Consider the following 55,335-nt stretch of genomic DNA (forward strand, 5'->3'; position numbering starts at 1 on the left):
AAGTGGAGCTACAAGGCTAAAACCCCCAACCGCAGTGCCCGAGGTAGACCCTGAGGTAGCTAAAATTCAAGAGACCTATCGTATTAATCGTGGCCAGGCCCAAGAAATCGTAAAACGTTTACGAAACATCAATGCCTCGGAATTAAGCCATCAAGAAAAGTTACAACGTGTCATTGTGTTACTCAAACAGAGCAATATTTCGCATTTGAAGGTGCTGGCAAGGGGCCTTGAACTATGGATGGAAAGGCCGCAGCCAAGTGTTTTTGAAGATATCTTTGGAGGGGATTTACTTTTTGATTCATTTGTTAAGGATATAGCCTTCACTTATGCAAGGGAAGGTTTATTGGCAAGTGGGTCTTCAGATCCTGCTGAAATAGAGGGCGCCCTTGCCTTAGCCAAGGATTTTACTTCAAGGCGGCGTTCGTCGATAAGTGAACCTCCGACCACTCGCGAGGCTGATATGATGACCAAGGCAGCCACTCAAATTGCAGGCCGTCCTGCCACTCGATTTGTTGAAGCCCTTATGATTTTGCGAGATGAACTAGCGAAGCGGCCTGTTGTTGTTTCTTCACCTTCGGTGGAGCCTCCTAGGCCAGCGCCGACACCAAAAGAACCCAATACGTTGCCGCCGGTGGCATCTTCACCTGAACCTGTTCGCCCAGTAGTCGATAAGACAACTTTTCCTACTCAACCACGACCAACTGCAGTTCCACCGCCGCCTGTTCCACGGCCTATTGCTCCCATTGCTCCAGCCAGGGTAGAAGCGCCTTCACCCATTCGTGCACCTGAACCCATTCGCCGTGCAAAGCCTCCTTTGGAAACAACTCCTCACCAGAATGGAAACTATGGCATTTATCATTATCCTGAAAGAGTCGAAGTTGCCGATAGCCATGTAGCGAAATGGGTTGAAATGTTAAAAAGATCACCCAAGCTACAAGAGGCTATGAAACGAAATGGGATTAAGAGCGAAGCAGAGTTGCAAGATGCGGTTAGGGCCATGCTTCTTCAAACGGCGCAGGCTCAACGTTTAGTAAACCAAACCGGCAATTTAAGTTTTCGTTTACCCATCGATCCTGGGCATACTGCGTTAACCCCAACTTCCCGTGAGCCTGTAACCCAATTGCTAAGTTATATTTTAAAAGTAGAAAACATAGGGGTTTACACCACCAATCGTGGTGAACGAGAAGTGAGTCAAAAGCAGCTTGATAAAATGATGGCTGTCTTTGAAGCTGGGGTTAATCTGAATGCAGCCCTTCGCGACCCCCACATGACTCCAGTGGGTCTTGAGCGAAGTATTCACCTATTTTGGGGAGCTGTATCCGCAGCACAAAGCAATGGTGCTGGTACCTACAACCCAGAAAATCCCGATCCATTTTCCAGCCGCACCGTTACTATTTTCGCTCATGTTTATCTCGATAAACCCATCCCTGAGCGACTTGCCACCGATCCTCTGACCAAAAACATCCGAGATGTTAGCGCAAATTACGACCAAGCCTATCGCGGCGCGCAGTAGCTTTTCCTCTATTTTCCATTTTCTCATGCTATTTTCTAAATTTTTCGCACTTGAAAATGGCATTAGAAAATAGAGGAAAAATTTTTTGCGAAAAATTTTTGTGGGCCCAGGAGGGGTCGAACCCTGATCTTGAGGCAAACACCAGCCAGTGGCTGGTGGCAAACTCAAGTCAGTATAAGGGAAATTATCCGAGCTTGCTGTAGGATCGTAGAAGCAAAAACGTATGTGGGCCCAGGAGGGGTCGAACCTCCGACTGCCCGGTTATGAGCCGGGAGCTCTACCAACTGAGCTATAGGCCCTAGATGAAACTTCCTAAAAAAATCTACTGCTGCGTTGTCGGAGCCTGTCCTGAGGGAACCGAAGGATCCCACTCCCTGCGGCGTACAACTAGCTTTGATCAAGAGCTTATACGCTTCATAGTTTGCCTTCAGCCACCGGCTGAAGTTTACCTACTACGCGAGTACGCCTCGGTCGGCCTCCTCAGCCTGCCTTGCATTAGAATTTTTTATGAAGTTTCATGCATATCATTCTAATCATTGCCTTGCATCTGGAGCTTTTTATGAGTTCCTATCAAAAGATCTTCCATTTTACTACGAAGCCAAAATAGCGTCGTCAATGGAAAATTGTATCATTTTCAAAACCACTCTTGATTTATGCTTAGCGGTAAGCAATAATATGACATAATGAATATACGTCAAATCGCAAAAGTATTAGGGCGTCGTGGTGGGCTGGCACGTGCCAAGAGGCTTTCCGCAACAGAGAGAAAAAGCATTGCCTCACGAGGTGGTCAAATTAAATCCCTGTCTCACCATGCGGCTCAGCGCATTGAAGACAATCTTGCTTACCTTGAAACTTTAATAGCACTCAAGAAACCCCCTCGCGTACATCCCGTTTCGCGGGTTACGTATCCACTACCTGGTATTTATGCAAAGTGATCATCTTGAGAAAATCTGCATTCTTATTGAGGATCTTGAATTAAAAGGCTTTAGCCCTATTTTGGTAGGCGGGATGGCCCTGGTGATTCTTGGGTCACAGCGCGTGACGAAAGATTTTGATTTTTTAATTTCTCTTCAAGAATCTACCATCAAAACGGTTGTAGAGGTTTTTTATAAAAATGGCTTTGAATTAATTTCAAAGCTTAACGAAAATGGAGAAGTTTTAAGAACCATCGACCATGAAAAGGTTGCTGCTATCCGTTTAAAACTCGATTCTCCTTCGAGTGCTTATTTTTTTAATCCCCAAACACGTCTTAAAGTCGATTTGCTCTTTGATTTCCCTTTTTCAGCTAAAGAAGTTGCAGCCCGTGCTATGCCGATCAAAATCAAATCGCATGTTATTCAGGTTGCTTGTCGTGAAGATCTCATTCGTCTCAAAGAGATCGCCTATGCAGATCGTAAAAGCGTTTTAGATGCTCAAGATTTAGAGTTTTTACGTCGGTCTACCAATCAACGAAAGATTTGAGCTTCTTAGCGCGCGAAGGATGGCGCAGTTTGCGTAGGGCCTTGGCTTCGATTTGGCGGATGCGTTCGCGAGTAACTGAAAAATCTTTTCCCACTTCTTCGAGGGTGTGGTCAGAACGTTCGCCAATCCCAAATCGCATGCGCAATACTTTTTCTTCACGAGGCGTTAAAGTAGAAAGCACTCGTTTGGTTTGATCAGACAAATCAATATTTACTGCTGCATCCGAGGGGATCATAATGCTTTTATCTTCGATAAAATCTCCTAAGTGGCTGTCTTCTTCTTCACCGATAGGAGTTTCTAAAGAGATGGGTTCTTTGGCGATCTTTAAAACCTTACGCACTTTTTCTAATGGCATTTCCATTTTTTCAGCGATCTCTTCGGGCGTGGGTTCTCGCCCCAATTCTTGCACCAAATAACGTGAGGTGCGTACCAACTTGTTGATGGTTTCAATCATGTGCACCGGGATACGAATGGTGCGAGCCTGATCAGCAATGGCGCGGGTGATCGCCTGGCGAATCCACCACGTTGCATAGGTAGAAAATTTGTAACCACGCCGATATTCAAACTTATCGACGGCTTTCATAAGGCCAATGTTGCCTTCTTGAATAAGGTCAAGAAATTGCAAACCACGGTTGGTATATTTTTTAGCAATCGAAACGACCAAACGCAAATTGGCTTCTACCAATTCGGCCTTGGCTTTATCGGCAAAATATTGGCTGCGCTTAATCTCATTATAAATATTTTTTAATTCTTCGGTTGAATAGCCAAATTCTTTTTCTAAATCTCGAATGGTTCGTTCAGCATTAAGCACGGCCTTGTTGATAGAATTAACTTCTTCTTTGTCTAAATTGTTGGCCCGGCAAATTTTGCTGAGCATATAAGGGCTGCGGCGCGAGCGCCGTAGTTGAATTCGCCCCTGTTCGGCATCAACATGCACCTTGGTGCATAAATTAAGAATCGTGCGATGTTGAATATCGATTTGATCGATCATATCCCTAATTTTGTTGATGATATTATTGGTGAGTTTGCGGCTAAACTTGATTTTTTTGGCTAAATCCAAAAGCTTAATCTTGGATTCTTCCATTTTTTCTCTGGCACGTTCGCGGCCCTTTTTGGAAAGGCTGGCTTGATTGGCCTTTTTTTGCAACCCACAGAAATCTTTGGTGGCCTTACGTAAGTTTTGAAAATTTTCTAAAACATTTTTGCGTAATTCTTCTTCATTAAATTCTTCTTCGTTCGACAAATCATCATAATCGCGAATAACATCAGAAAGCCGGATCTTAATTTTTTTAATAAGGTTGGGTAATTCTTCTAAGTAATTAATCCCAATAGGGTTGGTAATGAGTGTGGTTAAAACCCCATCTTCGAAAGTCTCAATTCTTTTGGCAATTTCAATTTCGCCTTCTCGGCTTAACAAAGAAACCGATCCCATTTTGCGTAAATACAGGCGCACCGGGTCGGCCGATTTGGTGTAGGCATCTTGGTTAGAGGTGTCTTCGGTAAACAGGGCCCCGGGGCTGGCTTCTTCTTCGCCTTGATAAAAGGGCGAAGCTGCATCGGTGGTTTCAGGAGATTCTTTCTTTTGATCTTTAGTTTTTAGGTAGTCTTCTTCATTGTCAACGATGTCGATCTTGCGCTTTTCAAACTTCGCTAAAACTTCATCGATCTTGTCAGGTGAAGTAACGTTTTCTGGCAAGGCTTCGTTGATTTGCTCGTAAGTTAGATAACCCTGCTTTTCTGCTGCTTTAAGTAAAGTATCAATACGCTGAATTAAATCAGGAGACGAAGCTTCTGGTTTTTCTAGCTTTTTCCTACCCATACTTTGCTTTTTGTTTCCTTTTGTAGCGATGACAGCTCCTTAATTTTTGTTTGAAGTAATACCAATTCTTCTTGAGCTTGATGATTTTGGCTCAAGTGTTTAAAGTTTTTAAGTTCCCGTTGTAAGGATTTTAATTTTAATTTTTGTAGTGCCTCTTTAAAATATTCTTTTGCGGTTTCGTGATCGAGAGAATCATCGGCTAACATCAAACTTGAGATTTTGGTTACCAGTTCAGGTGAAAGACGATTTCCTTCTGTATTTAACAAACTTTGATAAATCTCTAACGCTTCAACAGTTATAAAATCTCCACTCGAGATTTTTTCCATCATTTCTTGGTGAAGTTCAGGAAAGCCGAGCCATAACTTTAAAATGGCTCTTTCCTCAACTGAAAAATTCATAAGCGGATGATTTTTTTGAGGCATTTTTACTTCTTGCCAAGGTGTCGATTTTTGATTTTGCAATAACCAGCCTTGCGGCACCTCAAGTGCCTCGGCAATTTTTCTTAAGTAAAGATTTTTTACAAAAGGGTCAGCAATCGATCGCACCAACGATTGTAAAAATTGCGCTGCCTTTCCCTTTTTTTGAAAATCTTCACCGCACTGAGCAGCGTTTCTATCGATTAGGTCATCCAAAAGGTTGCGCCTTTCCTCTAACTTTTTTTCCAAAGCTATTTTGCCAAATCGCTTGAGAAAAGAATCAGGGTCTTCCCCAGGCGGGAATTCAATAAAAGCTGGGTAAATTCCAACACTTAACAATATAGGCAAAGCCTTTAGCCTGGCCTGGGTTCCGGCATTGTCCCCATCAAAGGCTAGCACCACGTCGGAGCATTGTTTTTTAAGCAACCCCGCATGGTTTTTGGTAAAGGCCGTACCCAAAGGTGCCATAGCATTTTTGAACCCGGCTTGGTGCAAACTGATCACATCAAAATAACCTTCCACCATCATAGCAACGCCGCGGATTTTGATTTCGGGTTTAGCTAAATCTAGTCCGTAAAAGAGGCTGCCTTTATGAAAAATGTCCGATTCTGGGCTATTGAGATATTTAGGCCCCGAGTCTTTGGCACCCAGTAAACGGCCACCTAAGCCCACCACTTTGTGATCCCAACGAAAAATGGGGAAGATTAAACGCCCGCGAAAAAATTCAACGTAACTACCACTTCTTTCTAAAAACAAAGATCCCAAGTGGATTTGTTCTTGAGAAAAGCCTTTGGTTTGTAAGTAATGAAATAAGCCCGATTGAGTGGGTGGGGCATAACCTAAGGCAAATTCTTTGATCGTAACAGGTGAAATTTTACGCTCTTGCAAGTAAACCTTGGCTGGATTCTGTTCGTCGGCCTTCATTAGCAAACAATGGTAATACCAAGCTGCGTATTTAAAGAGTTTCAAGAGCAGGTCTTTTTGCTCTTTTTGTTTGGGGTCGGTTTTGAGATCTTGGTGATTAAATGGTAACCCCGCACGTTCAGCCAGGTGGGCCACGGCTTCGGGGAACGACAAATTTTCTAGTTTCATTAGAAAATTAAATAGATCGCCGCCGGCATGACAACCAAAACAATGAAAAATGCCTTTGTCGGGGCTTACGGTAAACGAAGGGGTTTTTTCGGGGTGAAAAGGGCAGAGGCCTTTTAAATATTTGCCGGCTTTTTTTAAAGCGACCGTTTCACCCACAAATTCTTCGATGGGGATCTGATTTTGAATTTGAGTTAAAAGTTGGTCGTTAAACATAATTTATAGTATGGATTCCGGCTCGAGGGCCGGAATGACGGTGGTCCGTCATCCCGGGCTTGACCCGGGATCCAGAAAAGATAGGTTAAATTGAAATGGATTGTCAATAAGCCTTAACTTACGAGCCAAGAATCTTCTTCACTAAATCACTCACCAGCTTACCTTCAGCACGGCCGGCAATCTTACCCATAGCGGTTTTGATGGCTTTGCCCATGTCACTTAAACTTTTGGCTTGAACTTCTGCAATGGCCTGGCGAACCAGGTTTTCTACTTCGGTAGGGTCTAAAGCTTTGGGGAGGAACTGACTAATAATTTTAATTTCGGCACCTTCTTTATCGGCTAATTCTTTTCGCCCCCCTTGTATAAATTGCTCAATAGATTCTTTGCGTTGTTTAATGAGGGTATTTAAGATCTTAAAACCTTCATCGTCGTTTAACTCGCGCATAAGTTCGATTTGTTTATTTTTGAGGGCCGACTTCATCATGCGAAAGGTTTGAAGCGATAAAGCATCTTTTGCCTTCATGGCGTTCTTCAGGGCTTCTTCTACACGGGTGAGTAGAGACATGGTTTTTTACCAATAAGTTTTACGGGGGAAATTCTTTTTTAAGGCGCGTTTACGGGCAGCCAGCGACTTTTTCTTTTTGGCTACACTGGGTTTTTCATAATGCTCTCGTTTGCGCAATTCAGAAAGAATCCCAGCTTTTTCACATTGCTTTTTAAATTTGCGGACGGCGATCTCGAAAGAATCACCTTCTCTAATTCTAATACCAGGCAAAACAAAACCTCCTTATTATAAAGGCGAAGGTTGACCTATTCCTTTCCCTAGGCACAAGTCAACCGAAAATTGCCAAGTTAGCAATCTTACTTTGGTTTATAGACAGATTCTACTAAGGCAAGATGCATTCTCCCGCCTTGAAAAAAGGCCTTGGGTCGGGTGGGATTGGCGCTTAAGCCCTGCTCGACGTGGCCTATATTAAGTTGATTGGAAGTATCAATTAACTCTCGAGTGATGGCGGGTTCTTTGGCTTCAATTTTTCGAATTAGATCCGTCGTGCCAAGTCTGATCATAAAGGCTTGTTCAGATTCAGCGGGCGACTTTTCTGTAAAAGTAAAAAAGGCCTCTCTTGCTTTGGATTCGTCTAACTCATAAATTTCACAAAATCTCTTAATAGTTTGATTTAATAAATCATGAAAAAACCTTAAAGGAACTCTTGATTGTTTTACATTCATAATAAAAGCCGCGAGCACAAGATAGCCAATATATTCTTTAATATTTCGGTGATAAGTCGTTGCTGCAGTATTGATAACCGAAAGCCCTGTGGCATTGTAGATTAATGGGTTGTAGAGTGGAATATGGAGTGCTTTGCCAATTTGTTTGAATAGCTCCGCTTCAGCTTCGGGGGCCATTTGATCTTTACCATAGCCTTCAATGAAAAAAACCCAACTATCGGGATTTGACGCAATGGCGAGTTCAAGACCATTTTGTAAATAGAGCTGAGAGAATTTAGGACCGCAACCATGGGCTCCACCTAGAAAATAAGCCTTGGCTTTTTTGATTTCCTGATAAATAAAATCTCGGGTGCATTGTTGGGCCCGATTATCATCTAGGCCCAGCCTAACAAAAAATTTTCGTTGGGCTTGAGTGAGATAATCTTGAATTACGGTCTCGGTTAATTTTTTTTTGTCTGCGGGGAGTTTGCCAAATTGGGTTTCAACATATTGACGTTCGGTTTGGGTTAATTTTTTATCATATTGGACTTTGCCATTTTCTCCGTAGGCTGCACCGACGTAGTCTTGGAGTGCGGCAATTCGGTCAGTTACTGAGCATTGGGCGCTATTGATACAATGATATTGATAAGACAAATCGTTCATTATTCAGCCTGTTGACAGTTTATCGCCTGAATGGGGCTTTGGTTGTGGAAAATTTGGTGGTTAGCCCACCAACGACGGGCCTAATTGGCGGCCACCTAAGAGATGAAGGTGAAGGTGATAAACACTTTGCCCACCTTCTTGTTCGGTGTTGAGGGCTAAGCGATAGCCCTTTTCTTTTAAGCCCTGCTCCCAGGCAAGTTTTCGGGCTACTTCGGCCATAATTCCCAGCAAATGGATTTCATCGGCAGGGACTTCATTAAGAGAGCGGTAATGTTTTTTGGGGATGATGAGGATATGAACCGGGGCCATGGGGGAAATATCTTTGAAGGCGAAGAGCGAGTCATCTTCGTAAACTTTCTGCGAAGGAATTTCGCCTTTAGCGATTTTACAGAATAGACAATCTTGCATGTTATTAAGATGTCATTGCGAGCGCAAGCGAAGCAATCTTCTTTTTTATAATATTAAAGATTGCTTCGGCTTTGCCTCGCAATGACAACTATTTATAGACTTTTTCTGCATCAAAAATCTTTTGCCCTACAATCTTGGTTTCGCCATCTTCGATCTTACGAAAAAAACAACTGCGATAGCCTTCGTGACAGGCCGCTACTTTTTGATCGACTTTAATCAATAAACAATCGGCATCACAATCATAATACATGGCTTTGACCACCTGTTGATGACCCGAGGATTCACCTTTGATCCACAATTTATTGCGCGAACGCGACCAATAAGTGGCGTGCCCCGTTTCAAGGGTTTTTTGTAGTGAAGTAGGGTTCATATAGGCAAACATCAAGACATCGTTGTTTTGATAATCTTGCACAATGCAACCTAGTAACCCTTTGTCATCAAATTTAATTTGCGAAATAATTTTATCGAATTTGTTCATAAAAAATTTCCATAAGCTATCTGAGACGAACGGGTGACTCAGGGTTTTGGGGGCCCAGTACCGATGGGTCCTTCGCTTCGCTCAGGATAAACTCCGTCCTGCCTTGCAGACGAGCACTGCTGGGGGAAGACCCGGGGCTCACGCCCGTTCGTCTATGTTCTAATTGGGACATCATGTTCCTTTAAGTATTTTTTTACGTCGGCAATGGAATATTGTCCATAATGGAAAATAGATGCAGCTAGTGCTGCTTGCGCATTGCCCGTGGTTAAACCTTCGTAAATGTGTTCGCAAGTGCCAACGCCACCCGAGGCCACCACCGGGATGCTTAGCAGGCCAGTGATTTTTTGCAAGAGTGGAATGTCATAGCCTTGCAAAGTTCCATCTTGGTCCATGCTAGTCAGCAAAATTTCTCCAGCGCCTAGCCGTTCCATTTTTTGTGCCCATTCTAGGGCATCTAGCCCAGTGGCTTTGCGCCCACCATGGGTAAAAACTTCCCAATGATCATCTGAGCGTTTGGCATCAATGGCCACCACAATGGTTGACGAACCAAATTGATTAGCCGCATCAGCTACAAAGTTGGGATTAAGCACCGCTGTGGTATTGATCGATACTTTATCAGCGCCGGCATGCAATAATTTGCGGATATCTTCTAAAGTTTGAATGCCACCGCCAACGGTGAGGGGCATGAACACTTGCGCGGCGGTTTTTTCAACCACATCTAAAATAATCGCCCTTTTTTCATGGCTAGCCGTGATGTCGAGAAAAACTAATTCATCGGCCCCTTGGCGATCGTATTCTTTCGCAATTTCAACCGGGTCACCTGCATCGCGCAAGTTGACAAACTTAGTGCCCTTGACCACACGACCTTCTTTAACATCAAGACAGGGAATAATACGTTTAGCGAGCATAGTGGAGTGCTTCCTTTAAATCGATCTTCCCTTCATACAGCGCCTTGCCTACAATCACTCCATCTAAGTTAGAATACTCTTCTACTAGTTCAGCTAAGATCTTAATGTCATCGAGTGAACTAACCCCGCCCGAAACCACCACCGCGGTAGGCGCAATCTCGAGAAAATGTTTAATCCCTTCGGTTTGTAAACCACTTAACATGCCATCCCGCTCAATTTCGGTATGGATCAGCCAGGCTAACCCAACTTCTGGGATATTTTTCAAAAATGCTTCGATTTTGATCGATGAAGTTTTTGTCCAACCATCCGTAGCGAGGTAACCTTTTTTGGTATCAAGGCCCAAACTAATGTGATCAGGAAAATTTTCGACAGCTTCTTTTAAGAACGCAGGGTTTTTAACGGCTGCGGTGCCTAAGACTACCGATTTAATTCCTAAATTAATATAAGTTTCTACTGTTTTTAAATCACGAACGCCACCCCCCACTTGCACATTGACTTTGTTTTGCTTGGCAATCTTTTCGATCAAAGCAAGATTGGTTGGGGTACCGGTCAGCGCGGCATCGAGATCCACCACATGCAACCAAGTCGCCCCCGCCGCCACCCATTTTTGGGCCATGGCCATAGGGTCAAACCCATATTGTTTTTCTTGGGCATAATCGCCTTGACGTAAACGCACCACTCGCCCTTGGCGAATATCAATGGCGGGAAATAAAATCATAAAGTTAGGTCAATTCACAAAAATTTTGTAAAATTTTCAACCCAATACTTTGGGATTTTTCGGGGTGAAATTGGGTAGCGAAAATATTTTCCCATTCTAAGGCCGCTGCAAAATTAACCCCATAATCGGTGGTGGCTGCTAAAATATTTGGATTTTTGGGTTCTACATAAAAACTATGCACGAAATAAACATAGGCTTCATTGGGAATGCCTTGAAATAAACGGGTATCTTCTGCGATTTTAAGTTGGTTCCAACCCATGTGGGGAACTTTTAATTGTGGGCTTTTATCAAAAGGGATCGCTTCGCCTTCAAAAATTCCTAAACCTTCATATTTGCCAAATTCTAAACTGTAACTCATGAGAATTTGCATGCCTAAGCAAATACCCAAATAGGGTTTGCCCGAACGAATAAATTCACGAATGGGTTCAAGCAGGCCATAATTTTGCAAATTTTTCATGCAGTCGCCAAAGGCCCCCACCCCTGGCACCACGAGTTTGTCGGCTTGGCGAATTTTTTCAGGGCTTCGGCAAACCTCAACCTTGGCGCCCACTTTAGTAAGCGCCTTAGAAACGCTATTCAAATTTCCCATATCGTAATCAACGACAATAATCATATAGAGTCTGTCATTCCGAGCGAGAGCGAGGAATCTTCCGTTTTATAATTTCCCCTTTACTGAGGGTAGACTCGTTGGTGCCCGCGGATCAATGCTGGTTGCATAATCGCAAGCCTTAGCAAAGGCTTTGAAAATTGATTCTACAATGTGGTGCTTGTTGCGACCGTAATTCACATTGATGTGCAAATTGATTTTGGCGGCATTGGTGAAGCCTTGAAAAAATTCCGAGGTTAATTCTACATCGAACAACCCATTACCAATCCGGCCTTTTTTCACAGGGTTTTTGTAAACCATACAAGGTCTTCCGCAAAAATCTAATGCAACGGTGGTGAGCACTTCATCCATGGGTAAGATACAAAACCCATAACGGCGAATGCCAAGTTTTTTCCCCAAGGCGGCTTCGAAGGCTTCGCCTAAGGTAATGCCCACATCTTCAACCAAATGATGAGGGTCTACTTGCACATCGCCTCGGGCTTTTAGGGTAAGATCAAACAGCCCATGGCGAGCAAAGGTCTCCAACATGTGGTTAAAAAAAGGCAAGGGCGTATTAATGGAATATCGCCCAGTACCGTCGATTTTTAGCTCGAGGGTGATTTGGGTCTCTTTCGTATTGCGTACTCTTTTAGCAGTGCGTGTTTTAATTTTGGCCATAAGATTAATAACTATAGGAAATATTTAGACTTTTGTCAACTAACCAAGGTGTCGCCAGAAATTCCATTTTCTTCTAGGGTGGGCTTTTGTTATAATTTTGAGAAGGCAAGTGAACTCAAAGCTTTAGGGTAGGTGGGGGCAATTTCAACGTGGCGGTTAAAAAACTTAAATCCATCAATTTAGAGCTCGAATCGTTGCAGGCCAGGCAGCGGGCCTTGGATCGGTTTGCTTGTTTGTTGCAACTGGATGCGAATGGTAAAATTTTAGAAGTCAATCACCGCATAGTTGAATTGTTAGGTTTTTCAGAATCCGAACTCATTCACCAAGATTTATCTTGTTTGGTTTTTAATTATTCTTCTTCAGGGTCACTGACTAAAATGTGGGCGACTTTACGCAGTGGCAAAATTTGGGCAGGGGAATTCAACGCCAAAAAGCGCGATGGTAAAAACTATTGGCTGCAAGTGACCGTAGCACCTGTGCTCGACACCGAAGGCAAAATTAAGAGTTATGTCTTAATTGGCAACGACATCATGGACCAAAAGAAAATGGAAGAGCTGAAAGATGGTTTTATCAGTGCTGTGTCCCACGAAATTCGTACTCCACTCACCTTAATTCGGGCGGCGGTGAGTAACCTTTTAGATGGAGTCGTAGGCAGCCTGACCCCGCAACAACTCAAGGTGTTAGATATCGCGAGCCGAAGTTGTGATCGCTTAACCCGCATTATTAATGACTTGTTAGATCTTTCTAGGCTTGAGTCGGATCGGATTCGACCCAAGCTACAACGGGTTGATGTTGCTTATTTGTTGCACGAAGCCATCCAAGAATTTTACGAAGATGCCCAAAAGCAGAATATCAAATTAAAAATAAAAATTCCTGCAAGTATTTCGGATGTAGAAGCCGATTTTAATTGGATCACCCGAGTTTTAGATCACTTGGTTCACAACGCCTTACGTTTTGCTAAATCCGAGGTGGTGGTAGAGGCAAAAGATTTAGGCGAAATGATTCAAATTGGGGTGTTAGACGATGGCGTTGGAGTAGCCCCGGAGAACAAAGCAAAATTATTTGAAAAGTTTATTCAATTGGATCGCCCTGCCGGTGGGGCTGGTTATAAAGGCACGGGGCTTGGTTTGGCGATTTGTAGAGAAATTTTAAACATGCATGAAAGTAAAATTTGGGTGGAAAGTGAACCAGGCGTTGGGGCGCGGTTTTATTTTTTATTGTCAAAGTCAAGGGAGTTGCCGGTGGTAATACCCTTTAACTAAAATTTTACCAAGGGGATGTTTATGAAAAAAGAAAGTGTATTGATTGTAGATGATGATGAAGGGATTGTTGATCTCATCAGCGATCGGTTAGAGTTTGAGGGTTTTGAAGCCATCAAGGCCTACGATGCCAAACAAGCCTTAGCCATGATTTCTTCTAAGCAGCCCGGGGTTATGATCTTAGACCTCATTATGCCCGGCGATTCTGGCATTAAAGTGCTGCGGCAAATTAATCAAAAAGAAGAAACCGACAAACCTTCGGTGATTGCCCTTTCAGGGATTGAAGATACCGAAGTAAAAGGTGAGGCAGTGAAATGGGGTGCCAAGGTTTTCTTTTCTAAACCCTGCGACATTAATATTTTAGTGGATCGAGTTAAAAGTTTAATGAAGGAGCGAGAACTACACCACTAATGCTGTCATTGCGAGCGTTAGCGAAGCAATCTCTCATTATTAATGTTCATTGGGTTCTTGATGTTTAGGTTTTGGAATATATTTTAGCCGCTGATAAGGCCCTTCGCCGTCGATCGTGAGGGTACCATCTTTATTGCGTTTAATGGCAATTTGACTTTTCCAATTTCCCAAATCACCTTTGTGTTGGCTTAACTCCAATTTTAATTCGTTGCCATCGGGGCTGGCTTGAACAATTTTATATTGCCCTTCATGACGCGATGAAGGCAAAGGCATACCAAAGACCTCAAACTTGCCATTGGGATGAAAAACGAAATCTTTTATCACGCAAGTGACTTGTTTATCGCAACTAGTTTGATACTCCCACGCCGTGCCCTTTAGCCAATCAGCTTGGGCAAAGGCCTTCACCGAGATCAGCAGACACACCAAAGTAAAAATTACTTTTTTCATCGTTATTCCTTTGAGGGGTTGATTTTTTGGCTTAACTATCAATTGCTTGATGGATCCAATCTCTAAGCGTTTCTACTTCTTGCTTGGTAATATGGCGGTGCGAGAGTTGTTTAGAAGATTTTTTTGTTTTAGAGCTTACCACGTGTTTTTTCACTACACGCATTGCAATTGGGAATTCTTTTTTCATTTTCTTTAAAAGCTTTAAGCTTTTCTTTTGCATTTTCGTTTTTCTCCAATAAAGCAGTATCGAAATAAGACTAAAGATCGTGCAATATTCCTCTTCGGGTAGTTGATGGACAGCGTAAGTCTTTTTAAGGCCAAAATCAATTTTTTCCTTAGTCATTTCTTACAAATTCCCTCAAACAACAATTACTACTGGCGGTGGTAACGTTTCAGGCACATATTCTGGATCAAATCGACATGGAACGTTTAATGGAAAAGAAACACGTTTTGAGTCATCAATGACTACAGGGGGTGGTAATATTAATGTGTTCTGTGAATTACAAATTCATACGACTGCAGATGGACAAATTCTCAACATAAAGACCAAGCAGGATACTCTTGGAAAATGGACGACTTCCCGTTGTACAGAAATCTTTAAGTCATTAAAAGAGTGATGCAAGTTTTGTTGCTTGTGACAAAGGACGCTTTGGTTTGAAACTGACCAGAGAATTGCCCCTAACAAATGCTAATGGGGACTTACAATAGGAATTTTTATTTCAAAATTTAATTTTGAGTTTTTAAGTAATTGCAAATCGCCTCAACAAATTTTTTGGCTTCTTTTAAAAGATTTTGTGCTTCTTCTTTTGGAAATGGATCTAAAAAAGCATAGTCTGCGTCTTGTCGGTCATCAAAGGCGTGATGAAAGGCTTCATGAAGCCGCTGGGGGAAGATTTTTGTAGCAATGAAATGGTGATAAAAACCACTCAAAACACCCGAATGTTTCGAATAAGTTTTACCTTTTTCTAAGAGGATTCCTTCTGCTGCATAAAACATGGCATAATAACTACGTGAGGCACAAAAGTCATAATCACCTTTTTCAAAATGCATTTCAGCTGCTATTAAAGAACGATTTGCTTTATCGATTAATAGATTAACTTCTGGCTTCATGCGGCTTGTTTGCCTTCTTCTCGAATGCGAATAAATAAAGGATCCTTGCGATGAAGAAAGTCTGATTCGCTTGCTAAGCCTACAGAAATTACCACAGGAATATTAGCCCCGAAGGAAACAGCATAAGCTATTTTTTCAATTACACGTTTTTCTTTCCATTTATCTTTGAGTTTTTTTAGAACCACAAAGGTGTCAAGGTCGGATTCTTTGTGGGCCTCTCCTCTTGCCCAAGAACCATAAATATACAGTGCGACGAATTGATCTTTATAATGAAATTTTAATTTTTTCTGAAAAGATTGCACCAATGCCAAATAGGATTGGGGCAAATTCATTTTTTTAGCAGAGATCTTTTGGTTTTGAATCCAAGTATTAAATTCTTCACGTGGTATTCGTACACTACTGCCAATACGAATAGCAGGAAGGTTTTCTTGTTGGATGACTTTGTAAATCATTTCAGGACTTAATCGAAGATACTTGGCAACCTCTTGAACTGTTAACCAGTCATTGCGTATTTTATTTGTCATATAAGACATATACACTTTATTTATTATTAAATCAATATTAATACTTATATATTTATCATTTTCTTGAATCCTTCATGAGGTAGTTTTTAAAATTTGGCTGGTGCCAAATTTTTACGTTCCTGGCTGGAAGATTTTTGAACTAGGTGTACTGGATTACATTGACGCGTAATGAACTAGCCTTAGGGGATGGATTGGTTTCCATATTACTCTAATAGAGCAATCAGCATGCCATTTCCCCATACAGAAGAAATTCAACTAGTTATCGAATAATCTAACTCCCAATGATGTCCGATTTGTAGATCCTGTGACCTGTTTTGATTCCTTCGTCATGGGTTATTTTCGAACCCACTTTTAAACACTAAGCCCCCGTAATTCGTTGACGTTTTTCGTTCTTCGGGTCCGCCTAAGGCGGATGTGCGCCTGGCAAGATTCGAACTTGCGACCCCTTGCTTCGTAGGCAAGTGCTCTAATCCACTGAGCTACAGGCGCTTATGGTCAAAGAACCAAAGTGTTGCCTCTAACAAATGCTAATGGGGACTTACAATAGGAATTTTTATTTCAAATAATAATGAATGTTTATAAATTTGGGCAGCCCTGTTTGGGCAAGATATAAATCGCATTGTATCGACAATGGCCACCTGAAGCAACGGAGTCGCCGAGGTTACATTCATTGCTGACAATGACCCATTGCTGAAATTTTGGGTTAAAATACACCCTATGGACGGTCTTAACACCGGTAAGATAAGGATCTTTCGGCAATGCCACGGCCTTTGAAAAATCGCACTGCTTGGCAAACCCTTTTGCAGTAGTGTTTTTGGGAAGTTGAGTTTTGTTTCGAAGGTTATGAAGTAGAGTTTGATATTCTTTCTTCTTGCCTGGAGCATCAACCCAATCGAAAGCTTGAATCAAGCTCCACTGACGTTCTTCAAAATTAAAAACTTGGACAGCATTTCCAGGGGAACATTCTCCAGACTTTTCTTCGTCCCAATACATTTGTTTCCAATCAGGGGTGAACCCAAGGATGGTTTGGGCTCCAGCACAACTGGTGGTTGCTTCCACTTGTTGGATAGGCAAAAGAAAGAAACTTGGAATTAAAAAAAAGACGAATATTTTCATCATTTGATAAAACCAATAAATAACTGCGGAGAGGGAGGGATTTGAACCCTCGGTAGGGATTTAAGCCCCTACGACGGTTTAGCAAACCGTTGCCTTAAGCCACTCGGCCACCTCTCCAAAAATTTTCGCCAGAAAATTTTTCCTCTATTTTCTCATGCTATTTTCCAATGCGAAAATTTTAGAAAATGGCATTAGAAAATTGAAAATAGAGAAACAGGGGTCTAGCAAAATGCTACTTGCACCACAATGCAAAATTTTTAGGCATTTAATCGGCGCCTTGACTGCAAACATACACAAAGGCCGGAGGGGTGTTGAGGGGGGTGAATTTTATTTTTACTTGGGGAAAGAAGGATTTTAATAAACGATGGGAAGTTCTGGAGTATTGAAATTGAATAAATTTGCCCGATTCTTTTAAGCAGGCCAATACAGCGTGTAAAATTTGTTCGTTGAGTTCTTTCTTAAAAACCGCCAGCGGCAAGCCTGATAAAATATAGTCAGCCTTTTTACCATTGAGGTATTTTTTAATTTGATCAGCGGAATCATGAATAATGCGTAAACGTTGATCTTGGATTTTTTCGAGGGCCTTGCAAAATTTGGGGTTCATTTCAACGACCCATAGTTTGGCTTGCGGCCCTAGCCTTTTTAAAAGAGCCTTGGTGAAGGGCCCGGTGCCAGGGCCAAATTCGATAATCAGTTGGGTTGAATCAAAATCAACGGCCTCCAGCATTTTGCGGGTCAAAAAGCGAGAACTAGGAATAATCGAACCGGTGCCCCGCCAATTCTTTAAGAATTCAATAAAAAATTTCCGTTTGCTCATAAGCAATTAAGAGCTAAACGATTCTTGTTCAATGGTCAAACGGGGAGTTGCTTTGATTTTTGGAAGAGCGGTTGAGTGTCTTTTACTAAGAGTCCCACCAGGCTTAAAATCCCCAGGGGCATACAAATGCTAAAGACATTTAAACCTGAAATGATAATGCCACAAACCCAAGCCCAAAACTTATATTTTTTTAAACCCCAAATAGTGAGTTCATTAAATGCAGCCCAGATCAGAGACAGCACGACGAATCCAACGCATACAATCGTGCCAGCAATGAGGTCGGTTTGATTTTTTTCCTGGGTTACTACGTAGATCAATGTAAATCCAAAAAATACGGAAAATAATGCATAACATGCTGCATTAATGTGAAAAACAATAACAGCGATTTTAAGTCCCTTGGGCATACCCCGTCCTCCTTACTTGAGGGTTGGACAACCGTTTTGCAAAAAAGTTAAACGCTAAAGCCAACATTAAGGTAGTCCACAACATGCCCATTAATACATCGCTTAAATAATGAACACCTAAATACATGCGGGATAAACTAATGGCGAAAATAATCGTGATTCCAAATATAAAACCGACGCAGCGTATCCCAACGTTTTTGGTTTTTAGGTAGAGAAAAATCCACAGAGTGCCATAAATTAAGATGGCATTGGCGGCATGGCCACTGGGCATGCTGTACGTCTGCAGTTCAAGCATGCCATCAGGTGGGCGCGGGCGCGCTACTAATAATTTGATCCAATAATTCCCAAATTTCATAAGATTAAAAAAAACTAAACTCCATATTAAAGCCCTCCAGTTGCGTTTCATAAGGCAAAATAAAATCACTAGAGCTAAAAAAACTAAATAGGTGGCAGTCCCTCCAAGCTCACTTATGAAACTCATCCATGAAATTCCACCAACGGTGCGAACCGATGTTAAAAATTCATAAAAGATTTGGTCGATTTTTTGAACAACAGCAAGTTGTGGCAACAACAAACAATTATAGATTGCTACGATGAGTAAGGCGAAGTATTGCTTTTCGCGCACGGTTTTCATGAGGCGAATTTTTTTAAAAGTTCAAGACAAACGGCTTCGGGGGCATTCATCTTGCCAGGCTCTACACTATTATGAAATCCCGTTCCATGATAATCACACCCTAAGGTCACGCCGATGCCATGTTGGTTGGCCATTCGCGCTAGTTGGCGACGGGTCTTACTTGGGTGGTCGGGATGGTAAACTTCGAGAGCATCTACGCCAAGGGTGATGATTTTTTGCAAGGTGCTACTTTGTTTGATAAGCCCGGGATGGGCTACCGAGGTGGTGCCGCCTAAGGCATGAATCCATTGGATTATTTTTTCAGCAGAAACCGATTGTCTTTTGGCATAGCCCGGTTTGCCTTTTTTTAAAAGTTGGTCAAAGGCAGTCTGCACATTCTTGATCACTCCCTTGGCCACCAGGGCTCGGGCTACATGGGGCCGGCCGGGCGAGGTGTCGTCGGTCATTTGTTGTTGAATGTCTTCTTCAGTAAGGGAGATGCCGATGGCTTGGAGATTTAATAACATTTGTTGCATGCGACGGCGGCGGTCGTTTTTTAATTCGATTAAAAATTTTTGAAACTCAATATTTTGCCAATCAAAGCTATAACCTAAAACGTGCACTTCTTCATCATCGACGTGTACGCTCAATTCAATGCCCGGGATGACTTGAATGCCAGCGTGTTGCGCAGCCGCGAAGGTTTCGGCGATTCCAGCCACGGTGTCATGATCGGTAAGACTCATAACCTTAACCCCATTTTTTTTGGCTATTTTGACGATGGCTTCGGGTGGGAGCGTGCCATCGGAGTAGGTGCTGTGCATGTGCAGGTCAATAGGGGTCACGTATTCTATGTCATTGCGAGCGATAGCGAAGCAATCTTGAATGGAGAGATTGCTTCGGCCTATGGCCTCGCAATGACAAATAAGCTACAAATTTAAGATAAAACGCACCATCGTGCGAACTAAAAACCCCGTAGCACCTTTACTGCAATAAGCCAGCTCTTTAGAAGTAAAAGAAGGGCCTGCGATATCTAAGTGGGCCCATTTGGATTTGCCAACAAAATGTTTCAAAAAGAGGGCTCCATTAATTGTGCCGGCATAGGTTCCACCAATATTTTTAATATCAGCCACCGTACTTTTTAATTCATCTTCGTATTCGGTTGCGAGCGGTAGTTCCCAGATTTTTTCTCCACAATAATTTCCGGCTTGGATAATTTTTTTAATCAGCTCAGTATCGTTGCCAAGAATGCCGGCATATTCTTCGCCTAACGCTACAACACAAGCGCCCGTGAGGGTCGCCATGTCGATTAAGTAATCGGGTTTGCGATCACTGGCATAACTTAAAGCATCACCCAATACCAATCGCCCTTCGGCATCGGTATTCAGCACTTCAACCGTGGTTCCATTGTGGGCGCGATACACATCGCCTGGGCGTTGAGCAGTACCACTGGGCATGTTTTCAGCGGCCGCAAAATAACCCCGCACTTCGATGTTCGGTTTTAATTGGGCGAGTACTTGCATGATGGCAATAACATTGCCTGCCCCCGACATGTCGTCTTTCATGCCTTCCATGCCTTTGGGTGGTTTGAGCGAAAGCCCACCGCTATCAAAGGTAATTCCCTTGCCCACCAAGGCCACCACTTTTTTAGAGCGGCCTTGGGGGCGATAAATCATTTCTACAAATACCGGTGGTTGCACCGAACCTTTGCCAACGACCAAAATGCCATTCATTTTCATTTTTTTAAGTTGAGCTTGGCGAAACACACGCACCCGAACACCTTTTAGGCCGGAGGCAATTTGCGCAAGCTTCAACGGTGGTTTGTCGGCAGCCGGGATATTTCCTAAATCACGGGATAAGTAAACGCCTTGGGCCAAAGTTTCACCTATGCGAATCCCTTGGGTAAATTTTTGCACGGAGGTTTTGCCACTTAAAATAAAATGCATAGCTTCAGGATTGGGCAAGGGATTTTTTTTGGTTTTATAGGTTTTAAATTGATAACTTCCTAACAAGGTTCCTTCGGTTAAAGCCGAGGCCACTTCAGTGTCAGGAAAAGAAGTCGGGATGAGGCTTAAAGCCGAAGCTATCGTGTGAACATGTAATTTGCGTGCAACTTTTAAAGTGCGGCTGGCTGCCTTGCGAAAACTTTCTAAAGTTAAACTTTTGGTATCACCCATGCCTAAAATTAAAACATAATCGAAAGGCAAGCGGCCGTGGGAGGTAATCAATTTGCGGCTGCCAAAGCTACCTTCAAATTTGGTTTTTTTACAAAGCGCGGTAATGGTGCCGCTTAATTTTGCTTCGACTTGTTTGATTAAGGGATGGGATAACAATTTGCCATCAAGGTAGGGAAGAACTAAAATGTCTCCCTTCATTTGTTGAAGGGGCTTTGTGGTCGTAAAAATTTTCATCAAAAAAGAGCTCCTTTTTATTGTCCTTTTTATTATTCTAAAATTGTACTAAAGGATCGATCAAATGGCAAAGAATCAATTTGTCACCCTATCCCAAGAAAATTCTATTTTAACCCTTACGCTCAATCGCCCTGAATTATTGAACGCTTTGAGTTTAGATTTAGTAAAAGAGTTGGCGGCTTCGTTGAAGCGAGTGGCCAAGCAAAAAGATATTCAAGTTGTGATTCTGAGAGGGGCTGGGGCAAGCTTTTCAGCCGGCGGCGATCTTAAACACTTTCATCGCCATTTAAAAAAGGCCCGCCAAGATTTTGCAACGGTGAGTGAATATTTAAACCAAAGTATTTTAACGATGCGGCAAATGCCCCAACCGGTGATTGCTGCCGTCACTGGCCCCGCTTATGCAGCTGGCTTTGGATTGGTGCTAGCTGCTGATTTGGCGGTTGCCACGGTAAAGGCCACTTTTTCGCCTTCTTTTATTAAAGTGGGTTTAGCTGCCAATGCCTCCACAAGTTTTTATTTGCCCCGTTTGTTGGGGAGAAAATTAGCTTCTGAAATATTATTTTTAGGAACCAAGTTTAGCGCTTACGAGGCTTTGAAACTTGGTTTCATTAATCGCGTTTGGTTTAAAGAAAAGTTTGAAGAAGAATTAAAACATTTTGCAGAACAACTGCTAGGCAAACCCAAAACAACTTTAGCCCGGATGAAGACACTATTAGCGCGTAGCTTAGATGCCTCTTTAGCAGCACAATTAAAATTAGAAAAAAGTCAGATCAGCGCTAGTGCAGGTGAGAAGGCCTTTGCAGAAGGGGTGGCGGCATTTGTCGAAAAACGGAGATAGTGCTCGATATTATGGATCCCGGGTCCCCGGCTCGTGGGCCGGGGCAGGCTTACCCGGGATGACGTAATACCGTCATCCCGGACCCTGATCCGGGATCCATATATGGTAGAGACAAATTAATGAAAAGATCCTATAAAAAATATTTACATTTCTCGTTGATCGTAGTTGCTTTTTTGTCGGGCTATTTTAGCAACGATCTTCGTTCTACTCCTCATTCTATTTCGCAAGAACAAATTCATCCGGTGAGTTTGGAGGCAGTTGTCACTCGAGTGGTGGATGGTGATACCGTCGTTTTAGAAGGTGGGCAAAGGGTGCGGCTGATTGGGGTTGATGCGCCTGAGCTTTTTGATGGTGAAAAACTCGATCGACAAAGTAGAAAATTAAAAATTGCTAAAGGTACTCTGATGGGGTTGGGTGAGCGGTCTAAGGGTTTTTTGGTTCAGTTCATACAAGGCAAGCCCGTGCGTTTAGAATTTGACCACGAACTTTGCGATGCCTTTGGTAGAACTTTGGCCTATCTTTATCTCAAAGTGGGTAGCCAAGAAGTTTTGGTGAACCAACAAATCATTGCCGATGGCTTTGCAACAACTTTGAAAAAGTATTCTTTTAAGAAACAAGATCAATTTTTAAAGACCGAGCAGCAAGCCCAGCAAGCAAATAAGGGCCTTTGGCAAGAACAAGCGTTTAGAGCGATCAATTTTTGAAGGGTGCAAATCAACCCCTTTAGGGCCAATTTTTTGACGGAGCGTGGTCTTTATTTAATTGGTTATTCATACCTTCCCGTAGCAGTATTAGCCAATATTGTATTTAAAAACAAAGAGTTATTGGAATCACCCAACGATTATCTCACCCCTGGCATAGGATTTGCTTATCTCAAGAGTCAACGGACCTTTGGGTCATTTCATTTGCATAAGGGGGACACATGAAAAGCGGGAAGACATCTTCTTTACTCATCATAGGTGTTATTTTTGTCGTCACATTCGTCACATTTTCAATAGGGGAAGGGCTTGTTTGGGCGCAACGGACGCTCTGTGGGGGCAGACCTTTGATAGATGATAAAAATGCCTGCACGATTGAAAAGTGTATCAATGGCAAGACAAAATCCCTCGCAATATTGGTGCCCGATGATCATAACCCTTGCACCATCGACAAATGTGACCCTAAGACAGGCAAATTTTATCATCCGGTTTTAGTTGACGATGGGAATGCCTGTACCGTGGATAGCTGTCATAAAGTCAAGGGGATTAGCCACGTGTTGGTACCCGTGGATGATGGAATTTCAGCGACTGAAGATAGTTGTGATGCTAAAACAGGAAAGATTACGCATCAATTTGCTCCTTGCACCTTCCTTCCTAATGGCAATCCACAACGTTTTGATCCAATCTCCAATAGTTGTAAACCGGTTAGTCGTAAAATAGTGAGTTTTGGTTCAAACGGGGTTTGTCTATTAGAAACTAATGGTGAAGTTAAATGTGGCTCTACTGTTACGAAATATAGTGTTCCGCAATATCCGGCGATTATCACAAGTATAGACAAAAAATCTTTCAAAAAAGTTGAGGCATTGCCACCTATGGTATCCTTGGATGGTAACACCGGAAAATATGGCAAAGGTCACGTATGTGGTACAAGTTGGGATGGTTATGTCTACTGTTGGGGAGAGAATAAGAATGGGCAACTTGGTAAAACAGGCCTCACGAACGATCTACCATATACCGAAAAAAACGCTTTTGGTATAGAGTATACTGTTACACCCACCACGCGTAGTTTGCCGGCGAAGATTATTGATTTAGATTTACCTATGGGAGCCGTTGATGTTTCTCTGGGGAGCACGGCTAGCTTAGCTCTCATGGCCAATGGTGAGCTAGTTGTGTGGGGCGGGTGGGACGATTATAATGGTGCCGATGCTTTTGGAGTCCATGTTGGGAAAAATCCATCCGGTGTGGGAATGATGCAAGGTTTTGCACAGGCTGTAAATAGCCCCACTTTAAAAGGAGTCATTGCAGCTTCTTTCGCCAATGTCCATGTAACCAACGAATTAACAAAAGCAATCAACCCAAAACCTGATCATGTATTGTGTGTGATATTGAAGGATCATTCTCTAAAATGTTTTGGTACAGCCACTTTCTTTTTAGGTGTAGGCCCTGATAGTAATATGTATGATCCCGTATGGTATAATGTTCTTATCCCCTTTGCTGAGAACGAGGAAGTGAAGTTGGAGGGACCGATTGAATTTGTAAATGTGTCTTATGGGCCCTTGTCTTATTTTGCTACTGTAAAAGTGCCTCTTCGAACTCATGTCAGTGTTCTTTCTGGAAATAAAATATATTTCTGGACTCGAGAAGAGGATGGTCAATTCTTAAAGCAGGCTGATCTTAGCCCCTTTGTTGATAGTTCAACAAAATTTTTACAAGTAGAATGTTATAATGATTGTGATCAGCAGGGCTCTTATAATGAGGCCTATTTTCTTGATGGTTTTGGAAATATAGGGACTATTGATATTGCAAAGACATGGGGATTAGAACCCGCTAAGAAAATACGATTTACATTACCAGGTGCCACATGGCTACTAAGTGGGAATTCACTTCTTTGTGCTGTTTCACCCACGGAGCTAAAATGTGAATATGATAAAGAACTAGGGCAAGATCAACCCCAACCCGAAAGCATCCCCGAAAGTAATCTAAGCCCTGCTGGTGATGGTACGGATGATGCTGACGCGACCCCTGGCGAATCGATGGGGGCCTCGGCTGGCATGCCGCCTGGGAGCGAACAGGGGTCACCAGCTGCGTCCGGTAATCCAGGCACACCGCCGGACGGTCCGCCCGATGAACCCGATGAAGAGGGGCAGCCCGATATTCCAGCAAATTAGCCTCGCTGACGACAATCATCCGGATATTTATTGACATCCTGCGTTGGACTTTCATAGTAGGTCCCTTGAAAACATTCATTTCTAGGGAATATTATGGCCGCCTATCAAAAATTAACCCCACCCCAAACCGGAACTAAGATTACCATGGGGGCCTCTGGCAAGCTCCAAGTACCGGATGATCCTATCATTCCCTTTATTGAGGGCGATGGCACCGGTCCCGATATTTGGCGGGCTTCTAAGCGGGTCTTTGATGCGGCCGTTGCCAGGGTTTTTGGGGGGAAAAAGCAAATCGTTTGGTTTGAAATTTATGCGGGTGAAAAGGCCAAGCAATTTTATGGCGACGCTTGCCCGCCCAACTACCTACCTGAAGATACCTTAGTGGCTATTAAAGAATATAATGTTGCAATCAAAGGCCCCCTTACCACGCCCGTGGGCAAAGGCATGCGCAGTATTAATGTGGCCCTGCGGCAAGAGCTTGACCTTTATGTTTGTTTGCGGCCCGTGCGGTATTTTAAGGGAGTGCCCTCGCCGGTTAAACATCCTGATGCCATCGACATGGTGATTTTTAGGGAAAACAGCGAAGACATTTATGCCGGGATTGAGTGGGAAAGGGGTTCCCCCGAAGCTAAGAAACTCATCGATTTTTTACAAAAAGAATTGGGAGTTAAAAAAATTCGTTTTCCCGAAAGCTCAGGTATTGGCATTAAACCTGTGTCCGAGGATGGTACCAAGCGGTTAGTCAGGTCAGCGATTCAATATGCCATCAGTCATCATCGCAAGAGTGTGAGCTTTGTTCACAAAGGTAATATTATGAAATTTACCGAGGGGGCATTCCGCAATTGGGGCTATGAAGTTGCCAAACAAGAGTTTGGCGATCAAACCGTGGCGTGGGAAGATTGTAAAGGGGTGGTGCCTCAAGGCAAAATCCTCATTCAAGATGTGATTGCCGATAATTTTTTACAACAAATTCTCACGCGGCCAAAAGAATATGATGTTATTGCAACGCTTAATCTTAATGGCGATTATATTTCTGATGCCCTAGCGGCTCAGGTAGGTGGCATCGGTATTGCACCGGGTGGCAATATTAATTACCTCACCGGCAGGGCCGTGTTTGAGGCCACTCATGGCACAGCCCCTAAATATACCAATCAAGACAAAGTCAACCCAGGCTCGGTGATTTTATCAGGGGCTATGATGTTTGAATATTTGGGTTGGGAAAAAGTGAGCGAGGCCATTTATCAAGCCTTGGGCAAGACCATCCAAGATAAAACCGTCACCTATGATTTTGCTCGTTTGATGCAAGATGCAAAAGAAGTCAAATGTTCGGAATTTGCTAGCGCGATTATTGAGAATCTTTAAAAACATTTAAATGTCATCCTGAGGTGTGCCCCTTCGCTAATGCTCAGGGTAAACTCCGGATCTTCGTTTTCGGATTGTTAATTGGAAGATTCTTTCCGCCGGAGGCGGACCAGCCTCTGGCTGGCACTAGTTCAGAATGACATCATTTGGAGAAAAATATGCGAAAAAAAATAGCCTTAATTGGCGCAGGAAATATCGGTGGTGAATTAGCCCAAAGAGTGGTGGTGAAACAGCTAGGCGATGTGGTGTTGTTTGACATCGTCGAGGGTGTTCCTCAAGGGAAAGCGCTCGATTTAATGGAAGCACGGCCGGTTGATGCCTCGGATTGTCGAGTTACTGGGACTCAAGATTATAAAGATATTCAAGGCTCCGACGTGGTGATTATCACCGCAGGTCTTGCCCGTAAACCGGGCATGAGCCGTGATGATTTGTTGAACACCAATTTGGGTATCATGAAAAAAGTGGCTGAAGGGGTGAAAGAATATGCATCCAAGGCATTTGTGATTGTGGTTTCTAACCCACTCGATGCCATGGTTTATGCCATGAAAGAATTATCGGGGTTGCCTGCCAATAAAGTTGCAGGCATGGCCGGTGTGCTCGATTCTTCCCGGTTTCGTTTCTTTGTAGCCGATGCTTTAGGTGTGAGCGTGCAAGATGTGACGGCGTTGGTGATGGGTGGCCATGGCGATGACATGGTACCTATTATTCGTTTTTGCACGGTGAATGGAATTCCGCTAACCGATCTTATGCCTAAAGATAAAATCGATGCCATTATTAAACGCACTCAATTGGCCGGTGGTGAGATTGTGGGTTTATTAAAAACCGGCAGCGCCTATTTTTCGCCCGCCGCGAGTGCGATTGCCATGGCCGAGAGTTATTTGAAAGATCAAAAGCGAGTGCTGGCTTGTGCGGCCTATTTGAACGGCGAATATGGCATTAAAGGTTATTACATGGGTGTGCCCGTGGTCATTGGGGCAGGCGGTGTCGAAAAAGTAATCGAAGCCAAATTGCAACCAGAGGAGCAAGAAGCATTAAAGACCAGCTTTGGGCACGTTAAAGCCCTCGTTGATGCGATTAAGCTTTAGATTTTGTAATGCTTCAGTTTTGGGTGGAGAGTGCCTAGATTGTTTCGTCAGCCGTGCTTTTCACGGCGACCCTCTGTCATTGCGAGGCCAGCCAGCCGAAGCAATCTCTTCTGTTTAACCGGTGAGATTGCTTCGCCCGTTGGGCTCGCAATGACAGAAAGTCCATACCAGCTAGCCCCATGAGGGTCGCCGCGAGAAACGCGTCTGACGAAATAACCCGAGCGCTCTCCCTACAAGACTGAAGCATTACTAGATTTTCCCTTTAATCCTTGAAATATGACAGTTAATATGTCATGCTTGGTGTCATGGAAAGAACTAATGCGCTTAAAATGCGGCAAAATTTAGGTAAAGTCTTAAAAAGATTACGCTTAATTGGGAAACCCATTTTGGTAGAACAAAATCGTAAACCCGTGGCTGCGCTGATTAGCCTCGAGGACTATCAAAAAAGATTTGTGGATATAGAAGCTGACCAAAAACGAGAGGCCCTTGTCCAAGAAATTAAAAGGGCTAAACTTCAATTACCTTCGGGGAAATCTTCCCTTGATTTAATCCGGGAGTTAAGAGGGTCATGATTTCCATTATTGATGCTTCTGTGGCTATCAAATGGTTTGTTGAAGACGAAATTAATAAAAATAAATCTTTAAAGATTTTAGATGAAATAAAATCTTCACCCACTGATTTTGCCGTACCAGAACTTTTTTTCAATGAAATGCTAGCTGTTTTTTGTCGCCTCGTTGATGAGGCGAAGAAAATCCAAACCTATCTTGAGGTGCTAGAAAATTTAGGTTGGGCAAGACTCGACAATGGCCATGAGACCTTAAAAAAAGCCGCTGAGTTAGCCAAAAAATATAAAATTACCGGTTACGATGCTATCTATGTGGCTAATGCTTATTTAGTCAAAGGCCGCTGGATTACCGCCGATCAAGAAGCGCACAAAAAGATTGCTTCTTTGAGCATATCAAAGATATTAGGTTAAGTTATGTCGGTCAATATCAAACAACTAGAAGCTTTGTGTAAAAATACTTTAGGCACGACCTTAGGGATGGAAATCCTCGAGGCCGAGATGGGCAAGGTCGTTGTGACCATGCCGGTGGGGCCTAAGGTGCATCAGCCCTTTGGGATTTTACATGGGGGTGCCTCGGTGGCCTTGGCCGAAAGTGCAGCAAGCTTGGGTGCATGCTTGAGTTTAGATTTAGAAAAGCAGCGAGCCGTAGGGATTGAAATCAATGCCAATCACATCAAATCCAAGCAAGACGGTACTTTGAAAGCAACAGCCGTGCCCGTGCATTTGGGTAAATCCACTCAAGTGTGGGAAATTAAAATCGTTGATGAAAAAGGCACGCTGATTTGCATTTCTCGCTGCACCTTGGCGGTTATTTCCACCGAAAAATAAATTTTGCCCTGAACGAAAGCTTACATAAAAAGGCTTAAAAATTTTTCAACATTGATGATGCGAATTCCTGAAGGAAGATCAACTTTGTCGATGTTTTTTAAGGTTAATTGAATAGCCTTAGCTTTAGGAAAGAGACGATGCATTTTGATGAGAGCGGGTGAAAGCGCTAGATCATTGGATTTGCATTCTACCAGCATCCAAGGTTCTCCTTTTTTCGTGATGCAGAAATCAATTTCTAATTTATCTAGGGTGCGGATGTAATACAAATCGTAGGTCCCTACAGCACAGTCGGTCCAAAAATGGCATGCTTTTAAGAGGTGGAGCGCAACAACATTTTCTAGTTTTGCCCCATCCGATTTGATGTCTATCCAATCATAGAGATAATACTTTGATTCTTTGACAAGGCTACGGGCAATTTTTTTATGATAGGGGGGTATTTGAAAACAGATATACAAGTTTTTTAAGATTTCGATCCAATCCCTTAAGACTGAATATGAAATTTGCAAGTCTTCCCGCAAACTATTGATAGACAACGGGCTGCCAATTTTTTCTGGTAAAATTTCAATCAGGATACGCATTAATTGTAGTTCGCGAATGTTTTTAAAATCGCGAATATCTTCTCGGAGGAGCCGTTCTTTGCGTAAGCGAGACCAACGTTCGGCTTGCCCTGCATTGCTCTGTAACAGAGGGTCAGGAAAACCTGTAAGTTGTAACAGATCTTTTAAAGGGTAATTGATTTTATTAGGCTCTAAGTTTTCTGGATTCATAGTAGGGGTGGCTGTTTCGCTAACGGTAAAAGGATATAAGCGATAGGGATAATAACGACCCAATAGACTATCACCACCTTTTTGATACAGATCAAGCCTTGCCGAACCGGTAATAATAAAATTAAATTTATCTTTGTGCTTGTCATACATCCCTTTAAGGGTTTTCTTCCAAAAACGATATTTGTGGATTTCATCGATGACCACAGGCCCGGGGTGGGCAGGGTTGAGGGCTGATTCGGGGTTTTTGACCCATGCCTTGGCAAAGGCAGCATCATCCCAGTTAAAATAATTTTCTGAATTCGTCAGTAATTCTTGCGCCAGGCTTGTTTTGCCTACCTGTCTGGGCCCCGAGATAAAGGCCATTTTTTGGCTGGTTAAGGCATCTTGTTGAATAGGGCTGGTTAAATAGCGATGAAGCACATTTGATAATTTATCGGAATAACGATAAATTATCAAGATAATTTATCGGAATAACGATAAATTATCGAATACTTCAATGTAAATATATCGAAAGGGTTGACCAACAAAAATCAGCATGCTACGGCAGGTCAGCCATGAAGATTCACGAGTATCAAGGCAAAGAAATTTTTCGGAAATATGGGGTGATGGTACCTGAGGGCAAGGCGGCCTTGAGTGTTGAAGAGGCCTATCAAATCGCTCAAGAGTTGGGTGGGCCTGTGGTCGTGAAGGCGCAAATCCATGCGGGTGGCCGCGGCAAGGGCGGTGGGGTAAAATTAGCTAAAAATGCTGAAGAGGCTAAGAGCCATGCCAATGCCATTTTTGGCATGATGTTAAAGACCCATCAAACAGGCCCTGAGGGGCAAAAAGTTCGTAAGCTGTTGGTCGAACGGGCATCTCGAATCAAAAAAGAATATTATTTAGGCATGGTGCTCGATCGGGCCACTTCGCGGGTAACGTTTATGTTTAGCACCGAAGGTGGGATGGATATTGAAGAGGTTGCGGCAACACACCTTGAGAAAATTTTAAAAGAGGTGGTGGATCCGGCTGTGGGTTTTGTGGCCTATCAAGGCCGTAAGCTCACCTATGGTTTGGGAATCGAAGCGAGTATTGCTAATCAAATTGTTAAAATGATGGATAAACTCTACCAAGTTTTTTTGGCAACCGATGCGAGTTTAGTAGAAATCAATCCCTTGATTGAAACCGAAGATGGCCAAGTCTTGGCCCTTGATGCCAAGATTAATTTTGATGACAATGCCTTATACCGTCACCCCGATATCGAAACTTATCGAGATTTAGACGAAGAAAATCCTCAAGAGACTGAGGCTAAAAAATACGATTTAAGTTTTATTAGTCTCCATGGCAACATCGGTTGTATGGTCAATGGGGCAGGGTTAGCCATGGCCACCATGGATATTATTAAGCTACATGGCGGCGAACCCGCTAACTTCTTGGATGTGGGGGGAGGGGCCACCGCTGACAGGGTCACGGCTGCCTTTAAAATTATTTTACAAGATCCCAAGGTCAAAGCGATTTTGGTTAATATTTTTGGTGGCATTATGAAGTGTGATGTCATTGCCACCGGTGTAGTGGCTGCGGCTAAAGAACTTGGTTTGAAAGTCCCCTTGGTGGTGCGTCTTCTGGGGACCAATGTGGATTTGGGGAAGAAGATTTTAGCAGAGTCTGGGTTGCCGATTATTTCGGCGGATACGATGAGTGAAGCTGCAGAAAAAGTAGTGAAAGCTATTGCTTAATATGAAAAGGAAGATTGCCACCCCGGCTCGGGGGCCGGGGCAGGCTTGGGGCTCGGCTCGCAATGACAGATTTATATTATGAGCGTACTGGTTAATAAAAATACTCGTGTTGTAACCCAAGGCATTACCGGGAGTACGGGCCAATTTCATACTCGGGCGTGCAAAGAATATGGCACTCAAATGGTGGCAGGCGTTACCCCTGGTAAAGGCGGCCAAAATTTTGAAGGCATTCCCATTTTTAATTCGGTCATTGAGGCCAAAGAAAAAACTGGGGCCAATGTCTCGGTGATTTATGTGCCGCCGCCTTTTTCAGCCGATGCCATTATGGAAGCTGTTGATGCCGATTTAGATTTAGTGATTTGTATTACTGAAGGCATTCCGGTTTTAGACATGGTGAAGGTTAAGCGCTTTATGCAAGACAAGCGCACTCGGTTAGTGGGGCCTAATTGCCCAGGGGTGATTACGCCTGGGGAATGCAAGATTGGCATTATGCCAGGGGCCATTCATAAACCAGGTAACATTGGAGTGGTGTCGCGCAGTGGGACTTTGACTTATGAAGCAGTTTATCAGCTCACCCAATTGGGCCTAGGGCAATCGACTTGCATTGGTATTGGGGGCGACCCGGTGAATGGCACCAACTTTATTGACTGCTTAAAATTATTTAACGAAGATCCAAAAACTGAGGCCATCGTGATGATTGGGGAAATTGGTGGCAGTGCTGAAGAAGAAGCCGCCCTTTACATTAGGCAGAATGTTAAGAAACCGGTGGTGAGTTTTATTGCGGGGATGACTGCGCCTCCCGGCAAACGCATGGGCCATGCGGGTGCTATCATTTCGGGTGGGAAGGGCACTGCGAAAGAAAAGATTGCCGCGTTAGAAGCCGCAGGGATTAAAGTAGCCAAGTCGCCGGCAGAAATTGGGAAAACTTTATCAATGTCATTGCGAGGCCAGTAGGCCGAAGCAATCTTCTGTTTTATCTGCAGAATAAAATGGAAGATTCGGAGTTTATCCAGAGCGAAGCGAAGGACCTCTGGGCTCTGAATGACAAAAGGAGCTTTATGTCACTCGAACAAACTCTTTCAATTATCAAACCCGACGGGATTGAAAAAAATATCATTGGTCAAGTCATTACTCGGTTTGAAAAAGCCGGCCTTCGCATTGCAGCTGCTAAAATGATCAAAATGGACAAGGTGCAAGCCGAAGGTTTTTACGACGTGCACCGAGGCAAACCTTTTTTTGATAGTTTGGTTAAATTCATGACCCGTGGGCATATTGTGGTGATGGTATTAGAAGGTGAAAATGCCGTGGCCAAAAATCGTGAAGTGATGGGGGCTACGAATCCCGCCCAGGCTGCACCTGGTACAATTCGCAAAGACTTTGCGACCAACATTGAAGAGAACACCGTGCATGGTTCCGACTCACCCGAAAACGCAGTTAAAGAAATCGCCTATTTTTTTGATAAAAAAGAAATTTTCTAAATAAAAAAGCCGCTAAGGTTTGCCCTTAACGGCTTTTCAAATTTCACTGTATGAACTGATTGTTAAGGGGGGCCGCCTTGGCTAGCAAAAATGGCTTGTTTGGCAGCATTTATTTCGCTGTCACCCCAGCACAAATCAAAGTTGGGATCATCAAAATCATTACAAGATTGTTGCAAGGCTTGCATAGCAAGCATGGCCTCTTGAGTTTGAGTCATGGTTACCTCAATGTCCGCTGTTACACTGCAGGACACATCCGTAAGGTCAACCGCGGGAGCTTCAGGCGAGGTGCTTAGGAATGAGTCGGTTGAAAAGTCTAGGGCACTGACTGTATTCACGATATCCATGATAACGTTGCTGGCATACATAGGCCCATTCGTATCGGTATCATTCCACTCCATACCACCTTCTGCACTCCATGTTTCAGTACCACCACCACCGCTGGTCTTGAAGGCAGCCGTTAAAAATCGGACGTTGCTGAGTTCGGTACCCGTATAAGTAGAGATAATATAAACTTTGTTGGTATTGGTTTGACTTTGTTGAACGTGGGAGTCTTTGGCTTTCAAGCTTAGAGTACCATCGGAAACGGTCATTTGAACGTTGAAGAGGTTCGTGTTGCCATCCCAACTTCCCGAGTTAAGTAAGGTCAGGGTTTTGTCTGCTGTAGGGTCATAGACAAAGGTACCGCCCGAGTTGGCGATTTTCCCACTAAAGCTAATGGTGGCGTTGAATTGATCTTCGTTGTGTTCAGATGTTTGAGTGATCGCCCCGGTTGTTTTGTCTACGGTGACACTTTCTAAGCCACGGGGGTTAGTTTCGCCTTGACTACAGAACCAAACATCAAATTTATATTGATTAGCAACAGAGTTAGTCCCATAGACTTTGAAATAGATATCTTGGGAACCTCCTTGTCCACCCTCTGTTACCCCGGCTACTTTAATGTGGCGGTCATCTGCTTGTTGGTCAAAAATTGTGAGGGGGTCATCCAAGGTTCCGCTGGATAAGGTGAAAATCCCGGTGGAGGGTGCTCCCTGCATCATACATAAGGTCATGCCCATGTTGCTGATTAAAGCAAAGGTCTGGCCGGCCCCTTGTATGGTTTGGCATTTACCTTCGCCTACCCAAAACTCATTCTGATCGGCTTCACTCACTGAGCCAGATTGGGCAGCCACACTGGCTAAAAACCCATCTTCGAAGAAGTGAGGCTCAGGGGTTAAAGCTGTAAAGAGGGCAGGTGTGCCACTGACCGCGGTGGCGATATCAGCCGAGACTGAAGAAGACCCCGAACTGGTGGCAACCATGGTCGAGTTATCCGGCAAGTCACTCAAACTGTTGAGGCTTGATAAATCGCTGTCAGAGCTGCTGCTACTTCCGCCGCCACAGGCGACCATCAGTGTTGAAATAAAAAATAGAAATAATGATAAACCGCTGTGAATGAACCGTTTCATTGCAGACCCCCCATTAAAGATAGGATTATTTTGACCTGTCTCTAGGTAGGTGCAATTTCGGGGCCAAAAATGAAATGATTGAAATCATTAAGGAATTAGGGAATACGTTCTGAGTCAAGGGGTGGTTTTTTACTCAGGTTCTAATCTAACTTACTAAAATAATTCATTTTTTCAATTTTAACCCCCTGTGTAAAAAAGAACCCATTCCACCATGGGGCGAGATAAGTGGGAATTTCCCACTTGATAAATTTCCCTATTAGGGTAATATCCAACTAAGGTGAAGTATGAATTTACTGGGACAGAGTGATTTTAGGGAAGTTGCCGAAGTAAAAGCGGATTCTAAAAATAGGATTTCTTTAGGCCGCAAGGTGCGATCTACTTCAAAGCACTATCGAGTTTATCAAGATTTTTCGACGGGGAAAATTCTTTTAGAACCATTGATTGTTGTTCCTCTTTCAGAGCCTTGGCTTGAAACCCATCCCAAGGCAAAGGCATCCGTTGAGCGCGGCCTTGCTCAGGCTAAAGCAGGGCGATTGGTCAAGGCTAAAGAAGATTTTTCAAAATATCTTAGTGATTCCGAATGACCTTTAACATTCATTTTACCCGTGAGGCCGCTGGTCAATATCAGCATCTCCCTAAAATCAAGATTAAAAAAGTGAAAAGAGTTTTGGGGTATCTCCAAACCAATCCACGCCACCCTTCGTTAAACACCCATGTCTACCATGGGTATGAGAATCCATTCGATTCAAGGGGTTCTGTGTTTGAGGCCTACGTTGAAAATGAAACGCCGGGTGCTCACCGTATGTTTTGGTGTTATGGTCCAAAACGAGGTGACATAACTATCATCGCTATTATCCCTCATCCATAACATCTTTAATATTTTAATATTTTGATTGAATAAAATAGAGTAATAGGAATAGCTTCCGCCGGAGGCAGACCAGCCTCCGGCTGGCAGTTGGTACAGAACATTCAAGCGGGAATAGCTCAGTTGGTAGAGCATCAGCTTCCCAAGCTGAGGGTCGCGGGTTCGAACCCCGTTTCCCGCTCATCACCTCTCATAATTGATCCAATACTGTGGTTGAACCAATATGACTTCGAACCCCGTTTTTTGTTCCATGAGACCACAGGGCAGTCGCCTTAGTATTTTAAGCCCTTATCTTAAAGCTATTGCCGCGATCGGCATTCTTTATTACCACTATTTTCGGGCAAGTTTTGTGGCCGAACATGGGCAATATCCCGTGGCCATTCAGTGGCAGTGGGTGCATTCTTTTTCGGAGTTGCAGATCAATAGCCCGAGCTGGTTTGAAGGCATCTTGCGCAATTTTGGTTTTTTAGGGGTCACGATATTTTTTGTTTTGAGTGGATGGGGCTTGGGCCATTCTTACTCACAAAAAGGTTATACCCAAATTCCTTACCGAGAATTTTTAAAAAAGCGCCTGTTGCGCATTGCGCCGCTTTATTATTCGGCCATCTTGGTTTCGGTTTTATTTTATTTAATAAAATTTGCCGGGGATTGGTCAAAACAACAAGACGTGCTGGTTTCTTTTTTGATGAAAGCGACTTTTTTGCACACCTTTCACCCCAGGATGATGGCCAATTACAACTCAACCTTGTGGTTTATTGGCACGCTGTTTTTTCTCTACCTCATGTTCCCTTGGCTCTACCAAATGATGAGAAAATGGCCAGGTCTGACTTTGCTGGCCAGCCTGTTGTTAGCAGGAGGGAGTAGTTTAATCATTCTCAAATCACCGCTTAATACTTGGCATCCTTATCTTGCTATGGGTGGCTTTCCTATTACGAAGTTAGGTGAGTTTGCCTTCGGGGTTTTTTTAGCCTTAAGGTTGGCTAAGCAAAGCCCAGCGGTTCAACTGTGGAAAGAACCTAATTTATTGAAGCCTTTAAAATGGATGGGGACTTACAGTTATGGGGTTTTACTCTTTCATCGCCCTTGGATTGAAGATTCAATGGTGTGGTTGAATGCCACAAAGATCCATTCACCTATTCTTCAGGCGACCTTATTTATTGTTGTGGCAGCCTTGCTATTTGGATTTTTAGAAAAAGGCTTTAATGCCCTATGGAATAGGGTTTAATTTACTTATGAAAACGTTTACAATGGGAGTCGTGTATGAAAATGGGAGCATTTATGAAGTTTAAATCGTGTTTATGGGTTCTTTTGTTGATGATGGGGTTGGCCCATTGTTCGCCAAGTGGGGAAACTAATTTATCTGAAACGAAACTCAATAATCAAAATTACAAAATTGCTAATAGTGATGAGCTGGCTCAAGATTTACAGCAGATCAGTTCAAAAGTTTTATCCAACAAACAAATTCAAAATTCATCGGTGAGCGTTTTCCCGGTGACTCAAGGGGCTAAGCCCATATCGGTTGCCTTTCAGGCCGATAAAAAGTTTAAACTCACCTATTCGGATGGATCTTTTTTAGTGGGGCTTTGGGAAATGGAGGGTAATCAATTAAAACTCACTTTTATGGGGATATCGGCCCTGTTTGGGCTTGAATTTCCGACCGAAGAAAGCATTCAACTTTGGATCGAAAAAATTTTGGACGTTGAAGTTGAACCCGTTACGCCTACTAATGGAATAATCCTTTAAATGGGGACCTCTAAAAAGGGCCCAGATGCAAGGCGCCCGCAAAGACGCGACCGGAGCGTATATGGAAATACGTGAGGATCGTGGCTTTGCGGGCAACGCGGCAGATGGGTCGTTTTTAGAGGTCCCCTAATCAAAAATGTTGAGCTGTAGCTTGGCGGCCTCACTCATCCTGTCCTTACTCCAGGGTGGGTCCCACACCGTTTCAACCCGGCAAGCGGTCACTTCAGGAATCGTTTTTACTTTACTTTCTACTTCAGGGGGCAGGCTTTCAGCCACCGGGCACATGGGTGAGGTGAGGGTCATTTGAATTTCAACGGCGCCATTTTCTTGTACCTCGAGGTTGTAAATGAGCCCTAGCTCGTAGATGTCGACGGGGATTTCAGGGTCATAACAAGTTTTTAATACAGTGATTATTTTATTTTTGAGAGCAGTATTGTTGTCCATATCTTCTTCGTCATGCCGGACCTCGATCCGGCATCCACAATTATAGATCCCGGATCCCCGGATCAAGTCCGGGGCAGGCTTGTCCGGGATGACGATACCTCCATTTTTATTCACCTGTTTCTGTTGATACAATTGCGTCCGATCCTTCTAATGCCGATTTCATCGTGTGCCAGGCCAGGCTCGCGCATTTGACCCGAGCGGGGTATTCAGCCACTCCGGAAAATACGGCAAGCTTGCCCATCTTCGATGGATCCGCTAATTCAGTATGGCCCGTTACCATTTTGTGAAAGACCTCAAATAATTGCAAGGCCTCATGCTTGGTTTTGCCCTGCAAGGCATCCGTCATCATAGAGGCGCTCGCTTTTGAAATGGCACACCCTGAACCTAAAAAACTGATCGCATTAATTTTATCTTGGTTGAGTTTCAAATAAACGGTGAGTTGGTCACCACACAAAGGGTTGTTTCCCCGTGCCGTACGATTAGCATCGGCTAATTCATGAAAATGATGTGGGCTTCGATTGTGATCTAAGATCATTTCTTGATAGAGTTCACGTAAATCCGACATAGTTTAGTTCTCATTCCAGTCTATAAAATGTGTCATCCCGAGCTAAGCCTGCCCCGGACTCGATCCGGGGAGGGATCTTCCATTTCATTCAGATAAACAATCCAAAATAGAAGATTCGGAGTTTACCCTGAGCATTAGCGAAGGGGCACGCCTCAGAATGACATTTTTATTCAAACAATTTCTTTACTCTGTATATTCCCTTCACGAGTTGGTCTACCTCTTCTCTCGTATTATAAAAAGCAAACGAAGCCCGTGCCGTCGCGGGTAGCCCCAGGCGCAACATGAGGGGCATGGTACAATGGTGGCCGGTGCGAATGGCAATGCCCGATTGGTCGAGAATGGTGCCAATATCGTGGGGGTGGATGTCTTTTAAAATGAACGAAATCACCCCGACTTTTTCTTTTGCTTGCCCAATGATTTTAAGACCTGGCACCTCTTGTAAAGCATGGGTGGCATAAGCTAAAAGTTCTTTTTCGTAAATCTGAACGGCATTCCAATCTAATGAGTTGAGATAATCAAGGGCAGCGCCAAGCCCGATGGTGCCTGCAATATTGGGAGTGCCGGCTTCAAACTTATAGGGCAAGGTATTGTAAGTAGTTTTTTCAAACGTAACTTCGCGAATCATATCGCCACCGCCTTGATAAGGGGGCATCGTTTCCAAAAATGATTTTTTCCCATACAAAACCCCAATGCCGGTGGGGCCAAAGAGTTTATGCCCTGAAAAGGCAAAAAAATCACAATCCAAGGTTTGCACATTAATTTTCAAATGAGGGATCGATTGTGCACCATCAATGAGTACGGGCACGCCGTGGGCATGGGCCGTTTTAATTATTTCATGAACGGGATTTACGGTGCCAAGGGCATTGGAGACATGGCCAATAGTCAAGAGGCGAGTTTTTGAGTTGATGAGCTTAGGCAATTGCTCAAGCGCCAATTCGCCATCATCTGTGATAGGAAGAACCCGCAAATGGGCGCCCAAGCTTTGAGCTAAAATTTGCCAAGGCACAATGTTGGAGTGATGTTCTAATGTAGAAAGGATGATCTCATCGCCAGATTTGATATTTTTTCGCCCGAAGGTTTGAGCCACTAAATTGATGGCCTCGGTGGTGCCACGCACAAAGATAATTTCTTGCGCCTCTTGCGCGCCAATGAATTGTTGCACTTTTTTGCGAGCTTGTTCATATTTTTCAGTAGCGCGTTCGCTTAAATAATGAACGCCGCGGTGAATGTTGGCATTATCTTCGGCATAATATTGTTGCAGGGTATCAATAACAATCTTGGGTTTTTGGGTGGTGGCGGCGTTATCAAGATACACGAGCCGATTGCCTTTGAATTGTTGTTGTAAAATAGGGAAATCTTGGCGAAGGATTTTTGGCTCAAGTCTCATGCGGCCTCCGCACAAAGGCTCCACTTCGTTAAATGTTCGCTAATGATGGTTTGAATATGATGGCGAACACTGTTCAAGGGGATGGTGGCTAATAAATCACTCGCAAAGGCGTGGATTAACATCTGCTGGGCCAATTTGCGGTGAATGCCACGCGAAGTTAGATAGAATAATTGGGATTCATCCAGCCGCCCAATGGTGGCGCCATGATTGCACTTTACATCGTTGGCAAAGATTTCTAAAATGGGTTCGGTATTAATGAGGGCCTCTTCGGATAAAAGTAAATTTTTGTTAGTTTGACGGGCGCTGGTTTTTTGCGCATGGGGCCTAACGACAATCCGCCCTTTGAAAGTGCCTTGGGCCTGCCCTCCCAAAATCCCTTTATATAATTCCTCGCTGGTGCAGTGAGGTTGAGCGTGATCGATGGTGGTGTGAAAATCCATCCGTTGTTTTTGTTCACCTAAAAAGAGGCCGTTAAGCATGCAACTAGCCCCGGGGGCGGCCAGCGTTGTTTGAAGGTTATTGCAGACCAAGCCACTACCCAAAGCAAAGGCATGCGACCTATATTGGCTGTCTTGGTTTTGTTGAATGCTTACATCGTTGCTATGCTTGGCTAGCCCGCCTTCTTGCTGGATTTGATAGTGGTCGAGGTTGGCCCCCTCTGCTAAAACAATTTTTGTGACCGCATGAGTGGAATAAGCGCCCGGGGTAAGGCTTGAATAATTTTCAATAATAGAGCTTTGTGCATAAGGGCTCATAAAAATAAGATTTTGAGAATGAACATCGATAGGTTGTGAATTGGGAATAGAAACAAAATCTAAAAAGATAGGTTTTTCAATTTGAGTATCTTCGGGAATTAAAACAAAAACCCCATCGCTAGGCTGAGGTGGCAGATTGGGTAGTAACTCAGGGTGTTGTTTCAGCACTGAGCTTATGTGGCTTAAGATGGCCCCTTTGGGTAGGCTTAATGGGGAATGGCCAGCAAAGTGGCCATTAATAAACACAACATGAAAACCTTCTTGCGAATGCAGCAGGTTTTTTAAAACCGCATATTGCTCAACCAAATTTTGTATCCAAGTTTGATCTGACATATTTTAAACCTTAGACGGTTGTTTCTTTGACCCAGCCATAACCTTGCTCTTCAAGTCGTAGCGCCAGTTCTTTGCCCCCCGATTTGACGATGCGGCCTTCTGATAACACGTGCACATAATCGGGTTCGATGTAGTTGAGTAAGCGTTGATAATGGGTGACGAGCAGTATAGCTCGTTCCGAGGTTCGCAAGGTATTGACCCCGCGGGCCACAATTTTTAGCGAATCGATATCTAAGCCAGAATCGGTTTCATCCAGCAGTGCAAGTTTTGGTTCTAAGATGGCCATTTGTAAAATTTCGTTGCGTTTTTTTTCGCCGCCCGAAAAACCCTCGTTGACACTGCGATTTAAAAAACTAGGATCCATGTGCAAGAGGCTCATTTTTTCTTTAACTAGCGTGAGAAAATCCATGGCATCAACTTCGGGGAGGCCTAAAAATTTTCGTTTGGCATTCAGGGCAGTGCGTAAAAAATAAGCGTTGGCAACGCCAGGGATTTCGATGGGATATTGAAAAGCCAGAAAAATGCCACGTTGAGCTCGGGCTTCAGGGGCTAGAGGGGTCAGGTCTTTGCCTTCGAATAAAATTTGCCCTTGAGTGATTTGGTAGAGATCGCGGCCCGCTATAATTTGGGTTAAGGTGCTCTTGCCAGAACCATTAGGGCCCATGATGGCATGCACTTCGCCTGCATTAATTTCGAGGTTAATGCCCTTTAAAATGGCGCGGTCTTCAATTTGTACGTGCAGGTTTTTTAACTGTAGCATAAGTTATCCCTCTAATGGATCCCCGCTTTCGCGAGGATGACACTTTGACTTTATCCAACACTCCCTTCCAAACTAACCCCTAAAAGTTTTTGTGCCTCGACGGCAAATTCCATGGGTAATTCTTTAAACACTTGTTTGCAAAATCCATTAACGATCATATTAACGGCATCTTCTTCGGAGAGGCCGCGTTGTTTGCAGTAAAAGAGTTGATCTTCACCAATTTTAGAGGTGGAGGCTTCGTGCTCCATTTGGGCGGTGCTATTTTTAATTTCAATCGAAGGGAAGGTGTGGGCCCCGCATAGGTCACCCATCAATAAAGAATCACATTGTGAATAATTTCTAGCCCCATGGGCATTTTTCATGATCTTAACCAAACCACGGTAAGTATTTTGCCCATGGCCGGCAGATATACCTTTGGAAACGATAGTGGAGCGGGTATTTTTGCCAATATGAATCATTTTGGTGCCGGTATCGGCTTGTTGGTAATTGTTGGTGACGGCCACCGAATAAAATTCGCCAATAGAATTGTCGCCTAACAAAACGCAACCGGGATATTTCCAAGTGATAGCAGAACCGGTTTCAACTTGAGTCCAAGAAATTTTTGAATTTACCCCCGCACATTTTCCACGCTTGGTGACAAAGTTGTAGATGCCGCCCTTTCCCTGTTTATCGCCTGGGTACCAATTTTGCACGGTTGAATATTTTATTTGAGCATTATCGAGGGCGACCAATTCTACCACTGCGGCATGCAATTGGTTTTCATCGCGTTTGGGCGCCGTGCAGCCCTCTAAATAACTGACATAGCTGTCTGCATCGGCGATGATGAGCGTGCGTTCAAATTGGCCGGTTTGGGCAGCGTTGATACGAAAATAAGTCGAGAGTTCCATGGGGCAACGCACCCCTTTGGGGATGTAACAAAAAGAACCATCGGTAAAAACCGCTGAGTTAAGGGTAGCAAAAAAGTTATCGGTGTAAGGCACCACGGTGCCTAAATATTTTTTGACGAGTTCTGGGTGGTCTTGCACGGCCTCGGAAAACGAGCAGAAAACAATCCCCATCTTTCCTAATTTTTCTTTAAAGCTTGTGCCCACTGATACGCTATCGAACACCGCATCAACCGCAACACCCGTAAGCACCTCTTGTTCAGCCAGAGAAATCCCTAGCTTATTAAAAGTTTCACGGAGCTGCGGGTCGACTTCGTTTAAGCTTTTAGGTTTGGTTTTTTGCGTAGGGGCGGCATAATAATAGATGTCTTGATAATCGATCGGAGGATATTTTACATTTTGCCATGTGGGTTCTTTCATGGTCAGCCAGTGGCGATAGGCTTTCAATCGCCATTCCAACATGAAAGCCGGTTCGTTTTTCTTGGCCGAAATTAAGCGAATAATATCTTCATTTAGACCTTTTGGTGCACGGTCCATTTCAAGTTCGGTGATGAAACCATATTTATAATCTTGGGACGTTAATTCTTTTAATTTAGTTGCCGAAGTCATTTGGTTAAATCCTCCACCGTCATTTGAGAAAGCATGGTTTGAATCTTGTGATTCAGTTTATACAGCGGGCTTTTGATGGTGCAGCCGTCCCATTGCCGACAAGTGATTTTTTCTTCACGAAAACATTCAGCCACTCCCAAGTGTCCTTCAAAGACCCCCAGCATATCGGCTAGCGTAATGTCTTGGGGGCGTTTGGCCAGGATATAGCCGCCTTTTGTCCCATGGACTGCTTTGATGACACCGAGCCCCGCCAATTGCTGCAACACCTTAGCCAAGAGATAATAAGGGACCTCGTAAGCCTCGGCGATTTCTCGGGCGCTGGTGATGTTTGAATCAGCCGATTTTTTGGCCATGTGCAAAATGGCAATCAGGGCATATTCCGTTTTTTTGTTGAAATAGAGCATAGTTATCTGACAAACACGGTCTTATTAATAAAAGGCCACTGTAGGCCCGGCGCTAACTAATTCAAATCAAATGGTTTTTCAAGACTCTTTTTACAATCTATATAAGACTATATTAGTCTTATATAAGTTAGCATTGAGAGGTGAGTGAGTCAACGGTAGTTCCGTAGCCGAAGAATTCGGCCTAAGGGTCTGACCGGAAATAAATGTTCATTTTGGCATCTCATCTTGGGGCCATCTTTGACCGATCTTCAATCGCAAAATCCTCAAAATAGCCCTGCTATTCCTCCGGTTTTGCTCATTCAGATCGGTCAAATCTGACCCCAATCTGAGCGCCAAAAAAGAACATTTATTTCCGGTCAGACCCTAAATGCCCGCTGGTGAGATAGCCCCAAGCCATGCCGGTGGCAAGGCCCAGCCCGTGGGCCATGTTGGCAACGTTACCCATGAGGCCCGTGAGGCAAAGAAAAAACCAGGCGATCATCATGATGACCACTTGGCGATTCAAGACGATATTAAAGTAGGGGTCAAGCTGTCCGCGAATCCACAGAAACCCGAGCAGACCATAAACCACGCCCGACATGCCGCCAAACAAGGGGCCGCTCCATAAAAACTGTGCTATATTTGAAAGAGCGCTGGTTACCAATACCAAGGCAAGCAAGTAAAAAGAACCCATGCGAAATTCAATGATCCCCCCCAAGTCTTTTAGCCAAAGCATATTAAAGATGAGGTGAATAATCCCAAAATGTAAAAACATGGGGGTGAACAACCGCCATACTTGCCCCTGAAAAATTTCGAGTGATTGGGTTTGCATAAAGATGGAAGGCAGATCGGGTTGAATGAAGCTACTGAAAAAGAGCTGATGCACCGGGCCGATCTTACTGCCTAATTGAGAAAAAAGACTAACCGCAATGGATAGGGTGATGAGTGCAATAGTGATGGGTGATTGGCGCATCATGGAATGGGTAAGCTTAATCAAGTTTTCGGGCAAAACTCAAGTCACAAGCGCCATCGGCTGAACTATCGAAGCAGGTGAGCAATAAATCACCGGTTTGAAATTTAACCAGGACAGAATCGGTAGCCAGATCAACTTTGCTTTGAGTGTCGAGGATAAAACCATTACAACCAAGAGTTTCGGACTCAAAGGCGTAATAAGAATCGCCTTTGGAATTTTGTTTGATGGTGCGTTGGCCCGTGAAGCGGTCACCCTTTTTTAAATTAGAATCTTTGGCAGGGTCTTGAATAAGCACCGTGAGATTAAAACCTTCTTGTAGAATGGTAAAGTCGCCCAGCGCAAAACCAGTGCAATTGCTATCGCGGGCCTGATAATCGCCGCTTAAATCGCCCTGAATCATAGATAAATCAGACGAGATATCGGTAAACTCCCCACCACCACAGGCTGGCATGATTAACCAACCCATTAATATTATTAAGTATTTATTCATAAACTTATACATGGATTCCCCTGCTTGACGCCATCTATCTTTTCGGCAAAGTGAGCCTTAAAGTTTCTTCTAGGAACTTCGATTGGCGGCTCCTTGACATTTTTGCTAAGATGTGTAGACTCTACACATAGGAGCCATTATGCCTACCAATCTTGCCATTGATGATTCGTTGCTTAATCGTGCTTTAAAAGTAAGTTCTTTTCGTACAAAACGAGAGACCGTCAATGTCGCCTTGCAAGAATTTATTGAAAGGCGAGAACAAAAAAAAATTCTTCGTTCTCTAGGAACCATCGAATTTCGCAAAAATTGGAATTATAAAAAAGAGCGAAAAGGCCGTGAATATCATCGTTGACACCTCTGTTTGGTCCTTAGTACTAAGAAGAAATCACGTTGATGAACATAATCCTTACGTTATTGCGTTTCGTTCCCATCTTGAAAAAGGGGATTGTTTCTTCTTGCTGGGTAGTATCTTACAAGAACTTTTAGATGGAATAAAGAGCGAACATAGTTTTGAATATCTTGTTAAACTTTTAAAGCCATTTCCGTTGGTTCCTATCAGTCGAGAAACTTATATTTTAGCCGCCCGTTTAAGAAATCAGCTTCGCAAAAAAGGGGTTCAAGCCAGCCCCGTTGACTTTTTAATCTCAGCGGCCTCCATCGAGCATGAATACCCTTTGCTTACAGCCGATCATGATTTTCTACTCATAGCAAAATATTGTTCTTTATCTCTGATTAGCTTTCCACTGGTGAATAAATAGCCCCGAGCGTAATTTAGGTTCAAACCAGGTAGATTTTGGGGGCATGATGAGGCCTTGGTCGGCGATAGCCATCACTTCTTGCATTTGCGAAGGGTAGAGAGAAAAGGCCACTTGAAATTTCTTTGAGTCGACAAGATGCACCAGTTCTTCGGTGCCACGAATCCCACCGACAAAATCAATGCGTTTGGAAGTGCGGGGGTCGTCAATCCCCAAGATGGGCCCTAAAAGATAGTTTTGCAAAACTGCGACATCGAGTAATTCCAATAAATTTTTTTGGGCAGAGACATGCAAGCGAGGTGTCATTACATACCATTTTGTATTTAAATACATGCCATAAGTCTTGGGGGTGGCGGGGCTGGATAGACTCGTGGGTTGAATTTCAAAATGTTCTTTAACTTTATTCAAAAAAACTTCTTCGGTTAGGCCGTTTAGATCTTTCACCACACGGTTATAGGGTAAGATCTTTAATTGGTTATCAGGGAAAATAACCGCTAAGACATAGTGATAGCTTTCAGTTCCTAAAGCATGAGGGTTTTGTTGTAATAATTTTTGGCGTGCGCGTGAACTGGAGGCGGAACGGTGGTGACCATCCGCAATGTAGAGGTTATCGATTTTTGAAAACTGTTGCGTCAAGTTTGCGATGGCTTGCGCGTCATCGATAGCCCAGCCGGTATGGGCAATGCCGTCTTCGGCAGTAAAGTCAAAAATCGGCGAGTGGGCTTGGGCCCAACGTGCAGCTAGCTCATGAATCCCCTGCTCGTCACGGTAAGCTAAAAAAACCGGTTCTGCTTGCGCCGATAGGGTGAGAATATGTTGGGTGCGGTCGTCTTCTTTGTCGGGCCGGGTTTTTTCGTGTTTTTTAATTTTGTTTTGGTCGTAGTCGTCAATCGAGCAAACAGCGACTAAGCCCAATTGCTGATGCTCACCCATTTTTTGTTGATACAAATAAAAGTTGGGGGTGGGATCTTTTTGTAGCCACTTTGCTTTTTCAAATTTTGCTAAATTCTCACGAGCCTTTTGATAAACTTCGTTGGAATAGAGTTCAGTTTGAGGCGGCAAATCAATTTCAGATTTGACGATGTGCAAAAAGCTGTAAGGATTATCGTGCGCAAGCTTGCGCGCTTCGTCGGAGTTGATGACATCATAGGGGAACGACGCTATTTGTTTAGCTAAAAATGATGTGGCTCGTAGAGCCGAGAAAGGTTTGATGGTGACCATGGTACACTGTCATCGCGAGCGAAGCGTGGCGATCTTCTGTTTTAATACTGAAGATTGCTTCCCCCGGATCAAGTCCGGGGTCGCAATGACATTATATTAAACTCCCTCTAAAAATCCCCCCTAATTCTTCGGTTAATTTCACAAGGTGAATTTCTTTTCGCAACTCGCGCTCCGATTGCACCTGCACTCGCAAATAATTCTTGGTGTAACCCGAATAGCGGGGGTGATCATTTTGGTCAAATAGCACAGGCATGCTACACCCCACAAACTTTTTTGCATAATTAGCTTTTTGTTTTTGCATGAGGCTTGCCAAAACTTTGCTGCGATGTTTGATGACCTCGGGGTCAACATGCTGAGGTAATTTAGCAGCAGCTGTGCCAGTTCGATCGCTGTAGCGAAAAACATGCATATAGGTGAAGGGTTGTCGCTCAATAAATTCTAAAGTATTTTGAAAATGTTTTTCGGTTTCGCCCGGAAAGCCAACAATCACATCCGTGCCTAAAGCGGCATTGGGAAGATAATGCTGAAAACGTTCCATGAGCCGTGCGTAATCGGCCAGGCGATATTTGCGGTTCATGGCTTGCAAGAGATCGTCATTGCCGCTTTGCAAAGGGATATGCAAATGCGGGCAGATCGTTTGTGAATCAGCAATGGTTTGGAGCAATTCATCGGTAACGGTGTTGGGTTCAATCGAGCTGATGCGAATTCTTTTAAGGTCAGAAATTTTTTCTAAGCCCTTTAATAAATCTACCAAATAATAAGTTTGATCTTGGGTAATTTGATAAGTGCCAATGTTAATGCCGGTGAGCACAATTTCTTGATAGCCTTGTGCAGCCAGCAACTGGGCTTCGCTTAAAGTATTTTCAAAAGGGCGGGAGCGTGCCTTGCCCCTTGCAAAGGGAATGATGCAGTAAGAGCAGTAATAATCACAACCCTCCTGCACTTTTAAAAACGCCCGGGTGCGATTTGTCGCAGAGATAAAACCGTCCACACTCACTTCATCAAACTCACCGCGATCGTTCACGATGGTAAGCACTTCTTGCGATTCATGATTGGCAAGGGTTTTAAGATGATCGAGGATTCGATATTTTTCATCGGTTCCCAAAATGAGATTCACCCCTTCAATGGCCTTAATTTCCTCAGGTTTAATTTGGGCGTAACAGCCGGTAACCACCACGCGGGCTTGTGGTGAAGTGCGGATGGCTTGGCGAATGGCGGCGCGGCTTTTGCTGTCAGCGTCGTTAGTGACGGTGCAGGTATTAATAATGGTAAGGTCAACCGGTTCGGCAAAATCACGCACCGCGAAGCCGGCTTTTTTAAATTGGTCAGCTAGGGCGTCGGTTTCGGATTGGTTGAGTTTGCAACCCAAGGTTTTAAAACTCACCGTCATGGGTTGGTTGGCACTTCTTAACATAAAGTTTGGGTAGCCAAGGATTTTGCGAAAAACAAGTGGAAATTTGGAATATAATGTCATTCAGAGCACAGCAGGGTTCCATGTCATTGCGAGCGAGCCCCATTGGCGAGCGTGGCAATCTTCCATTTTATTCTTCAATTCATCTGCAAATAGAGCCACGTCTTTTTGAAAAGTAGAGAGGGCCTATCCTTGTTTGCAAACGCGCACCGTTCGCCCTACTGTTCGCCATCTGTCATTGCGAGCCCAGCAGGGCGAAGCAATCTCTTCTGTTTAAGCGATGGGATTGCCGCGCCCGTTGGGCTCGCAATGACAGCATTTGCATTGCCTTCGTGCGGGCTCTCTCCTGGTAATGTTTTCAAACAAGGATAGGCCCTCTCTACTTTTCAAAAAGACTTCTCCGCAAATATTTGAAGAGATATAAAAAGTTTTACTGAGAGGGGCTAGGGGGTAACTTGAGAGCCTTTTAGCGCAGGAGGTCGGCTGTAGGAGGGCTTAAAAATTTTATTGTTTTTTTGAATTAGAGGATGACAGAGGAATACTCTAATTCAATTAAAAACAAAAAATTTTTAAGCCCTCCTTAAGCCGACCGGGCGCGGGCTCTCAAGTTACCCCCTAGCCCCTCTCAGTAAAACTTTTTAGGTGAGCGATGTTTAAATGATGTGGGGAATTTATGTTAGCAACCCTTTGAAAGGGTTGTCGATTTGAGTAGATAGGTCAAAATCGTGCGGTTTTTATTATGACAAATGATCCCATTCGCAATGAGGGGTCCACTAGTTGGTGGGATCCTTTTTATTTTCGTGTTGAGTCAGGGCCAACTAAATTAGCTGATAAACCTGATCCGAGCCTTGTTCAAGCTTTGCACTTGCGAGGTAGTGAACTGTTGCGTTTTGGCGATGAGCAGCAAAAAACCGTCGGGGCATCCTTATTACAATGGGTTGAAGCGCAAGGGGGATATGAAGGTGAATTGGCCGCGAGTGAATTATGTAAAGGCGGGGCTGAGAGCAAGCGAGGGTGTAGCGGGGTTGAGCGAGTGGTGGGGGGAGCTACACAAGTGATGCAGAATTTGGATGTAGGCGATGTGGCATTATTAGCCGGGGTAGGGTTGTTGGGGCAAGCGACGCGTAATGGGGTCATGTCATGGATGGGGAGACGAGTCGAGAGTTGGTGGAACCGCGGAACGGTGGGAACGGTGCTAGCCCGAGGGGTTGGAGTTACGACCGAGGTAGCTGGAATTACGGGAATTGGGGTGGCTGAAAAATTAAAGCATGGAGAATCAGTAAACCTAGGGGACGAAGCTTTACGAACGGGGGTTGGATGGTTGGGCTTGCGTTTAGGGATGTTGGGGGTGGGTGGTACGGCACAGGCTTTCCATTATGTGGGCAGATATGAGGTGCCGAGGTTAGTTGGAGGGATGACATTCACAAGGGTGACGAGTGCTTTCGTCGGAGGTACTGCGGGAATGGTAGGGGCAGAAACGTTATTTGAAAGTTCAGACGGTTTATCGAAACGAGCTTTGAGTCAAAAAGTTTATCAAGCAGCCACGACACAAGCCAAATTTATGGTGGGGATGCGAGGGATCCACGCCTTATTTCCTAGCGTGGCACATGCCAGCCAGCGCTTATCTGTTGCGCATGTTTATTTACAACGCGGGATTCAGCCAAAAACAATCACGCCTCCCAATGGGTTTGACCGATTTTTAGGAACCCTTTCTTCTTATGGTGCCTGGCAGCCCGCTATGGCTTTCCCCGGGCGTGTAGAAGGGCCACTCAAAGGAATGCAATTTGGTGCTTTAGTTGAGCCGGCTTTGGGTGCCGGTCGTGGTGGTGCTAATCGCCGGGTTAAGGTTGATGAAAGTAGACCGCCGATGGGTGTGGTGCCGTTTTTTGGAACAAGATTTGAAAAAACTCCGACTCAATTTCAAGTTCCCAATCCTGAAGCAATTGCCAGCTGTTTAGCAGCAGATCCTACTTATGCTGCACAGTTACTCGGTCATTTTGGCCTAACGACCCATGCCTTAGATATACGTGCCTTTGCCCGTGGTTTTAATCTCGCCCGCCAAAATCCCGAAACCGTGCGCACTACCGCGTGGGATCTTGATGAAGTGCAATTGCATTGGGCCCTGACACCGGCGGGCCTACTACGTGGCAACGGTAGAGGACAGGACGCCCGGTATCATCATACAGACCCCAAAGTTTTTGACCCTCAAACTTATCAGCCCTATCAGCCCCGTCATAAACCCAACCCCCTGCTACGTGCGGTGTATTGGGCTATGGATGGTTTTCGTTTGCGCCAAGAAATGCAGTTGCATCCGGGGGTGCCGGCCTATGAGTTAGGTTTGCGCCTGGGTCAAGCCGACAATCTTATTTTGTGCACCACCGGGCCCTCAGGTCGTTTTATGATCTTGGCCAATGAAGTGCCGGCGTTGAAATATATTTATTTTGGTAAAGGCCCTGATGAATTGGTCACCGACCGCGACGTGCGTCATGCACCTAACATTTACACCCGTGAACATTTGGCTATGGCCATGCAACAGGCAGCTAGCTTGCGTTATCTGGCCGATGAACATCCTCTGGTGGTTGATTATGTTCACCGGGTGCAAAATAATCCTAAAGGTGGGGCCAAGCTCAAACATCCAGCCTTGCCTTTGTTGCTAGCCAAGGCGGGCATTGCCAAGCGGCCCTTCAATCGTTTGGTCGATGATTCGTCTTCTACTTATAAAATGTTGGCCGCCTTGCCTGGCTTTACCATCTATCAACCTCCGTCCAACCGTAAAAAGTTTTCCCTTTGGCCCTTGTCGTTCTTAAATCTTACTTTAGGCACTTCTAGTGGTTATTTAAATCGGATGAGTGGTTATTATGTTGATGATTTGGCCAATGCCATGGGCAATGGTTATCAATCCGTTCGGTTGCCTCGCACTGCACCGATTCCTGCCGATTATCCTCATCAACGTCTTGCGATCGAACTCCCTTGGTGGCGCCACGACCGCGAATACTTTGGCCCCATGCGCGACATTAAGGCAGACGCGCGGGCCGTTCGTGCAGCCCATTTGCCGCCGACGTTTAAAAATCGTTATGTAGCCATGCGCCATGGTCTAGCGCGTAGTAACTCGTACGATCAGGTGGTGAGTGATCCAGCTCGGGCAAGCCTGCCGAAATGGGGGCTTGAGCCTGAAAGCCGCACTCATATGCGTGAGTCGTTTAACAAATGGTTTGATAGCAATCAGCCACAAATTGAAGCGGCCCTGCAAGCCGGCAAGTTGCACATCTTCAGTTCTGATTTTAGCCGTGCCCGTGAAACCGCTGAAATTGCGGCCGCGGTTATCTATGAAAAAACCGGCAAACATATTGCAATTCAAATCGCTCCCGCTTTACGTGATCGAGGCTTTGGTGGGGCGGAAGGGCAAAGCCCTGCCGCTACTTACTATAACCAAGTATGGGCAGAAGATCCCAAAAATCCCCATCATAAAATGTTCGGGGCCGAATCGGCTCACGAGGTGCAAGGCCGCTTTGTCACATTCATGAAAGGTTTGGAAAAACGTTTTAGCGATGGTGACCACTTGGTATTACTTTTCTCCCACGGCGATCTGATGCGCATTGGCATGACGGCTGTAAACGACATGAACCCTGGTTTACATGTGGAGCGCTTTGGTTATATCTTTAATGGGGACCCCATCGATATGCGACGCCAACCCAATATCGTTCAGGCGCCCACAAAATTAAACAATCAATTTGTGGCCGTTCGGCATGGGCAGGCGGTTCCTAATGTTGAGAAGCACTTAGTGTCTTCTCCCAAAATAGGCATGGAACCTGGCCAGGGGTTAACAGCCACAGGCCGCATACAAACCCGTGAACGCACGCTTGCCTGGTATGATGCCAACCAAGCCCGAATCGATGAAGCCTTAGCCGCCGGCAAATTGCATATTTATGCCTCGCCTTTTACCCGTACCACCGAGACTGCCCAATTAGCCGCTGATGTTCTTTATGAAAAAACAGGCAAGCGAGTTCACGTTGTCCGTGCCGATGAATTGCGCGAACGCTATTTTGGTGAGCGGGATGGTTCAAACGATCCATGGTCAGTTTATCGAGCGGTGTGGGCGGAAGATAAAACCAATCCTCACCACCATTACCAACAGGCTGAAAACCCTTACCAAGTTCAAGCCCGCTTTTTGGGATTCATGAATGAACTCGACCGTCGTTATGCCGACGGCGATCACTTGGTTTTGCTATATTCCCACGGTGATGTCATTCGTTTGAGCGTAGCGGGATTAACGCGTTCTCCAAGCTACGATCCGGCGGTTCATAAAGAGTCTTTTGGAGATGTTCACCATGTCGAATATCGGGAACTTACTGCTATGGAAAGTCCGCCGGTAGGGAGTCGTTTCCAATATCGATTGATGAATTCTACGGATTATCAAGAAATGCCTTGGGCGAGTGGAAAGGGTGTAACCCATCAAGTAGCCATCAATCCCCCCAACGCCGATATGAAGGCCAAAGACTTTGCCTGGCGGGTGAGCATGGCACCGGTGAAAGACGAAGGGGCGTGGAGCCATTTCACGGGTTATCAGCGAGTGGTGGTTATTACAGAAGGTCCAGGTATTGTTTTAACTCATCATATGGATGATGCTTTGCCGGTAACAAATAGGGTGTTGCCATGGCAGGTTTATCGTTTCGATGGTACAGCAACCACTAAGCCTGAATTAATCGGTGGAATCCCGATCAAAGATTTTAGCGTTATTTACGATCCCACCCGTGCCCGTGTGAACGTGAGCGTATTAGATGGCACGAATGGTAGTGTCGATAAGGGGGCCCTGCGTGCCTTGACCCAAGGCGACCATTATTATCATTGTGCCCAAGGCCCTTGTACTATTGCTATCAAAGGTGAAGCCGAACATCACTTGAACCAAGGCGACACCTTTCATTTACAAGTTCAACCGAATAACGCCGTGCAAATTACCGTGAGACCTGGTTCTTCCACTGCTAAGGTAATTAGCACTTCCATATACCCTCGTTAAACTCAACATTACGATAAATCACTTTTCAAAGATTTCACATTATTATAAAGACGATGATTATGAAGAAAGAAAAAATTTTTGAAATTGGTTCGCCAGCCCCTGCCTTTGAGTTGCCCGATCAAGATGGTAAGCCCATCAAACTTAGCGATCATCGTGGTAAGTGGGTGGTGCTCTATTTTTATCCAAAAGATAATACCCCTGGTTGCACCATCGAGGCCATTAATTTTACTAAATCGTTAGCTCGATTAACGGACTTAAATGCCGTTGTGTTAGGGGTGAGCGCTGATACTCCCGAATGCCATCAAAAATTTATCAAAAAACAAAAGCTTAAAATCAATCTCTTGAGTGATCCTGAACATAAAATGATTGAAAACTATGGCTGCTGGGCCCCCAAAAAATTTCTGGGCCGAGAATTTTTAGGCATTTTACGCAAAACCTTTCTGATTAACCCCAAAGGCGAGATCGTTTACATTTGGCCTAAGGTCAAGGTGCTAGGTCACGCCGCCGAAGTCGAAGCCAAATTAAAAGAACTACAAGCTTAAACCCATACTAATTAGTACAGGCCATTTTCACAAATTTCTTAGAGAATGTCCCTTAGTGCTTTACGGAGTGATTTCGTCACCGATTTTCTGTCTTGTGTGGACAAAACGCCTGTTTTGCGAATGATGAAACGATGATCAAGTGTGAACAACTTCATTCGAATGACCGAGTCTGCGGAAAGCCCTGCGGAAGCGAGAGCGTTCAATTTTACATCCAGTGGCCATGCTGAATTTTTAGCACTGGTAATCATTGCCATGATACTGTGTTTTGCTTCGCTATTAAAATGAGATTTGGAAGATAAAACAAGAGCCGGTCTTTTCTTTGTTTGCGAAGAATCTGTGAAGGGGAAGGGGACCACTACCACATCAAAGGCTTTATAAGTCACCGTAAGCCTCATCGTCATTTTTGGAATTCCATTCTTCTAGGGTTCCTTGGAGAGATTTTGCGAATTGGAGATCGAGGGGGGATGCTTTTTTAAGAGTGACCTTGTCTTTTTGAATTTCAAAAGCAATCACATCTCCCTTTTGTAAACCTAATTTTTCTCTTACAGGGTTAGGGATCGTAGCCTGGTATTTTGAGGTTAATTTTGCAGCCAACATCGAAAAGCCTCCTATGGTAATACTGTATTACAGAATTACCTTTTTTGTCAATGGGGTACTTTTAATATGACGTTGGGTTTAGTTGGGCAGGGATGGTGAGTTGCTAATTATTTAGCAATCAGACTCCCCGGAGGAAAAGCATCAATGGCCGTAATATTTTTAATATTACCTTTGAACATTCTTTTTTTAAGTTTCCCAACGACCTGAACGGCTAGTGCAGGTTTAAGTTTCTCCGCATAATAAATAAGTGATTTTGAAATTTCTTGCTCACTATATTTGGCCTCAATAAGTTCTATCACACAGCCCTCTTTTAGAATGGCAAAATCTACTTCCCTGCCTTGAGCTCGAGAGTGAGATTCTCTCCAGTGAACTGATTTAAAGCGGTCATTTTTGGTTCTTTTCTCATCTATATTGCCAGCAATAGCCAATTCCATAATAAAACGGATGTATACTATCTGTATACTTTTTTCCCATAGTTAGAGAATTTAAGCCCCCTCTTTCTCCGAAAAGATAAGCAGCGAAGTACCTAACTGCTATAGAGGGAGCATAAAAATGAATATGTTGATAAACGTTCATAAGTTGACCTTCAAGGAGCATGGTGATGGGGACCTCAATAGCCCTGTCACTTATGAGTATGTCTATACAGCCTATCTTCCCATCGAACAGCCAGCAGAAATTTTTGACTTTTACATTAGTTGAAAGGAATTTCATGATTTCTAAAGTAATTATTCCGTTTACCTTATCATGGGTATTGGTTTTGGTTGGTTTTTTATTGCCTAATTTAGTTAAGGCCGGTGGTTGCTTTGGTACCGATATTAATGGCACTTGTTTCAAATGGGACACCAGTCAGCCCATTGTCTGGAATCCAGACCCGGGTTGTCTTAAATGCGGGTTGGGAAATTTTGATCAAGAATTAGGTGATGCCCAATTGTCCGGAGAAAAAGGTTCGGGTGGTTCTTGTCAGTTGATAGAAAAAGAAGAAGCAGCAAACACCGATATCGATAACGCCACCGCTCGAGCCATGATTACAGCTGCTTTTCAAAAGTGGATGAGTGTGCCGGGTGCCAAGCTTATCGTTCAGGAAGGGCCTGCCTTACCCGAAGACGCCAATTTGGCCACCTACACCAATTATTATATTCCCGACAGTAAATATAATCCTAATGACCCCGAACACCCTTTGATTCTCTATAATCCCAAACATCCTCTGATCAAGGGTTGTTATGACAGTGATCCGAATACCCCTTGTTATAATCCGGTAATTTTTGATCCCAATGGCCTTATCATGCAAGATTTGATAGGACCTTGTAATCAATACACCGTTTACGGTCTTGGTGGAATTATGCCTCGGGATGGATTTAAAGATCCAATTTTAAAGAAGGGCCAGTTTATC

At 44.0% G+C, this 55,335-nt stretch carries 63 protein-coding genes and 4 tRNA genes (1 of these 67 only partly in view); 27 read left to right on the plus strand and 40 right to left on the minus strand.

The features are described 5' to 3' along the window. The coding region (locus tag HYU97_05480) for a hypothetical protein (GenBank protein MBI2336195.1) at positions 1-1,513 on the plus strand (1,513 nt) is incomplete at its 5' end. Positions 1,514-1,739: 226 nt separating this feature from the next. Here the strand turns inward: HYU97_05480 and HYU97_05485 are convergent. Continuing rightward, positions 1,740-1,812 (minus strand) — tRNA-Ile (locus tag HYU97_05485). Positions 1,813-2,196: 384 nt separating this feature from the next. Here HYU97_05485 and HYU97_05490 point away from each other — a divergent pair. Together HYU97_05490 and HYU97_05495 are read left to right on the plus strand one after the other, a co-directional pair. Next, positions 2,197-2,448: a hypothetical protein gene (locus HYU97_05490; protein ID MBI2336196.1), complete on the plus strand. Its 252-nt coding sequence runs from the start codon at positions 2,197-2,199 to the stop codon at positions 2,446-2,448. Continuing rightward, positions 2,438-2,974, plus strand: coding sequence for a hypothetical protein (locus HYU97_05495; protein ID MBI2336197.1), 537 nt, complete (start codon positions 2,438-2,440; stop codon positions 2,972-2,974). Before HYU97_05490 ends, HYU97_05495 begins: the two co-directional genes overlap by 11 nt. On the opposite strand, the gene rpoD is transcribed toward HYU97_05495, so the two are convergent. From rpoD to hisB, 11 genes are all read right to left on the minus strand, one after another. Continuing rightward, positions 2,952-4,793, minus strand: a complete 1,842-nt coding sequence (gene rpoD, locus HYU97_05500; GenBank protein ID MBI2336198.1) for an RNA polymerase sigma factor RpoD — start codon at positions 4,791-4,793, stop codon at positions 2,952-2,954. The genes HYU97_05495 and rpoD overlap by 23 nt on opposite strands. Beyond that, positions 4,775-6,514, minus strand: coding sequence for a DNA primase (locus HYU97_05505; protein MBI2336199.1), 1,740 nt, complete (start codon positions 6,512-6,514; stop codon positions 4,775-4,777). The genes rpoD and HYU97_05505 overlap by 19 nt, the downstream gene beginning before the upstream one ends. Positions 6,515-6,632: 118 nt before the next feature. Then, positions 6,633-7,079: a GatB/YqeY domain-containing protein gene (locus HYU97_05510; GenBank protein ID MBI2336200.1), complete on the minus strand. Its 447-nt coding sequence runs from the start codon at positions 7,077-7,079 to the stop codon at positions 6,633-6,635. Positions 7,080-7,085: 6 nt separating this feature from the next. Beyond that, positions 7,086-7,289, minus strand: a complete 204-nt coding sequence (locus tag HYU97_05515) for a 30S ribosomal protein S21 (protein MBI2336201.1) — start codon at positions 7,287-7,289, stop codon at positions 7,086-7,088. 86 nt (positions 7,290-7,375) lie between these two features. Further along, positions 7,376-8,386: a hypothetical protein gene (locus HYU97_05520; GenBank protein ID MBI2336202.1), complete on the minus strand. Its 1,011-nt coding sequence runs from the start codon at positions 8,384-8,386 to the stop codon at positions 7,376-7,378. Between the two features lie 60 nt (positions 8,387-8,446). Continuing rightward, positions 8,447-8,794, minus strand: coding sequence for a histidine triad nucleotide-binding protein (locus tag HYU97_05525; GenBank protein ID MBI2336203.1), 348 nt, complete (start codon positions 8,792-8,794; stop codon positions 8,447-8,449). 88 nt (positions 8,795-8,882) lie between these two features. Then, complete coding sequence (gene hisI, locus HYU97_05530; protein MBI2336204.1) at positions 8,883-9,272, minus strand: phosphoribosyl-AMP cyclohydrolase; 390 nt, start codon at positions 9,270-9,272, stop codon at positions 8,883-8,885. A gap of 152 nt (positions 9,273-9,424) precedes the next feature. After that, positions 9,425-10,180, minus strand: coding sequence for an imidazole glycerol phosphate synthase subunit HisF (gene hisF, locus HYU97_05535; protein ID MBI2336205.1), 756 nt, complete (start codon positions 10,178-10,180; stop codon positions 9,425-9,427). Further along, the gene (hisA, locus tag HYU97_05540; GenBank protein ID MBI2336206.1) at positions 10,170-10,898 is read right to left on the minus strand and encodes a 1-(5-phosphoribosyl)-5-[(5-phosphoribosylamino)methylideneamino]imidazole-4-carboxamide isomerase; all 729 of its coding nucleotides are present in this window, start codon (positions 10,896-10,898) and stop codon (positions 10,170-10,172) included. Before hisA ends, hisF begins: the two co-directional genes overlap by 11 nt. Before the next feature lie 4 nt (positions 10,899-10,902). Then, positions 10,903-11,511 carry an imidazole glycerol phosphate synthase subunit HisH gene (gene hisH, locus HYU97_05545; GenBank protein ID MBI2336207.1) on the minus strand — a complete coding sequence of 203 codons (609 nt, stop codon included), beginning with the start codon at positions 11,509-11,511 and terminating at the stop codon, positions 10,903-10,905. Between the two features lie 42 nt (positions 11,512-11,553). After that, the gene (gene hisB, locus HYU97_05550; protein ID MBI2336208.1) at positions 11,554-12,162 is read right to left on the minus strand and encodes an imidazoleglycerol-phosphate dehydratase HisB; all 609 of its coding nucleotides are present in this window, start codon (positions 12,160-12,162) and stop codon (positions 11,554-11,556) included. Positions 12,163-12,311: 149 nt separating this feature from the next. On the opposite strand from hisB, the gene HYU97_05555 reads away from it, so the two are divergent. Both HYU97_05555 and HYU97_05560 read left to right on the plus strand, forming a co-directional pair. Continuing rightward, positions 12,312-13,424, plus strand: a complete 1,113-nt coding sequence (locus HYU97_05555; protein ID MBI2336209.1) for a PAS domain-containing protein — start codon at positions 12,312-12,314, stop codon at positions 13,422-13,424. A 21-nt stretch (positions 13,425-13,445) separates the two neighbouring features. Then, entirely contained in the window at positions 13,446-13,832 is a 387-nt protein-coding gene (locus HYU97_05560; protein ID MBI2336210.1) for a response regulator transcription factor, read from the plus strand. A 39-nt stretch (positions 13,833-13,871) separates the two neighbouring features. On the opposite strand, the gene HYU97_05565 is transcribed toward HYU97_05560, so the two are convergent. From HYU97_05565 to HYU97_05620, 12 genes are all read right to left on the minus strand, one after another. Next, a complete protein-coding gene (locus HYU97_05565; protein MBI2336211.1) occupies positions 13,872-14,279 on the minus strand; it encodes a hypothetical protein in 408 nt (135 codons plus the stop codon). 31 nt (positions 14,280-14,310) lie between these two features. Next, entirely contained in the window at positions 14,311-14,622 is a 312-nt protein-coding gene (locus HYU97_05570) for a hypothetical protein (protein ID MBI2336212.1), read from the minus strand. A 383-nt stretch (positions 14,623-15,005) separates the two neighbouring features. Next, the gene (locus tag HYU97_05575; GenBank protein MBI2336213.1) at positions 15,006-15,389 is read right to left on the minus strand and encodes a HEPN domain-containing protein; all 384 of its coding nucleotides are present in this window, start codon (positions 15,387-15,389) and stop codon (positions 15,006-15,008) included. After that, entirely contained in the window at positions 15,386-15,913 is a 528-nt protein-coding gene (locus HYU97_05580; protein ID MBI2336214.1) for a helix-turn-helix domain-containing protein, read from the minus strand. Before HYU97_05580 ends, HYU97_05575 begins: the two co-directional genes overlap by 4 nt. A 415-nt stretch (positions 15,914-16,328) precedes the next feature. Then, positions 16,329-16,402: transfer RNA gene (locus tag HYU97_05585), tRNA-Arg, on the minus strand. Between the two features lie 87 nt (positions 16,403-16,489). Further along, the gene (locus HYU97_05590; protein MBI2336215.1) at positions 16,490-17,032 is read right to left on the minus strand and encodes a hypothetical protein; all 543 of its coding nucleotides are present in this window, start codon (positions 17,030-17,032) and stop codon (positions 16,490-16,492) included. Positions 17,033-17,055: 23 nt separating this feature from the next. After that, positions 17,056-17,146 (minus strand) — tRNA-Ser (locus tag HYU97_05595). Between the two features lie 148 nt (positions 17,147-17,294). Then, complete coding sequence (locus tag HYU97_05600; GenBank protein ID MBI2336216.1) at positions 17,295-17,846, minus strand: methyltransferase domain-containing protein; 552 nt, start codon at positions 17,844-17,846, stop codon at positions 17,295-17,297. 35 nt (positions 17,847-17,881) lie between these two features. After that, the gene (locus HYU97_05605) at positions 17,882-18,250 is read right to left on the minus strand and encodes a hypothetical protein (GenBank protein MBI2336217.1); all 369 of its coding nucleotides are present in this window, start codon (positions 18,248-18,250) and stop codon (positions 17,882-17,884) included. Further along, on the minus strand, positions 18,234-18,884 hold the full coding sequence (locus HYU97_05610; protein MBI2336218.1) for a phosphatase PAP2 family protein: 651 nt from the start codon (positions 18,882-18,884) through the stop codon (positions 18,234-18,236). Before HYU97_05610 ends, HYU97_05605 begins: the two co-directional genes overlap by 17 nt. Next, positions 18,881-19,705, minus strand: a complete 825-nt coding sequence (locus tag HYU97_05615) for a PHP domain-containing protein (GenBank protein MBI2336219.1) — start codon at positions 19,703-19,705, stop codon at positions 18,881-18,883. Before HYU97_05615 ends, HYU97_05610 begins: the two co-directional genes overlap by 4 nt. An 84-nt stretch (positions 19,706-19,789) precedes the next feature. After that, a complete protein-coding gene (locus HYU97_05620; protein MBI2336220.1) occupies positions 19,790-21,271 on the minus strand; it encodes a leucyl aminopeptidase in 1,482 nt (493 codons plus the stop codon). 64 nt (positions 21,272-21,335) lie between these two features. Here HYU97_05620 and HYU97_05625 point away from each other — a divergent pair, with 64 nt between their 5' ends. The 8 genes from HYU97_05625 (at position 21,336) to HYU97_05660 (ending at position 28,812) form a co-directional block, all read left to right on the plus strand. Beyond that, complete coding sequence (locus tag HYU97_05625; protein ID MBI2336221.1) at positions 21,336-22,109, plus strand: enoyl-CoA hydratase/isomerase family protein; 774 nt, start codon at positions 21,336-21,338, stop codon at positions 22,107-22,109. Positions 22,110-22,228: 119 nt separating this feature from the next. Then, complete coding sequence (locus HYU97_05630) at positions 22,229-22,813, plus strand: thermonuclease family protein (protein ID MBI2336222.1); 585 nt, start codon at positions 22,229-22,231, stop codon at positions 22,811-22,813. Between the two features lie 218 nt (positions 22,814-23,031). Further along, complete coding sequence (locus HYU97_05635) at positions 23,032-24,975, plus strand: hypothetical protein (GenBank protein ID MBI2336223.1); 1,944 nt, start codon at positions 23,032-23,034, stop codon at positions 24,973-24,975. A gap of 93 nt (positions 24,976-25,068) precedes the next feature. Continuing rightward, positions 25,069-26,334 (plus strand): NADP-dependent isocitrate dehydrogenase, encoded by a 1,266-nt coding sequence (icd, locus tag HYU97_05640; GenBank protein ID MBI2336224.1) that lies wholly within the window; start codon positions 25,069-25,071, stop codon positions 26,332-26,334. A gap of 158 nt (positions 26,335-26,492) precedes the next feature. Then, on the plus strand, positions 26,493-27,419 hold the full coding sequence (gene mdh / locus HYU97_05645; protein MBI2336225.1) for a malate dehydrogenase: 927 nt from the start codon (positions 26,493-26,495) through the stop codon (positions 27,417-27,419). A gap of 305 nt (positions 27,420-27,724) precedes the next feature. Further along, positions 27,725-27,991, plus strand: a complete 267-nt coding sequence (locus HYU97_05650) for a type II toxin-antitoxin system Phd/YefM family antitoxin (protein MBI2336226.1) — start codon at positions 27,725-27,727, stop codon at positions 27,989-27,991. After that, on the plus strand, positions 27,988-28,395 hold the full coding sequence (locus tag HYU97_05655) for a type II toxin-antitoxin system VapC family toxin (protein MBI2336227.1): 408 nt from the start codon (positions 27,988-27,990) through the stop codon (positions 28,393-28,395). The genes HYU97_05650 and HYU97_05655 overlap by 4 nt, the downstream gene beginning before the upstream one ends. A gap of 3 nt (positions 28,396-28,398) precedes the next feature. After that, positions 28,399-28,812, plus strand: a complete 414-nt coding sequence (locus HYU97_05660) for a hotdog fold thioesterase (protein MBI2336228.1) — start codon at positions 28,399-28,401, stop codon at positions 28,810-28,812. A 20-nt stretch (positions 28,813-28,832) separates the two neighbouring features. On the opposite strand, the gene HYU97_05665 is transcribed toward HYU97_05660, so the two are convergent. Then, on the minus strand, positions 28,833-29,999 hold the full coding sequence (locus HYU97_05665) for an ATP-binding protein (protein ID MBI2336229.1): 1,167 nt from the start codon (positions 29,997-29,999) through the stop codon (positions 28,833-28,835). A 134-nt stretch (positions 30,000-30,133) separates the two neighbouring features. Here HYU97_05665 and sucC point away from each other — a divergent pair, with 134 nt between their 5' ends. The 3 genes from sucC (at position 30,134) to ndk (ending at position 32,769) form a co-directional block, all read left to right on the plus strand. Next, positions 30,134-31,291, plus strand: coding sequence for an ADP-forming succinate--CoA ligase subunit beta (gene sucC, locus HYU97_05670; protein ID MBI2336230.1), 1,158 nt, complete (start codon positions 30,134-30,136; stop codon positions 31,289-31,291). A gap of 78 nt (positions 31,292-31,369) precedes the next feature. Further along, the gene (sucD, locus tag HYU97_05675) at positions 31,370-32,245 is read left to right on the plus strand and encodes a succinate--CoA ligase subunit alpha (protein ID MBI2336231.1); all 876 of its coding nucleotides are present in this window, start codon (positions 31,370-31,372) and stop codon (positions 32,243-32,245) included. Positions 32,246-32,349: 104 nt separating this feature from the next. Further along, positions 32,350-32,769 (plus strand): nucleoside-diphosphate kinase, encoded by a 420-nt coding sequence (gene ndk / locus HYU97_05680; GenBank protein ID MBI2336232.1) that lies wholly within the window; start codon positions 32,350-32,352, stop codon positions 32,767-32,769. Positions 32,770-32,831: 62 nt separating this feature from the next. Here ndk and HYU97_05685 read toward each other — a convergent pair whose 3' ends face one another. Next, positions 32,832-34,214 (minus strand): hypothetical protein, encoded by a 1,383-nt coding sequence (locus HYU97_05685; GenBank protein MBI2336233.1) that lies wholly within the window; start codon positions 34,212-34,214, stop codon positions 32,832-32,834. A gap of 284 nt (positions 34,215-34,498) precedes the next feature. Here HYU97_05685 and HYU97_05690 point away from each other — a divergent pair, with 284 nt between their 5' ends. The 5 genes from HYU97_05690 to HYU97_05710 all read left to right on the plus strand — a co-directional run bounded on the left by HYU97_05690 (position 34,499) and on the right by HYU97_05710 (position 36,822). Beyond that, positions 34,499-34,798: a hypothetical protein gene (locus tag HYU97_05690; GenBank protein ID MBI2336234.1), complete on the plus strand. Its 300-nt coding sequence runs from the start codon at positions 34,499-34,501 to the stop codon at positions 34,796-34,798. Then, positions 34,795-35,082 carry a hypothetical protein gene (locus HYU97_05695; protein ID MBI2336235.1) on the plus strand — a complete coding sequence of 96 codons (288 nt, stop codon included), beginning with the start codon at positions 34,795-34,797 and terminating at the stop codon, positions 35,080-35,082. Before HYU97_05690 ends, HYU97_05695 begins: the two co-directional genes overlap by 4 nt. A gap of 105 nt (positions 35,083-35,187) precedes the next feature. After that, positions 35,188-35,260: transfer RNA gene (locus tag HYU97_05700), tRNA-Gly, on the plus strand. Between the two features lie 69 nt (positions 35,261-35,329). Next, complete coding sequence (locus tag HYU97_05705; protein ID MBI2336236.1) at positions 35,330-36,304, plus strand: acyltransferase; 975 nt, start codon at positions 35,330-35,332, stop codon at positions 36,302-36,304. A 53-nt stretch (positions 36,305-36,357) separates the two neighbouring features. Then, the gene (locus HYU97_05710) at positions 36,358-36,822 is read left to right on the plus strand and encodes a hypothetical protein (GenBank protein ID MBI2336237.1); all 465 of its coding nucleotides are present in this window, start codon (positions 36,358-36,360) and stop codon (positions 36,820-36,822) included. 126 nt (positions 36,823-36,948) lie between these two features. Here HYU97_05710 and HYU97_05715 read toward each other — a convergent pair whose 3' ends face one another. The 9 genes from HYU97_05715 to HYU97_05755 form a co-directional block, all read right to left on the minus strand. Further along, entirely contained in the window at positions 36,949-37,266 is a 318-nt protein-coding gene (locus HYU97_05715) for an SUF system Fe-S cluster assembly protein (protein MBI2336238.1), read from the minus strand. A gap of 106 nt (positions 37,267-37,372) precedes the next feature. Then, complete coding sequence (locus HYU97_05720) at positions 37,373-37,831, minus strand: SUF system NifU family Fe-S cluster assembly protein (protein ID MBI2336239.1); 459 nt, start codon at positions 37,829-37,831, stop codon at positions 37,373-37,375. Positions 37,832-37,997: 166 nt separating this feature from the next. Further along, positions 37,998-39,218: a cysteine desulfurase gene (locus HYU97_05725; GenBank protein MBI2336240.1), complete on the minus strand. Its 1,221-nt coding sequence runs from the start codon at positions 39,216-39,218 to the stop codon at positions 37,998-38,000. Beyond that, a complete protein-coding gene (sufD, locus tag HYU97_05730) occupies positions 39,215-40,306 on the minus strand; it encodes a Fe-S cluster assembly protein SufD (GenBank protein ID MBI2336241.1) in 1,092 nt (363 codons plus the stop codon). Before sufD ends, HYU97_05725 begins: the two co-directional genes overlap by 4 nt. 10 nt (positions 40,307-40,316) lie before the next feature. Beyond that, a complete protein-coding gene (gene sufC / locus HYU97_05735) occupies positions 40,317-41,066 on the minus strand; it encodes a Fe-S cluster assembly ATPase SufC (GenBank protein MBI2336242.1) in 750 nt (249 codons plus the stop codon). A 50-nt stretch (positions 41,067-41,116) separates the two neighbouring features. After that, positions 41,117-42,559, minus strand: coding sequence for a Fe-S cluster assembly protein SufB (gene sufB, locus HYU97_05740; protein ID MBI2336243.1), 1,443 nt, complete (start codon positions 42,557-42,559; stop codon positions 41,117-41,119). Next, positions 42,556-42,963, minus strand: coding sequence for an Rrf2 family transcriptional regulator (locus HYU97_05745; protein ID MBI2336244.1), 408 nt, complete (start codon positions 42,961-42,963; stop codon positions 42,556-42,558). Before HYU97_05745 ends, sufB begins: the two co-directional genes overlap by 4 nt. A gap of 346 nt (positions 42,964-43,309) precedes the next feature. Then, positions 43,310-43,918 carry a rhomboid family intramembrane serine protease gene (locus HYU97_05750; protein ID MBI2336245.1) on the minus strand — a complete coding sequence of 203 codons (609 nt, stop codon included), beginning with the start codon at positions 43,916-43,918 and terminating at the stop codon, positions 43,310-43,312. Between the two features lie 13 nt (positions 43,919-43,931). Next, the gene (locus HYU97_05755; protein ID MBI2336246.1) at positions 43,932-44,417 is read right to left on the minus strand and encodes a hypothetical protein; all 486 of its coding nucleotides are present in this window, start codon (positions 44,415-44,417) and stop codon (positions 43,932-43,934) included. Between the two features lie 127 nt (positions 44,418-44,544). Here HYU97_05755 and HYU97_05760 point away from each other — a divergent pair, with 127 nt between their 5' ends. Both HYU97_05760 and HYU97_05765 read left to right on the plus strand, forming a co-directional pair. Continuing rightward, positions 44,545-44,757, plus strand: a complete 213-nt coding sequence (locus HYU97_05760) for a type II toxin-antitoxin system VapB family antitoxin (GenBank protein MBI2336247.1) — start codon at positions 44,545-44,547, stop codon at positions 44,755-44,757. Further along, positions 44,741-45,163 carry a PIN domain-containing protein gene (locus HYU97_05765; protein ID MBI2336248.1) on the plus strand — a complete coding sequence of 141 codons (423 nt, stop codon included), beginning with the start codon at positions 44,741-44,743 and terminating at the stop codon, positions 45,161-45,163. The genes HYU97_05760 and HYU97_05765 overlap by 17 nt, the downstream gene beginning before the upstream one ends. Here HYU97_05765 and HYU97_05770 read toward each other — a convergent pair. Then, complete coding sequence (locus HYU97_05770) at positions 45,128-46,381, minus strand: DUF1015 domain-containing protein (GenBank protein ID MBI2336249.1); 1,254 nt, start codon at positions 46,379-46,381, stop codon at positions 45,128-45,130. The two genes, HYU97_05765 and HYU97_05770, sit on opposite strands and share 36 nt — an antisense overlap. 91 nt (positions 46,382-46,472) lie before the next feature. Continuing rightward, complete coding sequence (gene mtaB, locus HYU97_05775) at positions 46,473-47,795, minus strand: tRNA (N(6)-L-threonylcarbamoyladenosine(37)-C(2))-methylthiotransferase MtaB (protein MBI2336250.1); 1,323 nt, start codon at positions 47,793-47,795, stop codon at positions 46,473-46,475. Between the two features lie 736 nt (positions 47,796-48,531). Between mtaB and HYU97_05780 the strand changes: the two genes are divergently transcribed. Continuing rightward, positions 48,532-52,806 (plus strand): HutD family protein, encoded by a 4,275-nt coding sequence (locus tag HYU97_05780; protein ID MBI2336251.1) that lies wholly within the window; start codon positions 48,532-48,534, stop codon positions 52,804-52,806. Between the two features lie 59 nt (positions 52,807-52,865). Next, positions 52,866-53,348, plus strand: coding sequence for a thioredoxin-dependent thiol peroxidase (gene bcp / locus HYU97_05785; GenBank protein MBI2336252.1), 483 nt, complete (start codon positions 52,866-52,868; stop codon positions 53,346-53,348). 38 nt (positions 53,349-53,386) lie between these two features. Here the strand turns inward: bcp and HYU97_05790 are convergent, their stop codons facing one another. The 3 genes from HYU97_05790 to HYU97_05800 form a co-directional block, all read right to left on the minus strand. Continuing rightward, positions 53,387-53,731 (minus strand): type II toxin-antitoxin system PemK/MazF family toxin, encoded by a 345-nt coding sequence (locus HYU97_05790; protein MBI2336253.1) that lies wholly within the window; start codon positions 53,729-53,731, stop codon positions 53,387-53,389. After that, positions 53,721-53,945 (minus strand): AbrB/MazE/SpoVT family DNA-binding domain-containing protein, encoded by a 225-nt coding sequence (locus tag HYU97_05795; protein MBI2336254.1) that lies wholly within the window; start codon positions 53,943-53,945, stop codon positions 53,721-53,723. The genes HYU97_05790 and HYU97_05795 overlap by 11 nt, the downstream gene beginning before the upstream one ends. Positions 53,946-54,052: 107 nt before the next feature. After that, positions 54,053-54,379, minus strand: coding sequence for a hypothetical protein (locus tag HYU97_05800; protein MBI2336255.1), 327 nt, complete (start codon positions 54,377-54,379; stop codon positions 54,053-54,055). A gap of 118 nt (positions 54,380-54,497) precedes the next feature. Between HYU97_05800 and HYU97_05805 the strand changes: the two genes are divergently transcribed. Then, positions 54,498-54,644 (plus strand): hypothetical protein, encoded by a 147-nt coding sequence (locus tag HYU97_05805; GenBank protein MBI2336256.1) that lies wholly within the window; start codon positions 54,498-54,500, stop codon positions 54,642-54,644. A gap of 10 nt (positions 54,645-54,654) precedes the next feature. Next, positions 54,655-55,335, plus strand: partial view of a hypothetical protein gene (locus HYU97_05810; protein ID MBI2336257.1) — the beginning only. It continues 768 nt past the right edge of the window; 681 of the gene's 1,449 nt are visible here — the first part of the coding sequence; it begins with the start codon at positions 54,655-54,657; its stop codon lies off the right edge, out of view.

The organism is Deltaproteobacteria bacterium (assembly GCA_016183235.1).
GTDB lineage: Bacteria > UBA10199 > UBA10199 > DSSB01 > JACPFA01 > JACPFA01.

Bases quoted from the DNA above. Each gene is read 5' to 3' on its own strand.
- HYU97_05490 (MBI2336196.1), top strand. From the start codon at position 2,197: ATGAATATACGTCAAATCGCAAAAGTATTAGGGCGTCGTGGTGGGCTG.
- HYU97_05495 (MBI2336197.1), top strand. From the start codon at position 2,438: ATGCAAAGTGATCATCTTGAGAAAATCTGCATTCTTATTGAGGATCTT.
- rpoD (MBI2336198.1), bottom strand. From the start codon at position 4,793: ATGGGTAGGAAAAAGCTAGAAAAACCAGAAGCTTCGTCTCCTGATTTA.
- HYU97_05505 (MBI2336199.1), bottom strand. From the start codon at position 6,514: ATGTTTAACGACCAACTTTTAACTCAAATTCAAAATCAGATCCCCATC.
- HYU97_05510 (MBI2336200.1), bottom strand. From the start codon at position 7,079: ATGTCTCTACTCACCCGTGTAGAAGAAGCCCTGAAGAACGCCATGAAG.
- HYU97_05520 (MBI2336202.1), bottom strand. From the start codon at position 8,386: ATGAACGATTTGTCTTATCAATATCATTGTATCAATAGCGCCCAATGC.
- HYU97_05525 (MBI2336203.1), bottom strand. From the start codon at position 8,794: ATGCAAGATTGTCTATTCTGTAAAATCGCTAAAGGCGAAATTCCTTCG.
- hisI (MBI2336204.1), bottom strand. From the start codon at position 9,272: ATGAACAAATTCGATAAAATTATTTCGCAAATTAAATTTGATGACAAA.
- hisF (MBI2336205.1), bottom strand. From the start codon at position 10,180: ATGCTCGCTAAACGTATTATTCCCTGTCTTGATGTTAAAGAAGGTCGT.
- hisA (MBI2336206.1), bottom strand. From the start codon at position 10,898: ATGATTTTATTTCCCGCCATTGATATTCGCCAAGGGCGAGTGGTGCGT.
- hisH (MBI2336207.1), bottom strand. From the start codon at position 11,511: ATGATTATTGTCGTTGATTACGATATGGGAAATTTGAATAGCGTTTCT.
- hisB (MBI2336208.1), bottom strand. From the start codon at position 12,162: ATGGCCAAAATTAAAACACGCACTGCTAAAAGAGTACGCAATACGAAA.
- HYU97_05560 (MBI2336210.1), top strand. From the start codon at position 13,446: ATGAAAAAAGAAAGTGTATTGATTGTAGATGATGATGAAGGGATTGTT.
- HYU97_05565 (MBI2336211.1), bottom strand. From the start codon at position 14,279: ATGAAAAAAGTAATTTTTACTTTGGTGTGTCTGCTGATCTCGGTGAAG.
- HYU97_05570 (MBI2336212.1), bottom strand. From the start codon at position 14,622: ATGACTAAGGAAAAAATTGATTTTGGCCTTAAAAAGACTTACGCTGTC.
- HYU97_05575 (MBI2336213.1), bottom strand. From the start codon at position 15,389: ATGAAGCCAGAAGTTAATCTATTAATCGATAAAGCAAATCGTTCTTTA.
- HYU97_05580 (MBI2336214.1), bottom strand. From the start codon at position 15,913: ATGACAAATAAAATACGCAATGACTGGTTAACAGTTCAAGAGGTTGCC.
- HYU97_05590 (MBI2336215.1), bottom strand. From the start codon at position 17,032: ATGATGAAAATATTCGTCTTTTTTTTAATTCCAAGTTTCTTTCTTTTG.
- HYU97_05600 (MBI2336216.1), bottom strand. From the start codon at position 17,846: ATGAGCAAACGGAAATTTTTTATTGAATTCTTAAAGAATTGGCGGGGC.
- HYU97_05605 (MBI2336217.1), bottom strand. From the start codon at position 18,250: ATGCCCAAGGGACTTAAAATCGCTGTTATTGTTTTTCACATTAATGCA.
- HYU97_05610 (MBI2336218.1), bottom strand. From the start codon at position 18,884: ATGAAAACCGTGCGCGAAAAGCAATACTTCGCCTTACTCATCGTAGCA.
- HYU97_05620 (MBI2336220.1), bottom strand. From the start codon at position 21,271: ATGAAAATTTTTACGACCACAAAGCCCCTTCAACAAATGAAGGGAGAC.
- HYU97_05625 (MBI2336221.1), top strand. From the start codon at position 21,336: ATGGCAAAGAATCAATTTGTCACCCTATCCCAAGAAAATTCTATTTTA.
- HYU97_05630 (MBI2336222.1), top strand. From the start codon at position 22,229: ATGAAAAGATCCTATAAAAAATATTTACATTTCTCGTTGATCGTAGTT.
- HYU97_05635 (MBI2336223.1), top strand. From the start codon at position 23,032: ATGAAAAGCGGGAAGACATCTTCTTTACTCATCATAGGTGTTATTTTT.
- icd (MBI2336224.1), top strand. From the start codon at position 25,069: ATGGCCGCCTATCAAAAATTAACCCCACCCCAAACCGGAACTAAGATT.
- mdh (MBI2336225.1), top strand. From the start codon at position 26,493: ATGCGAAAAAAAATAGCCTTAATTGGCGCAGGAAATATCGGTGGTGAA.
- HYU97_05650 (MBI2336226.1), top strand. From the start codon at position 27,725: ATGGAAAGAACTAATGCGCTTAAAATGCGGCAAAATTTAGGTAAAGTC.
- HYU97_05655 (MBI2336227.1), top strand. From the start codon at position 27,988: ATGATTTCCATTATTGATGCTTCTGTGGCTATCAAATGGTTTGTTGAA.
- HYU97_05660 (MBI2336228.1), top strand. From the start codon at position 28,399: ATGTCGGTCAATATCAAACAACTAGAAGCTTTGTGTAAAAATACTTTA.
- sucC (MBI2336230.1), top strand. From the start codon at position 30,134: ATGAAGATTCACGAGTATCAAGGCAAAGAAATTTTTCGGAAATATGGG.
- sucD (MBI2336231.1), top strand. From the start codon at position 31,370: ATGAGCGTACTGGTTAATAAAAATACTCGTGTTGTAACCCAAGGCATT.
- ndk (MBI2336232.1), top strand. From the start codon at position 32,350: ATGTCACTCGAACAAACTCTTTCAATTATCAAACCCGACGGGATTGAA.
- HYU97_05685 (MBI2336233.1), bottom strand. From the start codon at position 34,214: ATGAAACGGTTCATTCACAGCGGTTTATCATTATTTCTATTTTTTATT.
- HYU97_05690 (MBI2336234.1), top strand. From the start codon at position 34,499: ATGAATTTACTGGGACAGAGTGATTTTAGGGAAGTTGCCGAAGTAAAA.
- HYU97_05695 (MBI2336235.1), top strand. From the start codon at position 34,795: ATGACCTTTAACATTCATTTTACCCGTGAGGCCGCTGGTCAATATCAG.
- HYU97_05705 (MBI2336236.1), top strand. From the start codon at position 35,330: ATGAGACCACAGGGCAGTCGCCTTAGTATTTTAAGCCCTTATCTTAAA.
- HYU97_05710 (MBI2336237.1), top strand. From the start codon at position 36,358: ATGAAGTTTAAATCGTGTTTATGGGTTCTTTTGTTGATGATGGGGTTG.
- HYU97_05715 (MBI2336238.1), bottom strand. From the start codon at position 37,266: ATGGACAACAATACTGCTCTCAAAAATAAAATAATCACTGTATTAAAA.
- HYU97_05720 (MBI2336239.1), bottom strand. From the start codon at position 37,831: ATGTCGGATTTACGTGAACTCTATCAAGAAATGATCTTAGATCACAAT.
- HYU97_05725 (MBI2336240.1), bottom strand. From the start codon at position 39,218: ATGAGACTTGAGCCAAAAATCCTTCGCCAAGATTTCCCTATTTTACAA.
- sufD (MBI2336241.1), bottom strand. From the start codon at position 40,306: ATGTCAGATCAAACTTGGATACAAAATTTGGTTGAGCAATATGCGGTT.
- sufC (MBI2336242.1), bottom strand. From the start codon at position 41,066: ATGCTACAGTTAAAAAACCTGCACGTACAAATTGAAGACCGCGCCATT.
- sufB (MBI2336243.1), bottom strand. From the start codon at position 42,559: ATGACTTCGGCAACTAAATTAAAAGAATTAACGTCCCAAGATTATAAA.
- HYU97_05745 (MBI2336244.1), bottom strand. From the start codon at position 42,963: ATGCTCTATTTCAACAAAAAAACGGAATATGCCCTGATTGCCATTTTG.
- HYU97_05750 (MBI2336245.1), bottom strand. From the start codon at position 43,918: ATGATGCGCCAATCACCCATCACTATTGCACTCATCACCCTATCCATT.
- HYU97_05755 (MBI2336246.1), bottom strand. From the start codon at position 44,417: ATGTATAAGTTTATGAATAAATACTTAATAATATTAATGGGTTGGTTA.
- HYU97_05760 (MBI2336247.1), top strand. From the start codon at position 44,545: ATGCCTACCAATCTTGCCATTGATGATTCGTTGCTTAATCGTGCTTTA.
- HYU97_05770 (MBI2336249.1), bottom strand. From the start codon at position 46,381: ATGGTCACCATCAAACCTTTCTCGGCTCTACGAGCCACATCATTTTTA.
- mtaB (MBI2336250.1), bottom strand. From the start codon at position 47,795: ATGTTAAGAAGTGCCAACCAACCCATGACGGTGAGTTTTAAAACCTTG.
- HYU97_05780 (MBI2336251.1), top strand. From the start codon at position 48,532: ATGACAAATGATCCCATTCGCAATGAGGGGTCCACTAGTTGGTGGGAT.
- bcp (MBI2336252.1), top strand. From the start codon at position 52,866: ATGAAGAAAGAAAAAATTTTTGAAATTGGTTCGCCAGCCCCTGCCTTT.
- HYU97_05795 (MBI2336254.1), bottom strand. From the start codon at position 53,945: ATGTTGGCTGCAAAATTAACCTCAAAATACCAGGCTACGATCCCTAAC.
- HYU97_05800 (MBI2336255.1), bottom strand. From the start codon at position 54,379: ATGGAATTGGCTATTGCTGGCAATATAGATGAGAAAAGAACCAAAAAT.
- HYU97_05805 (MBI2336256.1), top strand. From the start codon at position 54,498: ATGAATATGTTGATAAACGTTCATAAGTTGACCTTCAAGGAGCATGGT.